Origin of the sequence: Mesorhizobium sp. ESP7-2, assembly GCF_020164715.1 — a bacterium.
Taxonomy (GTDB): Bacteria; Pseudomonadota; Alphaproteobacteria; order Rhizobiales; family Rhizobiaceae; genus Mesorhizobium.
The window spans coordinates 1-55637 of sequence record NZ_JAIUGQ010000022.1; the positions used below are offsets into that span (position 1 = coordinate 1).

At 63.5% G+C, this 55637-nt stretch carries 56 protein-coding genes, 1 pseudogene and 1 riboswitch (1 of these 58 running past the window's edge); of the genes and pseudogenes, 20 read left to right on the forward strand and 37 right to left on the reverse strand.

Annotated features, from left to right (window positions below; genetic code table 11):
- Positions 1–122: 122 nt before the first annotated feature.
- The 3 genes from LB543_RS20220 to LB543_RS20230 all read right to left on the reverse strand — a co-directional run bounded on the left by LB543_RS20220 (position 123) and on the right by LB543_RS20230 (position 2480).
- Entirely contained in the window at positions 123–893 is a 771-nt protein-coding gene (locus LB543_RS20220; protein WP_224591475.1) for an amino acid ABC transporter ATP-binding protein, read from the reverse strand.
- Entirely contained in the window at positions 890–1570 is a 681-nt protein-coding gene (locus LB543_RS20225; RefSeq protein WP_224615372.1) for an amino acid ABC transporter permease, read from the reverse strand. The genes LB543_RS20220 and LB543_RS20225 overlap by 4 nt, the downstream gene beginning before the upstream one ends.
- Before the next feature lie 136 nt (positions 1571–1706).
- Complete coding sequence (locus LB543_RS20230; RefSeq protein ID WP_140754697.1) at positions 1707–2480, reverse strand: amino acid ABC transporter substrate-binding protein; 774 nt, start codon at positions 2478–2480, stop codon at positions 1707–1709.
- Positions 2481–2798: 318 nt separating this feature from the next.
- Between LB543_RS20230 and LB543_RS20235 the strand changes: the two genes are divergently transcribed.
- The gene (locus tag LB543_RS20235; RefSeq protein WP_140754699.1) at positions 2799–3662 is read left to right on the forward strand and encodes an RNA polymerase factor sigma-32; all 864 of its coding nucleotides are present in this window, start codon (positions 2799–2801) and stop codon (positions 3660–3662) included.
- A gap of 16 nt (positions 3663–3678) precedes the next feature.
- On the opposite strand, the gene LB543_RS20240 is transcribed toward LB543_RS20235, so the two are convergent.
- From LB543_RS20240 to thiB, 4 genes are all read right to left on the reverse strand, one after another.
- Entirely contained in the window at positions 3679–5148 is a 1470-nt protein-coding gene (locus LB543_RS20240; protein ID WP_140754701.1) for a M48 family metalloprotease, read from the reverse strand.
- A 237-nt stretch (positions 5149–5385) separates the two neighbouring features.
- Positions 5386–6162 (reverse strand): thiamine ABC transporter ATP-binding protein, encoded by a 777-nt coding sequence (gene thiQ / locus LB543_RS20245; protein WP_224615325.1) that lies wholly within the window; start codon positions 6160–6162, stop codon positions 5386–5388.
- The gene (thiP, locus tag LB543_RS20250) at positions 6155–7774 is read right to left on the reverse strand and encodes a thiamine/thiamine pyrophosphate ABC transporter permease (RefSeq protein WP_224615326.1); all 1620 of its coding nucleotides are present in this window, start codon (positions 7772–7774) and stop codon (positions 6155–6157) included. Before thiP ends, thiQ begins: the two co-directional genes overlap by 8 nt.
- 123 nt (positions 7775–7897) lie before the next feature.
- The gene (thiB, locus tag LB543_RS20255) at positions 7898–8896 is read right to left on the reverse strand and encodes a thiamine ABC transporter substrate binding subunit (protein WP_140754707.1); all 999 of its coding nucleotides are present in this window, start codon (positions 8894–8896) and stop codon (positions 7898–7900) included.
- A 43-nt stretch (positions 8897–8939) separates the two neighbouring features.
- Positions 8940–9054, reverse strand: a riboswitch (TPP riboswitch).
- A gap of 87 nt (positions 9055–9141) precedes the next feature.
- Here thiB and LB543_RS20260 point away from each other — a divergent pair.
- The 4 genes from LB543_RS20260 (at position 9142) to LB543_RS20275 (ending at position 12232) form a co-directional block, all read left to right on the forward strand.
- The gene (locus tag LB543_RS20260) at positions 9142–9786 is read left to right on the forward strand and encodes a thiamine diphosphokinase (protein ID WP_224615327.1); all 645 of its coding nucleotides are present in this window, start codon (positions 9142–9144) and stop codon (positions 9784–9786) included.
- A 1-nt stretch (position 9787) separates the two neighbouring features.
- A complete protein-coding gene (locus tag LB543_RS20265; RefSeq protein WP_224615328.1) occupies positions 9788–11608 on the forward strand; it encodes an ABC-F family ATP-binding cassette domain-containing protein in 1821 nt (606 codons plus the stop codon).
- Between the two features lie 82 nt (positions 11609–11690).
- Complete coding sequence (locus LB543_RS20270; protein WP_140754713.1) at positions 11691–11933, forward strand: type II toxin-antitoxin system CcdA family antitoxin; 243 nt, start codon at positions 11691–11693, stop codon at positions 11931–11933.
- Entirely contained in the window at positions 11933–12232 is a 300-nt protein-coding gene (locus tag LB543_RS20275; protein WP_140754715.1) for a CcdB family protein, read from the forward strand. The genes LB543_RS20270 and LB543_RS20275 overlap by 1 nt, the downstream gene beginning before the upstream one ends.
- Before the next feature lie 23 nt (positions 12233–12255).
- Here LB543_RS20275 and LB543_RS20280 read toward each other — a convergent pair whose 3' ends face one another.
- Together LB543_RS20280 and LB543_RS20285 are read right to left on the reverse strand one after the other, a co-directional pair.
- Positions 12256–14061, reverse strand: a complete 1806-nt coding sequence (locus LB543_RS20280; RefSeq protein ID WP_224615329.1) for a hypothetical protein — start codon at positions 14059–14061, stop codon at positions 12256–12258.
- 75 nt (positions 14062–14136) lie between these two features.
- Entirely contained in the window at positions 14137–15435 is a 1299-nt protein-coding gene (locus tag LB543_RS20285; RefSeq protein WP_140754719.1) for an adenylosuccinate synthase, read from the reverse strand.
- Positions 15436–15647: 212 nt separating this feature from the next.
- Here LB543_RS20285 and LB543_RS20290 point away from each other — a divergent pair, with 212 nt between their 5' ends.
- On the forward strand, positions 15648–16565 hold the full coding sequence (locus LB543_RS20290) for a DMT family transporter (RefSeq protein ID WP_140754721.1): 918 nt from the start codon (positions 15648–15650) through the stop codon (positions 16563–16565).
- Between the two features lie 35 nt (positions 16566–16600).
- On the opposite strand, the gene LB543_RS20295 is transcribed toward LB543_RS20290, so the two are convergent.
- The 7 genes and pseudogenes from LB543_RS20295 to glmM form a co-directional block, all read right to left on the reverse strand.
- Positions 16601–16918, reverse strand: coding sequence for a hypothetical protein (locus LB543_RS20295; RefSeq protein ID WP_224615330.1), 318 nt, complete (start codon positions 16916–16918; stop codon positions 16601–16603).
- Positions 16919–16964: 46 nt separating this feature from the next.
- A pseudogene (locus LB543_RS34165) lies at positions 16965–17057 on the reverse strand (IS1 family transposase); the annotation flags it as partial.
- Positions 17058–17151: 94 nt separating this feature from the next.
- Entirely contained in the window at positions 17152–18753 is a 1602-nt protein-coding gene (serA, locus tag LB543_RS20300; RefSeq protein ID WP_224615331.1) for a phosphoglycerate dehydrogenase, read from the reverse strand.
- 63 nt (positions 18754–18816) lie between these two features.
- Positions 18817–19992, reverse strand: a complete 1176-nt coding sequence (locus LB543_RS20305; protein ID WP_224615332.1) for a phosphoserine transaminase — start codon at positions 19990–19992, stop codon at positions 18817–18819.
- A gap of 202 nt (positions 19993–20194) precedes the next feature.
- On the reverse strand, positions 20195–20977 hold the full coding sequence (locus tag LB543_RS20310; protein ID WP_224615333.1) for an outer membrane protein: 783 nt from the start codon (positions 20975–20977) through the stop codon (positions 20195–20197).
- Positions 20978–21184: 207 nt separating this feature from the next.
- On the reverse strand, positions 21185–22036 hold the full coding sequence (locus LB543_RS20315; protein WP_224615334.1) for an outer membrane protein: 852 nt from the start codon (positions 22034–22036) through the stop codon (positions 21185–21187).
- Positions 22037–22287: 251 nt separating this feature from the next.
- A complete protein-coding gene (glmM, locus tag LB543_RS20320; RefSeq protein WP_224615335.1) occupies positions 22288–23640 on the reverse strand; it encodes a phosphoglucosamine mutase in 1353 nt (450 codons plus the stop codon).
- 369 nt (positions 23641–24009) lie between these two features.
- On the opposite strand from glmM, the gene LB543_RS20325 reads away from it, so the two are divergent.
- Together LB543_RS20325 and LB543_RS20330 are read left to right on the forward strand one after the other, a co-directional pair.
- Positions 24010–24873 (forward strand): hypothetical protein, encoded by an 864-nt coding sequence (locus LB543_RS20325; protein WP_224591525.1) that lies wholly within the window; start codon positions 24010–24012, stop codon positions 24871–24873.
- A 308-nt stretch (positions 24874–25181) separates the two neighbouring features.
- The gene (locus LB543_RS20330) at positions 25182–25640 is read left to right on the forward strand and encodes a hypothetical protein (protein ID WP_224615336.1); all 459 of its coding nucleotides are present in this window, start codon (positions 25182–25184) and stop codon (positions 25638–25640) included.
- 310 nt (positions 25641–25950) lie between these two features.
- On the opposite strand, the gene ftsH is transcribed toward LB543_RS20330, so the two are convergent.
- The 9 genes from ftsH to ybgC all read right to left on the reverse strand — a co-directional run bounded on the left by ftsH (position 25951) and on the right by ybgC (position 35861).
- A complete protein-coding gene (gene ftsH / locus LB543_RS20335; protein WP_140754739.1) occupies positions 25951–27879 on the reverse strand; it encodes an ATP-dependent zinc metalloprotease FtsH in 1929 nt (642 codons plus the stop codon).
- 122 nt (positions 27880–28001) lie between these two features.
- Positions 28002–29369 carry a tRNA lysidine(34) synthetase TilS gene (gene tilS, locus LB543_RS20340; protein ID WP_224615337.1) on the reverse strand — a complete coding sequence of 456 codons (1368 nt, stop codon included), beginning with the start codon at positions 29367–29369 and terminating at the stop codon, positions 28002–28004.
- A gap of 58 nt (positions 29370–29427) precedes the next feature.
- On the reverse strand, positions 29428–30519 hold the full coding sequence (ybgF, locus tag LB543_RS20345) for a tol-pal system protein YbgF (RefSeq protein WP_224615338.1): 1092 nt from the start codon (positions 30517–30519) through the stop codon (positions 29428–29430).
- A gap of 180 nt (positions 30520–30699) precedes the next feature.
- Positions 30700–31206 (reverse strand): peptidoglycan-associated lipoprotein Pal, encoded by a 507-nt coding sequence (gene pal / locus LB543_RS20350; protein WP_127279987.1) that lies wholly within the window; start codon positions 31204–31206, stop codon positions 30700–30702.
- 235 nt (positions 31207–31441) lie between these two features.
- Entirely contained in the window at positions 31442–32752 is a 1311-nt protein-coding gene (gene tolB / locus LB543_RS20355) for a Tol-Pal system beta propeller repeat protein TolB (RefSeq protein ID WP_140754746.1), read from the reverse strand.
- 39 nt (positions 32753–32791) lie between these two features.
- Positions 32792–33949, reverse strand: a complete 1158-nt coding sequence (locus LB543_RS20360) for an energy transducer TonB (RefSeq protein WP_224615339.1) — start codon at positions 33947–33949, stop codon at positions 32792–32794.
- 7 nt (positions 33950–33956) lie between these two features.
- Complete coding sequence (tolR, locus tag LB543_RS20365) at positions 33957–34409, reverse strand: protein TolR (RefSeq protein ID WP_027141797.1); 453 nt, start codon at positions 34407–34409, stop codon at positions 33957–33959.
- A gap of 11 nt (positions 34410–34420) precedes the next feature.
- Positions 34421–35131 carry a protein TolQ gene (gene tolQ, locus LB543_RS20370; protein ID WP_015315267.1) on the reverse strand — a complete coding sequence of 237 codons (711 nt, stop codon included), beginning with the start codon at positions 35129–35131 and terminating at the stop codon, positions 34421–34423.
- Between the two features lie 259 nt (positions 35132–35390).
- The gene (ybgC, locus tag LB543_RS20375) at positions 35391–35861 is read right to left on the reverse strand and encodes a tol-pal system-associated acyl-CoA thioesterase (protein ID WP_140754750.1); all 471 of its coding nucleotides are present in this window, start codon (positions 35859–35861) and stop codon (positions 35391–35393) included.
- A gap of 54 nt (positions 35862–35915) precedes the next feature.
- Here ybgC and LB543_RS20380 point away from each other — a divergent pair, with 54 nt between their 5' ends.
- Positions 35916–37166: a glycoside hydrolase family 5 protein gene (locus tag LB543_RS20380; protein ID WP_224615340.1), complete on the forward strand. Its 1251-nt coding sequence runs from the start codon at positions 35916–35918 to the stop codon at positions 37164–37166.
- Between the two features lie 8 nt (positions 37167–37174).
- Here LB543_RS20380 and LB543_RS20385 read toward each other — a convergent pair whose 3' ends face one another.
- From LB543_RS20385 to LB543_RS20420, 8 genes are all read right to left on the reverse strand, one after another.
- On the reverse strand, positions 37175–38071 hold the full coding sequence (locus LB543_RS20385) for a metallophosphoesterase (RefSeq protein ID WP_140754754.1): 897 nt from the start codon (positions 38069–38071) through the stop codon (positions 37175–37177).
- Between the two features lie 199 nt (positions 38072–38270).
- The gene (gene ruvB / locus LB543_RS20390; RefSeq protein WP_224615341.1) at positions 38271–39308 is read right to left on the reverse strand and encodes a Holliday junction branch migration DNA helicase RuvB; all 1038 of its coding nucleotides are present in this window, start codon (positions 39306–39308) and stop codon (positions 38271–38273) included.
- Positions 39305–39709 (reverse strand): PIN domain-containing protein, encoded by a 405-nt coding sequence (locus tag LB543_RS20395; RefSeq protein ID WP_224615342.1) that lies wholly within the window; start codon positions 39707–39709, stop codon positions 39305–39307. The genes ruvB and LB543_RS20395 overlap by 4 nt, the downstream gene beginning before the upstream one ends.
- Positions 39706–39990: an AbrB/MazE/SpoVT family DNA-binding domain-containing protein gene (locus LB543_RS20400; RefSeq protein ID WP_224615343.1), complete on the reverse strand. Its 285-nt coding sequence runs from the start codon at positions 39988–39990 to the stop codon at positions 39706–39708. Before LB543_RS20400 ends, LB543_RS20395 begins: the two co-directional genes overlap by 4 nt.
- Before the next feature lie 63 nt (positions 39991–40053).
- Positions 40054–40674 (reverse strand): Holliday junction branch migration protein RuvA, encoded by a 621-nt coding sequence (gene ruvA / locus LB543_RS20405; RefSeq protein WP_224615344.1) that lies wholly within the window; start codon positions 40672–40674, stop codon positions 40054–40056.
- Between the two features lie 13 nt (positions 40675–40687).
- Complete coding sequence (gene ruvC / locus LB543_RS20410) at positions 40688–41200, reverse strand: crossover junction endodeoxyribonuclease RuvC (RefSeq protein WP_140754762.1); 513 nt, start codon at positions 41198–41200, stop codon at positions 40688–40690.
- A 96-nt stretch (positions 41201–41296) separates the two neighbouring features.
- On the reverse strand, positions 41297–41830 hold the full coding sequence (locus tag LB543_RS20415; protein WP_140754764.1) for a DUF1465 family protein: 534 nt from the start codon (positions 41828–41830) through the stop codon (positions 41297–41299).
- Between the two features lie 385 nt (positions 41831–42215).
- The gene (locus LB543_RS20420) at positions 42216–42596 is read right to left on the reverse strand and encodes a hypothetical protein (RefSeq protein WP_140754766.1); all 381 of its coding nucleotides are present in this window, start codon (positions 42594–42596) and stop codon (positions 42216–42218) included.
- A 309-nt stretch (positions 42597–42905) separates the two neighbouring features.
- On the opposite strand from LB543_RS20420, the gene LB543_RS20425 reads away from it, so the two are divergent.
- Entirely contained in the window at positions 42906–43457 is a 552-nt protein-coding gene (locus LB543_RS20425) for a DUF2269 family protein (RefSeq protein WP_140810722.1), read from the forward strand.
- A gap of 16 nt (positions 43458–43473) precedes the next feature.
- Here the strand turns inward: LB543_RS20425 and LB543_RS20430 are convergent, their stop codons facing one another.
- The 3 genes from LB543_RS20430 to LB543_RS20440 all read right to left on the reverse strand — a co-directional run bounded on the left by LB543_RS20430 (position 43474) and on the right by LB543_RS20440 (position 45633).
- Entirely contained in the window at positions 43474–44244 is a 771-nt protein-coding gene (locus tag LB543_RS20430) for a sulfite exporter TauE/SafE family protein (protein ID WP_140810721.1), read from the reverse strand.
- A gap of 116 nt (positions 44245–44360) precedes the next feature.
- Positions 44361–45089 carry a class I SAM-dependent methyltransferase gene (locus LB543_RS20435; protein WP_224591558.1) on the reverse strand — a complete coding sequence of 243 codons (729 nt, stop codon included), beginning with the start codon at positions 45087–45089 and terminating at the stop codon, positions 44361–44363.
- 85 nt (positions 45090–45174) lie between these two features.
- Positions 45175–45633 (reverse strand): Lrp/AsnC family transcriptional regulator, encoded by a 459-nt coding sequence (locus LB543_RS20440; RefSeq protein ID WP_140810719.1) that lies wholly within the window; start codon positions 45631–45633, stop codon positions 45175–45177.
- A gap of 132 nt (positions 45634–45765) precedes the next feature.
- On the opposite strand from LB543_RS20440, the gene LB543_RS20445 reads away from it, so the two are divergent.
- From LB543_RS20445 to LB543_RS20485, 9 genes are all read left to right on the forward strand, one after another.
- Positions 45766–46671: a DMT family transporter gene (locus LB543_RS20445; protein ID WP_224615345.1), complete on the forward strand. Its 906-nt coding sequence runs from the start codon at positions 45766–45768 to the stop codon at positions 46669–46671.
- A gap of 131 nt (positions 46672–46802) precedes the next feature.
- Positions 46803–47450, forward strand: coding sequence for a thiamine phosphate synthase (locus tag LB543_RS20450; RefSeq protein ID WP_224615346.1), 648 nt, complete (start codon positions 46803–46805; stop codon positions 47448–47450).
- A 46-nt stretch (positions 47451–47496) separates the two neighbouring features.
- The gene (locus LB543_RS20455; protein ID WP_263498775.1) at positions 47497–48492 is read left to right on the forward strand and encodes a tetratricopeptide repeat protein; all 996 of its coding nucleotides are present in this window, start codon (positions 47497–47499) and stop codon (positions 48490–48492) included.
- A gap of 211 nt (positions 48493–48703) precedes the next feature.
- Positions 48704–49270: an elongation factor P gene (gene efp / locus LB543_RS20460; protein WP_027141779.1), complete on the forward strand. Its 567-nt coding sequence runs from the start codon at positions 48704–48706 to the stop codon at positions 49268–49270.
- Between the two features lie 86 nt (positions 49271–49356).
- A complete protein-coding gene (locus tag LB543_RS20465; RefSeq protein WP_224615348.1) occupies positions 49357–50157 on the forward strand; it encodes an inositol monophosphatase family protein in 801 nt (266 codons plus the stop codon).
- Positions 50158–50239: 82 nt separating this feature from the next.
- Positions 50240–50926, forward strand: coding sequence for a PAQR family membrane homeostasis protein TrhA (trhA, locus tag LB543_RS20470; RefSeq protein WP_224615349.1), 687 nt, complete (start codon positions 50240–50242; stop codon positions 50924–50926).
- A gap of 118 nt (positions 50927–51044) precedes the next feature.
- The gene (locus LB543_RS20475) at positions 51045–52070 is read left to right on the forward strand and encodes a MotA/TolQ/ExbB proton channel family protein (RefSeq protein ID WP_140754786.1); all 1026 of its coding nucleotides are present in this window, start codon (positions 51045–51047) and stop codon (positions 52068–52070) included.
- Between the two features lies 1 nt (position 52071).
- Complete coding sequence (locus tag LB543_RS20480) at positions 52072–53103, forward strand: peptidoglycan -binding protein (RefSeq protein ID WP_140810713.1); 1032 nt, start codon at positions 52072–52074, stop codon at positions 53101–53103.
- 248 nt (positions 53104–53351) lie between these two features.
- Positions 53352–53777 carry a hypothetical protein gene (locus LB543_RS20485; protein WP_140754790.1) on the forward strand — a complete coding sequence of 142 codons (426 nt, stop codon included), beginning with the start codon at positions 53352–53354 and terminating at the stop codon, positions 53775–53777.
- Positions 53778–53875: 98 nt separating this feature from the next.
- On the opposite strand, the gene LB543_RS20490 is transcribed toward LB543_RS20485, so the two are convergent.
- Complete coding sequence (locus tag LB543_RS20490; RefSeq protein WP_140810710.1) at positions 53876–54229, reverse strand: DUF1304 domain-containing protein; 354 nt, start codon at positions 54227–54229, stop codon at positions 53876–53878.
- Positions 54230–54371: 142 nt separating this feature from the next.
- Here LB543_RS20490 and LB543_RS20495 point away from each other — a divergent pair, with 142 nt between their 5' ends.
- Positions 54372–55637, forward strand: partial view of a carboxypeptidase M32 gene (locus LB543_RS20495; protein ID WP_140754794.1) — the 5' portion only. Its footprint extends 222 nt past the window's final position; only the first 1266 of its 1488 coding nucleotides appear in the window; its start codon is at positions 54372–54374; the stop codon falls past the right edge of the window.

A 55637-nucleotide genomic window follows, 5' to 3' on the forward strand; every position in this document is an offset into this window, starting at 1 on the left:
CGAGCGCTTCTCAAGCTCGCTGAATCTGGACATGCAAAACCCCCGAAGGTTGCGTCCAACTTTCGGGGGTCAGTTCACTCGCGCCGGGTTTTTTGTCTTTGGGATTGCTGCGGATACCGCGCTTATGCGCCACCGCCCTTCTCCGCCGCCTCCTGCTTCAGCGTGGCGATGAACCGCTTGGTCCGTTCGCGCTCCGGATTGCCGAACAGCGTGGCGGACGGTCCCTGCTCGACCACGACGCCGGCGTCGAGGAACACCGCTTCCTGGGCGATCTTGGAGGCGAGGCGCAAATCATGCGTCGCAATCACCATGGTCGTGCCTTCGCTGGCGAGTTGGCCAAGCACGTCGACAACTTCCTGCGCCAGTTCGGGGTCGAGCGCCGAGGTCGGCTCGTCGCACAGCAGCACTTTCGGCGACGGGGCGAGAGCCCGCGCGATCGCCACGCGCTGCTGCTGGCCACCTGACAGCGTCGCCGGCCAGGCGTCGGCCTTGTGCGCCATGCCGACCTTCTCCAGCAGCGCGGCCGCCCGCTCATGTGCCTGCTGGGGCGACCATTTGAGCACCGTAACCAAGCCTTCCATGACATTCTCGATGGCGGAGCGATGCGGAAACAGCTGAAAATTCTGGAACACCATGCCGGTCTGCAGGCGCAGGCGCCTTATGTCCGCCGCCGGCACCTTGCCACCCGGGCGGAACTCGAGCGTCTCGTCGCCGATCCGCACCGTGCCCGAGGTCGGGATCTCCAAGAGGTTGATGCAGCGCAGCAGCGTGCTTTTTCCCCCGCCCGAAGGACCGACCAGCGCGGTGACGCTGCCCTCGGCGATGGCGACCGTCACCCCCTTCAGCACAAGATTGTCGCCAAAGCGTTTTTCGATGTTGGCGAGGCCGATCATGAGCGTGCCTCCAGGAAGCCGCCATAGCGGTTGAGCCGCTCCTCCAGCCGCGTCTGCAAGGCCGACAGCACCGAACTCATCGCCAGATAGAGGATCGCCGCCTCGACATAGAGGATGAGTGGCTCATAGGTGGTGGCGACAATACGCTGCGCCGCCTGGAACATCTCCGGCACGGTGATGGCGGCGGCCAGCGACGTGTCCTTGACCAGCGAGATGAAGGTGTTGGAGAGCGGCGGCACCGCCACCCGGCCGGCTTGCGGCAGGATGGTGCGCCGCATCGCCTGGCTCCAGGTCATGCCGATCGAATAGGCGGCCTCCCACTGGCCTTTCGGCACCGAGCCGATCGCCGCGCGGATGATTTCCGACGTGTAGGCGCCGATGTTGAGCGTGAAGCCGATCAGCGCCGCGGTAAAGGCATCGAGCAGGATGCCGACCGACGGCAGGCCATAGAAGATCAGGAACAGCTGCACTAGGAGAGGCGTGCCGCGGAAGATCCAGACATAGAAGCGCACGAGCGCCACAAGCGGCTTCGGCCCGAACAGCCGGCCGAGCGCCGCGCCCAGCCCCACCGTCAGGCCGAGCACGAAGGAAAGCAGCGTCAGCGGCACGGTGAAGATCAACGCTGCCCACAGCAGCGAGGGCAGCGACTCCAGCATCAGTTGCAGCCAGTACGGCACGAAATATCCTCCGGAATGGACGGGCAGCGTCATCGAAGCGCGAATGCGTCAGCCATATCACGACAAAAGCGGCGAGCCGTCAAAGACGGCTCGCCGCTGGATGGGCTGCAGGGCGGCTACCCGCCCCGCTTTATGATTACTTCGAGACGTCCTGGCCGAAATAGGTGTCGGCGATCTTCTGGTAGGTGCCGTCGGCCTTGATGTCGGCAAGGGCCTTGTTGATGGCCGCGACCAGCTCCGGATCGCCCTTGCGCACGATGACGCCGGAGTAATCGGCATTCTCTTCCTGGGCGGCGATCTTCACATTGGCGTCGGGCTTGTGCTTCTTGAAGTCGAGGAACGACAGGCTGTCATTGATGGTGGCGTCGGCGCGGCCGGTCAAAAGCAGCTGGATCGACTGGTCGAAGCCATCCGTGCCGACCAGTTCGGCGCCATTCGATTCGGCCAGCTTGCCGAAATTGGAGGTCAGCGACTGCGCCGCCTTCTTGCCCTTGAGATCTGCGAAGGTCTTGATGTCGGTGTTGTCGCCGCGCACGATCAGCACCGCCTTGGAGGCGATGTAGGGATCGGAGAAAGCGTACTTGGCCTTGCGGGCATCGGTGATGCCGACTTCGTTGATGACGGCATCATATCGCTTGACGTCGAGGCCGGCGATCAGGCCGTCCCACTTGCCCTCGAGGAACTCCGCCTTGACGCCGAGCTTTTCGGCGATCGCCTTGGCGATTTCGACGTCGAAGCCGACGAGCGCTCCGGATGCATCATGATAGGTGAAGGGAGCGTAAGTGCCTTCCGTGCCGACCTTGATGACGCCAGCCTGCTTGATCTGGTCGAGATTGGCGCCGGCATGGCCCGATGTGACCGCCAGGGCCTGCAGCGTTCCGGCGATAATGAGCGACTTGAGCCATTTCATTTTTCTGTGATCCCGTCCTTGGCCTGATGTCAGGCATGTTGTGAGGGCTGGAAAATGACAGATGCGGATCGAAAAAATAAGGAACGAAATTTCAAAAAGGCTCAGTTCTGAAAATCAAATACTCCAAAAGAAATTTCTTTGCAGCATCGGAAGTCCGGGCAGCCGTGCCGAAATTGCCCGGACGTCATCGCTCGCTTGCCTGCTCCAGCGGAACCTTTCCCGCGCATGGCAGTTTTGGCTGTTCTAGGGCACGACGCCGTCATTTCAAGCCGGTTCTTGCCAGTTTGTCATTCGCACGCCTGAGCCAAGGAGCGCCTTATGATGGAAGACACGGCAGGTCGGGTCATGGTCCGCGCGGCAATGAGGGCGCCTTACCTTGAGCGCGACGAGGAGCATCGGCTTGCACTGCTCTGGAAACAGGACAACGATCAGAATGCGTTGCACAGCATCACCGTTGCCCATATGCGGCTGGTCATTTCCATGGCCTCGAAATTCCGTCACTACGGCCTGCCTCTCGGCGACCTGATCCAGGAAGGCCATGTCGGTCTGCTCGAGGCCGCGGCTCGCTTCGAGCCCGAGCGCGAGGTGCGGTTTTCGACCTATGCGACGTGGTGGATTCGCGCTTCGATGCAGGACTACATCCTGCGCAACTGGTCGATCGTGCGCGGCGGCACTAGTTCGGCGCAAAAGGCCCTGTTTTTCAATCTGAGGCGGTTGCGCGCCCGTCTCGCGAACGGCGCCGAACCACTCTCCAACACAACCCTCTACCGCGAGGTGTCGGTTGCGCTCGGCGTTTCCGAAGCTGATGTGGCGTTGATGGATTCGCGCCTGTCGGCGCCCGATTCCTCGCTCAACGTGCCGCTTGCCGACGATGCGGGTGCGACCGAGCGGATGGACTTCCTGGTCTCGGACGATCCCTTGCCCGACGAGATTGTCGGCGACAAGATCGATATCGCGCGCCGCGCGCTCTGGCTGAAGGAGGCGCTTCAAGCGCTCAACGCCCGCGAACTCCGCATCATCGAGGAACGCCGGCTTACCGACGAGGGCGCCACGCTCGAGGCACTCGGCGAGACGCTCGGCATTTCCAAGGAACGCGTCCGCCAGATCGAAGCCCGCGCCCTGGAAAAGCTCAAGGTCGCGCTGGTGAAGCAGAACCCGGAATTCATGGCGACTGCCGCCTGATCTCGCGCAACGGCGCTTACTTGTCGGTGACGATCTTGACCTTGTCGCCGGCCGAAACCGCGGCCCCCGGCGACAGCGCGTTGAGCACGCGGAACAGGTCGAGCTTGCGGTCGACGCCCACCATCTGCGCGGCAAGCGAACCCATGGTCTGTCCTGGCTGCACCGTAAGCACACGGATATGCAGTGGCTTCAGGGCCGCTTTTTCGGCGGGACTGAGGATGTGGAAAGAGCCACTGACCGAGCGCGCCACCGTTTCCAGCGACGCGCTGGCCGAGGGGGCCGCGGTCAGCAGTCGGTAGACCTGGCCGCCGGCACGGATCACCGCGATGTCGAACTGCCAGCCTTCGGCGCCGGCATGCGCGGTCGCGGCCTCATTGCCGTTGATGGTTTCCTGCTTGACGGTGCTGTCGTCGAGGCCGGCCACCCAGCCGCTTCTGATATAGTCGGTCAAGGCGCGGTTCTTGTCGATCGAAACGCCGTCGAAGCGGATCGCTATGTCGCCCGGACCCGTTGCCGTCACCGCTGCCGCCGAATTGTCGATGATGAAACCGTCCGGCACCGTGAACGACACGCCGAGACCCGGATGCAGGAAGGTTTCGCCGCGCACATAGCCCTCTTCCGGCGTGTCGCCATAAAGCAGGCCGTCTATGCCGGCGAGGAAGGAATCGCGATCGCGCGTGCCGAAACCGGGCGCGCCGAATTGGCGGGCGTGGCGCTGTGCCAGATCGATGCGTTGCGGCGTGCTGGGATGCGTGGCCAGGAAGTCGAGGCTGGCGTCCGTGGCACCGCTGATCGAACGGAAATCGGTGTAGGCCGACATCGACTGCAGGAAGCGGCCGGCGGCATAGGGATCGTAGCCGGCTTCGCCGATCGACTTGATGCCAATGGCGTCAGCCTCCAGTTCCTGGTTGCGCGAGAACTGCGCCAGCCTGAGCTTGCCGCGGATCAGTGCTGCCTTGGCGGTCGGGCTGTCGCCGAGCACATCGGAAACGACCTTGGTCGCAAGGCCTTCCTCGGCCTCCAGCTGCTGGCGTTGCAGGCCGTGATTGGCGGTGACGTGTCCCATTTCATGCGCGATGACGGCGGCGAGCTCGGACGAATCATTGGCCAGCGCCAACAGGCCGCGCGTGATGTAGAGATAGCCGCCCGGCAGTGCGAAAGCGTTGACGTTGGGCGAATTGAGGATGGTGATGCGATAGGTCTGGGTCGGGTTAGCCGACACCACGGTCAGATTGCCGACCACCTTGGCGACCATGCGCTCGAGCTTGGGATCGGAATACTCGCCACCATAGGTCGCCAGGATACGCGGATGCTGCGCCTTGGCGAGTTCGGCAAGCTTGTTGTTGGCGGCGACATTGTCCACCGTGATCGGCTTGTCGGATGGCTGGAAGCCGGATTCCTGGACTTCCGGAGGCGTAAACATCTGGCAGCTTGCCAGCGCCACGGCAAAGCCGGCGAGCGCGAGAAAGCGCGCCAGCGGATTCATTCGTAGCCTGTCAGCGCCGATCGCCAGAATGGCTTCCTTTCAGGTCCTTGCGCATGGCCAACGGACCGTGTCATGCGCAAAACAAACTGCTACAGCGTCGGTCGCGCGCTCGGGGCGGGCAGCAGATGCTGTAGGCAAATCACGGCCTGTGCCGGACCGGTATCGAGCGGACCTAGCCACACTACTCCAGTCATGGCAAGCAAGCGCCACATCGCCTCGGGCCGGTTTGAGCGTAAATTATGTCCGCTTCCGGGCAATATCTCGTGATAAGGCATCCCCGGCAGCCGCACCGATGTAGCGCCGGAACGCCTCCGGACCAGCCCCTGCAAAGAAATCGTCGGAGGTGCCTGTGGCGGCGACGGCGCCATTGTCCAGAAACACCACCTTCTGGCCGATCCGGCGGGCATCCTGCGGCTGGTGCGTGACGAACAGCACCGTCATGCCACGCTCGGCATGGAGGCTGGCAACCAGGTCGAGCATGTCGTCGCGCAACGCGGGTCCGAGCGAGGCGAAGGGTTCGTCGAGCAACAGCACCGGGCGGTCACGCACCAGCACGCGAGCCAGGGCGACGCGCTGGCGCTCACCGCCCGAAAGTTCACGCGGCAGCCGCTTCTCCTTGCCGGCAAGGCCGGTGCGCCCAAGCGCCTCCGCGATATCGGCGTGGTCGGCATCGGTCAGTCGCAACGATGGCGAACGGCCGAGCCCGACATTCTGCTCGACGGAAAGATGCGCGAAAAGATTGTTCTCCTGGAACACCATCGACACCGGCCGCACGGCCGGCGGCTCGCCGCCGACATCGGCCCCGCCGATCAGCAGGCGCCCGGATCTCGGCGTCTCGAACCCGGCCACCAGATTGAGCAGCGTCGACTTTCCCGAACCGCTCGGCCCCATGATGGCGGTGATTTGCGCAGCCGTGAACTCGACATCGAAGGCGAACAATGCCTCGCCATAACTGAACGAGACCTTGTCCAGCCGCACCGTAACCCCCTTGCCGTCAGCAGCCCTGTCAAACATCGCGGGCCATCCCCTTTCCCAGCCGGTCCGCTGCCAGCACCAGTGCCAGGCAGACAAGGCCGAGTAGCAGTGCCAGGCCGGCGGCGTCCTGCGTGCGGTAGCTGCCCATGCGAGCCAGGAGAAGGTAGGGCAAGGTCTGAACGGAATCACTGCCGAACAGGGCGATGACGCCGAGATCGCCAAGCGACAGCGCCATGGCGAACGCAAAGGCGGTGGCGAGCGGCCGCCGCAGCGACGGCCAGTCGACCAGCCGCAGTCTTGCCCAGCCGGAAATGCCGAGCTGCGCGCAGAGCCGTTCGTGACGCTCGCTTGCCGCGTCATAGGCGGGACGGATGGCGCGCAACGCGAAAGGCATCGCCATGACGGCGTTGACGGTGACGACCATGAGCGGGGCGATGGCAAAGACATCGCCGACATGGCGCAACAGAAGGAACCAGCCGGCGCCGATGACGATCGGCGGCACGACCAGCACAAAGCCGGCGCCGGTATCGGTGGCATGTTCGAGCAGTGTCCTTGGGCCGGAGCGGCGGTTCAGCGCCAGCGCCCGGCGCGCCATGGTCAGGGCCAGCGAAAGCATCACCGAAAGCAGCGCCGACAGGAAAGCGAGCACGGCACTGGTCAGTGTCGCCTGCCGGACAGTGGCCTCGCCGGCCAGCCGGCCGAGATCGGCGCCCAATCCGGCCGCCACGGTCGCCGCCATCGGCCCGGCAACGAAGAGCGAAGCCAACACGATGAGGATAGCGTTCAGCGAGGCCTCGGTCCTGTTGACCGAGAGATAGCGGCGCGGCGCGACCGGCAGGTTGGTGTCGCCGACGACATTGGCGCCGAGCCGGGTCAGCGCCAGCACCACGATGAAGGTCAAGCCGATCTGCAGCAATGTCAGCGCGACAGCCCGCGCGGGATCGAAATCGAAGCGCAATGCCTGATAGATGCCGACCTCCAGCGTCGTCGCGGCCGGCCCGCCGCCAAGCGTCAGCACGATGGTGAAGGATGTGATGCAGAGCATGAAGACAAGTCCGGCGACGCCGGGCAAGGCGGCGCGCAGCGTCGGCCATTCGATCAGCCGGAATGCCGGCCGCGCTCCCATGCCGAGTTGGCTCGCCAGCCGCCACTGGTCCGAGGGAATGGTTTGCAGCGCCTCGAGGAGCAGGCGAGTGGCCAGCGGCAGGTTGAAGAAGACATGGGCAACGAGAATGCCGGACAGGCCATAGATGCCCGGCCAGTCCCGGCCGCCAACCCAGTTGAACAGGCCGGCGAAATAGCCGGCGCGGCCATACAGCGCCAGGACGCCGAGCGCCGCGACGATCGCCGGCAGCGCCAGCGGCACGGCGAAGAGCCGCAGGATGAAGGCGCGGCCTGGGAAACGTGGATGCCGCGACAGCGCCCGCGCCACGAACAGGGCAGGCCCGACCGAGAGCAGTGTCGACAGGGCCGCCTGCCAGAGCGTGAAGCGCACGACACGGAAGAGGTAAGGATCGAAGGCGGCCCAGGCGCCGGAAAAATCGTGGGCGCCTTCGATGATAAGGCCGGCAAAAGCGCCGCCGATCAGCAGTGTGGTTGCCGCGAGCGCGGTGATGCCGGCGGTGATGCGGGGATCAGATGCGCGTTGCACTGAGAACCAACGATCGACTTGGGAAACATTGTGTTCCTTGGCGCCCCCCTCGTGGGGGAGATGTCCGGCAGGACAGAGGGGGGCGCCGTAGAGCGGTCATCTCACGAGATTAGCCCACAAAACCTACTTGCTCATCACCGCCAGCCATTCGTCCACCCAGGCCTTGCGGTTGGCGGCGACCTCCTCGGGGCTGAACAGCAAGGTCTTGGTCGGCTTGACCAGTTTGTCGAAGGCGGGGTTGAGCGGCTTGTCGGTCTTGCCGGCCGGGAACATCCAATTGGTCTCCGGGATGGCGTCCTGGAATTTCGGCCCGGTCATGAAAGCCATGAACTTGGCCGCCAGCGGGTTCTTGGCCCCCGTGGTGGTGATGCCGGCAACCTCGATCTGCAGGTACTCGCCCTCTTCGAAGGATGCCGCCTGGTAGCGCTCGGTGTTTTCGGCGACCATGTGGTAGGCCGGCGAGGTGGTGTAGGACAGCACCATCGGCGCCTCGCCCTTGGTAAACAGGCCGTAGGCCTCGCTCCAGCCCGGCGTCACGGTCAGCACCTTGGCCTTGAGCTTGGCCCAGGCTTCCGGTGCCTTGTCGCCATAGACCGACTTCACCCACAACAGCAGGCCGAGGCCCGGCGTCGAAGTGCGCGGGTCCTCGATGACGATCTTGTCATTGGCACTGCCCTCGACCAGGTCCTTCAGGCTTTTCGGCGGCGTCTTGAGCTTCTCGGTATCATAGACGACGGCGAAATAGCCGTAGTCGAAGGGGACGAAAGTATCGTCGCTCCAGCCGCCCGGCACATTGACATCGCTCACCGTGCCATGAGGCGCGAACAGGCCCGACGCCTTGGCATCGGCGGTGAGATTGGTGTCGAGGCCAAGCACGATGTCGGCCTTGGTCGCTGCGCCTTCGAGCTTGACACGGTTGAGCAGCGCCACGCCGTCGGCGACCGAGACGAATTCGACATCGCAGCCACATTCGGCCTCGAATTCCTTCTTTACCACCGGGCCTGGACCCCAGTCGGCGGTGAAGCTCTCATAGGTATAAACGGTAAGCTTGTCCTTGGCCAAAGCCGGCCCTGACAGGGTCACTACCACGGCTGCGACGAGAGAATTTAAAAGCGTGCGCATCGGCGCCTCCTTCGTTTGCGTTGAAAGGAATTGAGGCGTCGGATTGTCCGAAACGTCTAATCCCTCCGCCGGTACAAACCGGATCAGGTTCAGCGGGTTGGCGAGACTACCTCTCAGCCGGCCCGCGAAAGTCGCGTCCGGCACCCCGTTAGAGCGTTTCGACACATAGGCCCGGCCGATGGGACGCGCAAGTGGGAGTTTGCCGCCTTCCGTTTCCCGTGCCGGGCTGGTAAGGGCGACAGGATATGAGCACATTCACCATCCTGCTTGGCGGCGATCTCATCCGCACGCCCCGGCTCGACCGCCAGGTCGAAGGCTCGCGCGTCATCGCCGCGGACGCCGGCATCGGCCATGCACCGATGCTGGGCCTTGTCCCGGAACTGTGGGTGGGTGATTTCGATTCCGTGCCGGCCGATCTGCCGGAAGTTCTCGCCGCCGTGCCCCGGCAAACCTTCCCGGCGGAAAAGGACAAGACCGACGGCGAACTGGCGATCGCGGCAGCGCTCGAGCGCGGGGCGACTCGTCTTGTGCTGGCGGGCGCCTTCGGCGGCAAGCGCGCCGACCACGCCTTCCTGCACTTGGCGCTTGGTCTGCGGCTGGCCGAAGCCGGAACGGATGTGCTTCTGACCAGCGGCGCCCAGGAAGCTGTCCCCTTGCTGCTCGGCAGGGCCGGCTTCGATTATGCCGACGGCACGCTGTTTTCGATACTCGGCTTTTCCGAACTCTCCGGCCTGACCGTAACCGGCGCCAAATGGCCGCTCGACAAGGTCGAGGTGGCTTTCGGTTCGTCGCTGACCATTTCCAACGAGGTCAAGGGCCGCCTCGACATCGCGCTGGGCCATGGCCGCGCACTGCTGCTCGCCCATCCCTATCCATTGCCCGAAAGCTGACATGGCCCCGCCTCTTCTCAATCTCGACGGGATAAGACTGACTTTTGGCGGCACGCCACTGCTCGACGGCGCCGCCTTGACCGCGTCGGCCGGCGACAAGATCGCGCTGGTCGGCCGCAACGGGTCCGGCAAGTCGACGCTGCTCAAGATCGCCGCCGGCCTGATCGAACCGCAGGATGGCGAGGTGTTCCGCCAGCCCTCGGCGACTGTGCGCTATCTGCCGCAGATGCCCGACATGGACGGCTTCGCCAATGTGCGGGCCTATGTCGAGGCCGGACTCGGGCCGGCCGACGATCCCTATCGCGCCAGCTATCTGATGGAGCATCTCGGCCTGTCGGGCGAGGAGCGGCCGGGCGACCTGTCCGGCGGCGAGGCCAGGCGCGCCGCGCTTGCCCGTGTCATGGCGCCCGAGCCCGACATCCTGCTTCTTGATGAGCCGACTAACCATCTCGATCTGTCGGTAATCGAATGGCTGGAAGAAGAGCTCGTCCGGACTTCCTCGGCGCTCATCGTGATCTCGCACGACCGCCGCTTCCTCGAACGCGTGTCGCGCGCCACTGTCTGGCTCGACCGTGGCCAGACCCGCAGGCTGGACAAGGGCTTTGGCCATTTCGAGGAATGGCGCGACCTGGTTCTGGAAGAGGAAGAGCGCGAACAGCACAAGCTCGGCCGCCAGATCGTGCGCGAGGAGCATTGGTTGCGCTATGGCGTGACGGCGCGGCGCAAGCGGAACATGCGACGCCTCGGCGAGCTGCAGACCATGCGCCAGCGCTTTCGCGGCCATCGCGGTGCCGAGGGCTCCGCGACCTTGGTGGCAAGCGACGCCGCCGAATCCGGCAAGCTGGTGATCGAAGCCAAGAACATCGAGAAGGGCTTTGGCGACCTCACCGTCGTCAAGGGATTCTCGACCCGTATCCAGCGCGGCGACCGCGTCGGCCTTGTCGGGCCGAACGGCGCCGGCAAGACGACGCTTCTGAAGATGCTGACCGGCGAGTTGGCGCCGGACGCCGGATCGGTACGGCTCGGCACCAATCTGGAAATCGCCACGCTCGACCAGAAGCGCGAGGCAGTCGATCCGCAGGAGACATTGGCACAGTATCTGACTGACGGGCGCGGCGAAAACCTCGTCATCAATGGCGAGCAGCGCCATGTCGTCTCCTACATGAAGGATTTTCTGTTCAAGCCGGAACAGGCACGCACGCCGGTGCGCGAATTGTCCGGCGGCGAGCGGGCGCGGCTGATCCTGGCGCGCGTGCTGGCGCGGCCGGCGAACCTGCTGGTGCTCGATGAGCCGACCAACGATCTCGATATGGAGACGCTGGAATTGCTGCAGGAACTGGTTGCCGGTTTTGCCGGCACCGTCATCCTGGTCAGCCACGACCGCGATTTCCTTGATCGTACGGTGACCAGCATCATTGCGCCGCATGGCGGCGGCCACTGGGTCGAATATGCCGGCGGCTATTCAGATATGCTGGCGCAGCGCGGCGGCACCAGGCTCGACGACCGCAAGGCGCGCGCCAAGGCAGAAGCCGGCGATGCGCCGGCACCAGGCAAGAGCGAGCCGGCAACGCCAAAAGGGCCGGCTAAGAAACTGTCGTTCAAGCAGAAGTTCGCGTTGGACTCTTTGCCCAAGAAGATCGAGGCGGTGACCGCGTCGATCTCGCGGCTGGAGAACAACATCGCCGATCCCGCCTATTACGAGCGCGATCCGGCATCGTTCCAGAAGACCATTGCCGCCCTCGACAAGGAGCGCGCGACGCTGGCGGCACTCGAGGAAGAATGGCTGGAGCTTGAGATGCTGCGGGAAGAGATGGAAGGGTAGGTCCGCCACAGTCGAGGCAGCTTGATTTGATTGCCTCCATATCGGAATGCGCATATATTATGCGCATGTTGCGGAGGCCACCATGCGTAAGATTGCCTTGAATGCGGTCCGTCAGCCAGCAAATCTGTCGATCGACTCGAACCTCATGAGGGAAGCCAAGGGGCTTGATGTGAACGTCTCGCGCGCTGCGGAGGCCGGCATCGCGGAAGCGGTGGCGGCCGAGAAAACGAGGCTGTGGAAGCTTGAGAACCGCCCCACGATAGATGCGTGGAACGACTACATCGACAAAAACGGCATCCCGTTGGAAGAGTACCGGCAGTTCTGATGCCGCGCTATGATGTCTTCGCCGGTCGCGTCGAAGGCAACTATTTGCTCGACGTCCAATCCGACCTGCTCGACAATTTCAAGACGCGGGTAGTCATCCCGCTACTGCCGGTCGCAACGGTGCCGCCGCCGATGCGAAAGCTTCATCCGATCTTCGACATCAACGGCCGGAAGCTGGTTATGGCGACACACCTGATTGCTACCGTCCCGGCAAGCGAATTGGGTGAAAGTCGGCTGAACCTGACAAAGCATCACGACGATATCGTCGCCGCACTCGACATGCTGTTCCAGGGTTTCTGAACGAAGGCGACCGTTGCGCCTTCTCAGCCGGCCGTCTTGGCCTGCCAGGCCTTGATCGCCTCGTCGAACACCTTCTCGCCAGGAAGGCCCTTTTCCATGGTCAGCAATGCCCGCCGCCCGGTCTTGTAGACCACCGGCACGTCGATCCAGTCCTGGCCGCGCAAGAGAGTCATGTTGGCGTCTTCGTCGGCCTTGGTGTCGTTGAGCGCGACGAGGAAGAAGCCGTCGGCGATCTTGGCCGGGATGCCGATCAGTGGGCTGCCCGCATCCTGTTCCGAACTCTTCATGGCGACGCGCAATATGTTGTCGACGCCGCCGCCCTCGAAGCCGTCGGGCGTCAGGAAGATCATCTCGATGATGTGGCTGGCCGGCAGGGTCTTGTCGGTGTTGCGGCGGATGGTCATGCGCAACTGGATGTCCTTGCCGGGAATGGTCGCCTCGGCACGGATCGCCGGCTCTGGCGGCAGGTCGCCGCCGGGCGATTCCTGCACCAGCGACCAGACGATGCTGCCGGGCTCGGCCGAACCCTGGGCAGTGCTGGTGCGCTCCTCATAGAAGATCGCCTTCTGGCCGACCGGAACCGAGGTTTGCGCCGCGGCCGGTGCCGCCGGCGCGGCGCTTGCCGGTGCCGCCGGCGCGGCGCTTGCCGGTGCCGCCGGCGCGGCGCTTGCCGGTGCCGTCGCGGGCGGCGTTGCGCCTGCCGGCGCGGGCGGCGGTGTGGCGGCGGCCGCACTGGCCGGGGCCGGGGCCGCGGTCCCGTTGGCGGGTGGTGTCGCGGACGGTGTGCCCGCCGCGGGCGTGGTCGCGGCTGGCGCAGGCGTACCGGCAGCCGGCGTATTGGCAGCCGGAGCGGGAACCGCCGGCGCTGCCGTGGCCGGCGCATTCGTTGCCGTTGGCGGCGTCGTCAGCGCGGCGACGGACTCGCCCTCGCCTATGCCGCTCTGCCCGCCTGCCGGGCCGGGGTCGGTTTCGCCGCCTTCAGGCGTCAGCCGCTGCGTGAATTTCGGGCCTTCGGCGCCGGTCGCGGGCGCCGGTGGCGTGGCCGCGGCATCGGTCGCCGGCTTGGCCGGCGTCGTTTTCACCGGTTCGGTCTTGGCAACAACCTTGCTGCCGCCCAGGCCCAGCATCTTGCCGAAGGCATCCTTGTTCAGCCAGATGCCGTAACCGCCGCCGGCAATAACCAGCAATGCGACGACGGCGGCGATCAACCCGCCATAGCTGCGCTTGCGTTCGGCCGGGCGCAAACGCTCGAAAGTGTCGGCGCCTGCCGGCGCTTCGTCATCGGCAAAGACATCGTCCCGGTCATCGTCCCGATCCGCGTCCATCCCCGGCAAGGTCTTTTCCGAAAACTCCGGAGCGGGCTGCACCGGCGTCGGCCTTTGCCACCCTGGCTCGGCCTTGGCGGTTGGAGCAGGCCGGTAGGGCTCGGGATTCGCCACGGGCTGCGCCGGTTTGTACGGCTCCGGGCTGGCTGCGGCAGGGGCGGGCCGATACGGAGAAGGAGCGGGAACCGATTCCGCCTTGGCCGGCTGCTTGACGTGGCTCGGCTGGTTCTTGTTTCGGTCGATGGAGGAAAAGATGTGTTCCAGTTCCGCGAGCGGATCCGTTTCCGGCACACTCTTGGCATAGTCCCGCTCGACGCCGGCAATGGCGTCGTCCAGCGAGCGTTTCTGCTTGTCTATGGCCTCGGGAGCCAGCGGCGGCGAATAGTCCGCAAGCTTCTTCGCCAGCATGGCGCGAACGCTGTTATAGATGCGCGTACGCTTCTCGGGCGTCTCGTCGCCATGCTTCTCGAATGCGTTTTTCAGAACAGCAACGAAATCTGCCATGCTTCAGTCGACCTGTATTTTGCCTCCGCGCCGGCCCCCGCAAATCAGCCGCGATGCCCGGAAAGGCTTCAGAAACTAGTCTTGAAACGGATCGGTCACAAGTATCGTGTCGTCCCGTTCCGGGCTGGTGGAGAGGAGTGCGACCGGCGCGCCGATCAGCTCCTCGATGTATCGGACATATTTGACGGCCTGGGCCGGGAGATCGTTCCAGCTGCGTGCGCCGGCGGTGGTGCCTTTCCAGCCATCCAGCGTCTCATAGATGGGTTCGACGCGGGCCTGCGCGCCCTGGCTTGCCGGCAAATAGTCGATCGTCTCGCCGTCGAGCCTGTAACCGGTACAGACCTTGATCTCGTCCAGCCCGTCGAGCACGTCGAGCTTGGTCAGCGCGATGCCCTTGATGCCGTTGACGGCGACCGCCTGGCGCACCAGCACCGCGTCGAACCAGCCGCAGCGGCGCTTGCGCCCGGTGACGACACCAAATTCATGGCCGCGTGTGCCGAGGAACTCGCCGATCTCGTTCTTCTGCTCGGTCGGGAACGGACCTTCGCCGACACGCGTGGTGTAGGCCTTTGTGATGCCGAGAACATAGCCGATGGCGCCCGGGCCAACGCCGGAGCCGGCTGCGGCCTGGCCGGCGACCGTGTTGGACGAGGTGACGAACGGATAGGTGCCGTGGTCGATGTCGAGTAGCGTGCCTTGCGCGCCCTCGAACAGGATGCGCTCGCCGGCACGGCGCTTGTCGTCGAGCACCTTCCAGACGCGGTCCATATAGGGCAGGATGTTGTTCGCGACCGAGGTCAATTCCTGCATGATCGCGTCATGCGTGACTTCGGCATGGCCGAGCCCGCGACGCAGCGCATTGTGGTGCGTCAGCAGCCTGTCGACCTTCAGGGGCAAAGTTTCCAAATCCGCCAGATCCATCACCCGAACGGCGCGCCGGCCCACCTTGTCCTCGTAGGCGGGGCCGATACCGCGTCGGGTCGTCCCAATCTTCGTTCCGGAATTCGAAGCGGCATCCTCGCGGAATCCGTCCAGCTCCCGGTGTACCGACAGGATAAGCGCCGTGTTTTCGGCTATTTTCAGGCGATCCGGCGTTACTTCCACGCCTTGGCCTTTCAGTTTCTCCACTTCGGCGACGAAAGCATGCGGATCGAAGACCACGCCATTGCCGATGATGGACAGCTTGCCTTCCCGCACGACACCCGAAGGCAACAGCGACAGCTTGTAGACCTTACCGTCGACGACCAGCGTGTGGCCGGCATTGTGGCCGCCCTGGAAACGCACCACCACATCGGCGCGCTCCGACAGCCAGTCGACGATCTTGCCCTTGCCTTCGTCGCCCCACTGCGAGCCGACGACCACCACATTGGCCATGTTTCTTTTCCCTTGAGACGCCGCCGCGCGGCTTGGATATGGTTCGAAACGACAGGCCTCTATAGCGTCAAGACCTCGCGAGTGCGACCTTTCTTTGCCGCCAAAAATGCCCTGAGGCACAACAATTTCCGGCTTTGACATCATTTACTTGGGCTGACGGGGGCAATAGGCCGGCAAACACCGCGGCCCATTCCCGCGGCCGGAAGCCCGCGATGCATCGAAGCGCCTACATATTCCTGCTGCTCACCACCTTGCTGTGGGGCGGCAATTCGGTGGCCGGCAAGCTGGCGGTCGACCACGTCTCGCCGATGACGCTGGTCTTCCTGCGCTGGATGCTGGCCGTGGCGATCCTGCTGCCGATCGGCTGGCGCACGATCCAGGAGGATTGGCCTGTCGTGCGCAGGCACTGGTTCGTGCTGGCGGCGCTGGGCGCCAGCGGCTTCACTCTGTTCAACACCATCTTCTACACCGCGCTCAACTACACCACGGCGATCAACGTCTCGATCGAACAGGCGGCGATGCCGATCCTGATCATGACAGCCAATTTCGTTTTCTTCCGCCTGCGCGTGAACTGGGCGCAGATCGCCGGCGTGGCGCTGACCATCTTCGGCGTCATCCTGACGGCCAGCCATGGCGATCCGCGCCGGCTGCTGACGCTGGAGCTCAATTTCGGCGACGCCATCATGCTGGTCGCGGTCGTTCTCTACAGCGGCTATTCGGTCGGGCTGCGGCTGAAGCCGGCGATACGCTGGCAGAGCCTGATGCTGGCCATGTCGTTCGCAGCACTTATCACCTCGCTGCCCTTCTTCCTGTGGGAGGCCGCCGCCGGCAAGGTGATCGTGCCCGATGCGCGCGGCTGGGCCGTCATCGTCTATACGGCGATCGGCGCTTCGGTCATCTCGCAGATAACCTATATCAGGGGCAACGAGCTGATCGGCGCCAACCGCGCCGGCCTGTTCATCAATCTGGTGCCGATCTTCGGTACGCTGCTTTCGGTGCTGATTGTCGGTGAGACGTTCCAGCTCTATCAGGCGCTGGCGCTGGTTCTCGTCCTGGGCGGCATCGGGCTCGCCGAACACAGCGGGCGCAAGATGGCTTCCGGCCAGAGCAATTCCAGGAAGCGCGCGTAGCGCTTTCCGGCAGTGGGTCAGTTTGAAATTGGCGATCAGGACGGGTGGCCGAAGACCGTCACAATGAGAAAGGCCGCGCCGAACGCGCAGAGATAGCAGATAACACCATACGTCATGACCCGGCGCGCCGTCCGGAAGCGGGGTGAGAAGAACTCAGCGTACAGTCTTGCATTACGCCGCCCGAGACGTTCGCTCCAAGGGAGGTTTTTCTCATCTATTGGGCCGAACAAATTGGTCCGCACAATTATGCTCAGAAGTGAGATAAACACGGCTGCGAAACTTGGCACCAGCACCACGAAACAGGCTGTAATTGGAAGAATCAAGTGGGGATTGTCAGCCCATTCGTATTTCAATTCTCTCTCCGTTTTTTTACGGACCGCGAACCAGAGGTTTCTCCGCCTCTTTAGCCTCAATCAGCGCGACAATATCGCCGATTTCCCAAAGCTTGTCTGCAACGCCAGCAGCCATAGCCGGCGTGACGCGCAGCGTCTTCGGGCGGCTCCAGCGGTCATGGAAACGCCCCGCATGCATGCCGGCAAACGGGGCGTCGGGATGGCATTGCTTGTCACCCGTGGAGGTACGGGGACTAAATCCCGCCCACGTCGAACTGGAGGCGCTTTGCCGAGTCGATCGACTTGTGGCCCCGCACCTGCTCCAGCACTTTTTCCGGGAACGGCGCGTCGAGATAGAGCAGCGCGATGGCGTCGCCGCCCGGCCGGTTGCGGCCGAGCTGGAAGTTGGCGATGTTGACGCCGTTCTCGCCGCACACCGTGCCGAGCAGGCCGATGATGCCGGGCGCGTCCGCATTGGTGGTGTAGAGCATGTGCTGGCCGACCTCGGCGTCGAGGTTGATGCCCTTGATCTGGATGAAGCGGGGCTTGCCGTCGGAAAAGCAGGTGCCGGCGATCGAGCGCGTCCTGTGCTCGGTCGTCACGGTGAGCTTGATATAGCCGTCGAACACGCCCGACTTGTCCCGCTTGACCTCGGCGACGATGATGCCGCGCTCCTTCACCATGATCGGGGCCGACACCATGTTGACGTCCGACACCTGTGGCCGGATCAGGCCGGCAAGGGCGGCGCTCACTAAGGCGCGCGTGTTCATCGTCGCGGTCGAGCCGTCGAACAGGATCTCGACCTCCTTGATCGGATCCTCGGTGACCTGGCCGACAAAGGCGCCGAGCACCTCGGCGAGCTTGACGAAGGGTTTTAGCCGCGGCGCCTCCTCGGCGGTGATCGAAGGCATATTGATGGCGTTGGAGACCGCGCCCTTGATCAGATAGTCGCTCATCTGCTCGGCGACATGCAGCGCGACATTCTCCTGCGCCTCGGTGGTCGAGGCACCGAGATGCGGGGTGGCCACGACATTCTCCATGCCGAACAGCGGATTGTTCTCCGCCGGCTCGGCCTCAAACACATCAACGCCGGCGCCCGCCACCTTGCCGCTTTTCAGCGCCGCGACTAGGTCGGCCTCGACGACCAGCCCGCCGCGCGCGCAATTGATGATGCGCACTCCGTCCTTCATCTTGGCGATCGCCGCCGCATCGATGATGTTGCGCGTCTTGTCGGTCAGCGGCGTATGCAACGTGATGAAGTCGGCACGGGCGAAGAGCTCGTCCAGCGCGACCTTCTGGACGCCGAGCTCCTCGGCGCGGCTGTCCGACAGGAACGGGTCGAAGGCAATCACATGCATCTTCAGCCCGACGCCGCGCGTGGCGACGATCGAGCCGATATTGCCGCAGCCGATCACACCCAGCGTCTTGCTGGTGATCTCGACACCCATGAAGCGGTTCTTTTCCCACTTGCCGGCATGGGTCGAGGCATTGGCTTCCGGTATCTGTCGCGCCAGCGCGAAGATCATCGCCACCGCATGCTCGGCCGTGGTGATCGAATTGCCGAAGGGCGTGTTCATCACGATGATACCCTTGCGGCTTGCCGCCGGGATATCGACATTGTCGACGCCGATGCCGGCGCGGCCGATGACCTTGAGATTGGTGGCGGCGTTGATCAGCTTCTCGGTGACCTTGGTCGCCGAGCGGATGGCGAGGCCGTCATACTGGCCGATCACTTCGAGCAGCTTTTCCTTGTCCTTGCCGAGGTCGGGCAGATAGTCGACCTCGACGCCGCGATCCTTGAAGATCTGCACGGCGGTGGGAGAGAGTTTGTCAGAGACGAGAACGCGGGGCGCCATGGCGGCCTCCTTGAAATGGGATTGATCCGGGAACGGGCGGCCCTCGGGCCGCCGCGGAATAGCTCAGGCAGCCGCTTTCAGCGACGCCTTCTGGCTGGCGAAGGCCCAGTCAAGCCAGGGCAGCAGTGCTTCGAGATCGGACGTTTCGACGGTCGCGCCGCACCAGATGCGTAATCCCGGCGGGGCATCGCGATAGGAACCGATGTCGTAGGCGACGCCTTCCTTGTCGAGCACCGAGACAAGCCCCTTGGCGAACGCCGCCTGCCCGTCAGCGTCGAGCGCCGCGATATCCGGGTCGCTGAAGGACAGGCAGACCGACGTGTTCGACCGTGTCGCCGGCGCGACGGCGAGATGGCCGAGCCAGGGGGATCTTTCCGCGAACCGGTCGAGCACGGCGGCATTGGCATCCGCCCTGGCAATCAGCGCATCGAGGCCGCCGATCGACTTCGCCCAGTTCAGCGCGTCGAGATAGTCCTCGACGCAAAGCATCGACGGCGTGTTGATGGTTTCGCCCTTGAAGATGCCTTCGATCAGCTTGCCGCCCGAGGTCAGGCGGAAGATTTTCGGCAGCGGCCATGAAGGCTTGTAGCTCTCCAGCCGCGCGACGGCACGCGGCGACAGGATCAGCATGCCATGCGCGCCCTCGCCGCCCAGCACCTTTTGCCAAGAGAAGGTCACGACATCGAGCTTCTCGAAATCGAGCCTCTGCGCGAAGGCCGCGGAAGTAGCGTCGCAGATGGTCAGGCCCTTGCGATCGGCCGGAATGAAGTCGCCGTTCGGCACGCGCACGCCCGAGGTCGTGCCATTCCAGGTGAAGACCACATCGCGGTCGAAATCGATCCTGGTGAGATCCGGCAGCGCGCCATAGCCGGCCTCGATCTTTCTGATATCAGCGAGTTTCAGCTGCTTGACCACGTCGGTGACCCAACCGGAGCCGAAGCTTTCCCAGGCGACCATGTCGACGCCGCGCTCGCCGAGCAGCGACCACAGCGCCATCTCGACGGCACCCGTGTCGGAGGCCGGCACGATGCCGATGCGGTAGTCGGCCGGGACGTTGAGAATCTCGCGCGTCAACGCGATCGCCTGCTCGAGCTTGGTCTTGCCGATCTTGGCGCGGTGGGAACGGCCGAGCGCGGCGGATTTCAGCGCCTCGACCGACCAGCCGGGACGTTTTGCGCACGGACCTGAGGAAAAATTGGGATTTGCCGGACGGAGTCCGGGCTTCGTATGCGTCGTCATCGTGGTCTATCCTTCCAGATAGTGGCCCCTCGTTGGGGAGGGGTGGCCCACGGACGGCGATATGCGTTCAGGCCCCGGGCGTCAAGAGAAAAGTTTTTGTCGCTGCCGGGATACAGGCGGTCCGCGATCAGGATCGCGTGAACTTCAAACGCAAACGGCGGACCACGAGGATCCGCCGTCAAAATCCTGATTTGTCCCAAGCCTACCAGAGGTCGTAGCGCAACCCGAGCTTGACCTGGTGATTGCTGATCCCTTTTTTGACCGGGAAGGAGGTCAGGCTTTCGGCCGTCACATATTCGGCGTCGGGTGCCGAGAAATACTGATAGCCCAGATCGACGGAAACGTTCTTCGACACCCGGTAAGCCAGACCGGCATTCAGTGTGTAAGCCAGGGAGTACTGGTTCTTGTTGTCCTGCTGGGTGAGATTGTTGGCCGAGTCATTGTAATCGATGTAGGTCGCCGAAAGTTTGCGCGTGCTGCGGACGACACCGATGCCGGCGCCGATGTAGGGCGTGATCCCGACATAGGTGCCAAGATCGACATAGCCGTTGAGCATACCCGAGAAGGCATAGTTCTTCAGCGATGCCGATCCCACGTGCGGCAATGTAGGCGACGTTACGACCGCTGAATCATCATAGCTGACGCTGGCGCTGTTGCCGGGCAGATAGCCGAAATTGAGATCGGCGCGGAGGTAATCGTTGAAATGATATCCGAAGCCGACGCTCGCAAAATATGCGTCTTCGCTCTCACCGAAGCTCTCGTTGTTGATCGTTGACGGGAAGGTAAAATCCCCGTTCTTGAAGCTCTTCTCCACCAGGTAGGAGACGTCGCCGCGCAGATACCATCCTGAGCCGACTTCGACCGGCACATAATCCGGCGCCTGGTCGACATAGACCGGCGGATCGTAGTCGGCGGCGAGTGCCGATGTCAGCGGCAGGAGGCCGAATCCGGCAAGCGCCAGCGCAGTACGCGATATGAGTGTCATGGTCCCCGACTCCCGATTTGGCGACACCTGCGATCACGGCGGCAGCCATCGTTTCAAGGAGCATTGTTAACCATAGTGGTTAAGTGCCGGTTAAGGCTAACAGAGCGTTAGCGAATTGATTTCGAAAGGACTCGCCCCGGATCATCTCAAACGAAAACCGCCCGGCTGAAACCGGGCGGTCGACGAATTCTTGGAACTTCGCGGCGATTACTTGGTGTAGATCGGCTCGGGTTCCGGCTGGTAGGCCACCACCGGTACGGCGCAACCGTTGTTGCCGCCGAACTGGTAACGCAGACCACCCCGCACCTCATGTGTGTTGATGCCACGGTCGAAGCCTGGGCCGGCGCTGCTCGCATCCCATTCGAACATACGGCCGCCCTGGATATGGGAGAAGCGGTAGCCGGCATCGAGGATGATCTTGTCGGTCAGGCAGTAGGAAGCACCGGCCATCAGAGCGTAAGCGAAGCGCCAATTGGATGCTCCGGGGTTGGTCTCGGTGGTGTTCGGATCGTAGACAGTATCCCACTTGACGCGCGCACCGCCGATGCCGGCGCCGACATAGGGCGTGATGCCGTGCCAGGTGCCGATATCGACATAGGCATTGGCGAGCAGCAGCAAGGCGCTCATTTTTGACACTTCGACCGATGTCGTGGGATTGCCAAGCGAGTCCACGCCCGAGGTTCCGCCGTTGAAGTTCGACTTGAACCAGTAGTCGGCGGTCAGGTCGGTGCGGAAGTGGTCGTTGATCTTGTAGCCGACGCCGCCGCCGAGCGAGAAGCCGCCCTTGAGCTTGCCGTAATCGAAGCTTGTGCCGCCAACCAGGATGTTACCGCAGTTGCAGGGATCGAGGCTGTAGGTTGAATAGTCGATGCCGCGCACATCGGACTTGTGATAGTCGATGTCGCCGCGAATATACCAGCCGCCGACATCCACCGGCTGCTCGTAGACCGGCGGTGGCGCTTCTTCGACCTGCGGCTCCGGCAGGTCGGCCGCGAACACCGGCCAGGCCAGGCCCGCGAACAACAGCGCGAACAGGGCCTTTCTTGCTGTATTGAACATGCTTGTCACCCCTAGAAACCCTCGGAACGGCGATCGTGTCCGAATGAGATTGGCTTTCAGGCGTGGATAATGAATTGCAAAAGTTAAAAGGCGTTTAACCCTGTCGATTAACCACGAATCTCTAAAATTCCGGGGATTCGGCGAGGATTTCGACAGAAGGCGACGGTTTCCAGCCAGCAAAAAAGCCCGCCGGAGGGGCGGGCTTCGATGCAAACCAAGGCGGCGGCGCGACGCGTTCCGGCGGGCGGAGATCAGGCGGCGCTGCGGGTTTCCGAGATGACCCCGACGATGTCGTTGACGACGGCCTCGACCAGCTGCGGATCGTCGCCCTCGGCCATCACACGGATCAGCGGCTCGGTGCCGGATGGACGAATGACGAGCCGCCCGGCCTTGCCGAGACGGTGGCGGGCGTCTTCGATCGCGGCCTTGACCGGGGCTTCCTCCAGCGGCTTGCCGCCGGCGATGCGAACGTTCTTCAACAGTTGCGGCACCGGCTCGAACTTCTTCGACAGTTCGCTGACCGGGCGGCCCTGCCGCTTGATGCAGGCCAGCACCTGCAGCGCCGAGACCAGACCGTCGCCGGTGGTCGAAAAGTCGGACAGCACGATGTGGCCCGATTGCTCGCCGCCGACATTGAGCCCATGCGCGCGCATATGCTCCACGACATAGCGGTCGCCGACCTTGGTGCGGTGCAATTGCAGCTTCATGTTGCCGAGAAAGCGTTCGAGGCCGAGATTGGACATGACCGTCGAAACGACGCCGCCGCCGGCCAGCCGCCCGCTCTGGTGCCAGGACTCGGCAATCAGCGCCATGATCTGGTCGCCGTCGACGATGGCCCCGTTCTCGTCGACGATGACGACGCGGTCGGCATCGCCATCGAGCGCGATGCCGATGTCGGCGCGCACTTCATGCACCTTCTTCTGCAGCCCGGCCGGATGGGTCGAACCGCATTCCTTGTTGATGTTGAAGCCGTTGGGTTCGACATTGATGGCCACGACTTCTGCGCCGAGTTCCCACAGCGCCTCGGGCGCCACCTTGTAGGCCGCGCCATTGGCGCAGTCGACGACGATCCTGAGGCCCGAAAGCGACATCGAGCGCGGCAAGGTGCGCTTGGCGAATTCGATATAGCGGTCATGCACGCCGTCGACGCGCTTGGCGCGGCCAAGCCCATCGGAATCGGCGAGCGCCAGTTCGATATCCTTGTCGAGCATGCTCTCGATGCGTTCTTCGATCTCGTCGGAGAGCTTGTAGCCGTCGGGCCCGAACAGCTTGATGCCGTTGTCGTAATAGGGATTGTGCGAGGCCGAGATCATTACGCCGATGTCGGCGCGCAGCGAACGCACCAGCATGGCCACCGCCGGCGTCGGGATCGGGCCGAGCAGGAACACGTCCATGCCGGCGGCGCAAAGGCCGGCCACCATCGCATTCTCGATCATGTAGCCGGAAAGCCTGGTGTCCTTGCCGAGCACGACACGATGGCGGTGGCTGCCGCGCTGGAACGAAAGGCCGGCGGCCATGCCGACCCGCATGGCGATCTCCGCGGTCATCGGAAACTTGTTGGCGCGCCCGCGAATGCCGTCCGTGCCGAAGTAATTCCCTGCCATGCTAGCCAGTATCCCCGATTGTCCTTAGCCGGCACGTCATGCCACAATTGGCCGCCGTGCCATGATCACATTGTGTAATTATATGTTACCAATCCTTAGAAAATCATTGTTGTGCGTCGCACACAACATGGCCGCAGCGATGCATGGCGACACTGTTGCGCCACAATATACCAGTTTTGCGAGCCATTCGGCGCAGATGCACCCCGAGAATTCTTGCCTCGGCGGCCGTAAGGCCAAATGATTTCATCACCTTGTCGTCAGAACGCGATTTCCGACGATATATACGCCGCTTGGCATCTGGCGCAACCGACCGTTGAGCGTTATTGATTCGCTGGGACGTATAATGGGCTGCAGCCACGGAGAAACGCTATGCTCATCCACCGAATTGCTACTCTGACCGGCCTCGCGGTCGCAACGTTGTTCCTGGCCGCGCCAGCCAACGCGTTGACGATGGCCGAGTGCAGCACGAAGTATAACGCCGCCAAGGACGCGGGGACACTTGCCGGAGCGACCTGGAACCAGTTCCGCAAGGCGCAATGCGGTACCGACGCCGCGGCCACCACGGACACCAAGGCGGCCACGACCAAGGCCGCTGAAACCAAGCCGGCCGAAGCCAAGCCGGCCAAGACCACCAAGGCTGCCGCCGCCGCTGCCGACAGCACGGCCAAGGGCCTGACTGCCAAGGAATGCAGCACCAAGTACCAGGCGGCCAAGGCTGCCGGCACGCTGAACGGCATGAAGTGGAACGACTTCCGCAAAACCGAATGCGCCGCTGGCGCATCCGCCGCCACCGACACCACCAAGCCGGCCACCACCAAGGCTGCGACCACGACCGCCCCGGCCGCCGCTTCTGGCAAGGGCCTGAGCATGGCCGAATGCAGCACCAAGTACCAGGCTGCCAAGACGGCGAACACGCTGAAGGGCATGAAGTGGAACGACTTCCGCAAGGCTGAATGCGGCGCCAGCGCGTCCGACGACGACACCGTGCCCGCCCCGAGCGAGGCGAGCTACACCAAGGAGCCGGCAAAGCCGACGACGGTTGCGCCCAAGGGCGTCACCTTCCCGTCCGCGATCTCGGCGAAGTATGCCAGCGAAACTCCCGGAAAGGGCCGCATGCATACCTGCCTCGACCAGTACTATGTCCTCAAGGACGCCAACGCGCTCGGCGGCCTGAAGTGGATCCAGAAGGGCGGCGGCTTCTACAGCCTCTGCAATGCCAAGCTGAAGGGCTGAGCCACGCGTGGCATTCCCCCAGATCGATGGGGCATGAGCCGGTTGAGATCGAATTGAATTAGACGGAAATCTGGCAAGGACAGGCAAAGGCCCGCGATGCATCTGCTTCGCGGGCCTTTTGTTGCGCGCGACGACGCCCGTGGCCTTGCTCGCATCTGCATATCGCGGGAGCTGTCGGCATCATCAATTCGCCCACACTGCCCGCCGCCAGGCTTGTCGGAAGCTCCCAAAGATTCTGATTGAACATACAAGGAACAAACAGTATACAAAAAGGACACATAACTTGTTTATCAACCAGGAGGGATCTCATGCTCAGTTTGAAATCGGCGGTATTGGCTGTGGCGGCATTGGTTGCTTGGAGCGTCGCCCCTGCAAGCGCACTGACGATGAAGGAATGCGGCGAGAATTATCGGACAGCCAAGGAAGGCGGCACTCTGAACGGCATGGACTGGGCCGCTTTCCGCAAAGAGAAATGCGCGACGTCCACCGCGGAGAGTGTCAGCGCGGATACGGTCAAAACCGCGCTGCAGCCGAAAAAGGAAACCAGCGCGGCGGTCGCCCCCACTGTAGCGCCGGCGGGCGTGACATTCCCGACCACCCTCGCCGCCGAGTTCAAGACCGAAAAGCCCGCGAAGGCGCGGATGAAGACCTGCCTGCAGGGTTACCATGACAACAAGGAGGCGGGTACGTTGAACGGCCTTCGCTGGATCCAGAAGGGCGGCGGTTATTACAGCCTGTGCAATGCGCGGCTGAAAGCTGAATCATAAAAATCGAATACGGCGGACAAAGCGGTTCACAGTTTTTCACGCAGACGTTGAGCCGTGATCCTCGGGCTTGTCCCGAGGATCTGCTGTCGGGCGACATCAGGGCGCCGGGTATGAGTTGGAAACCGCCAACTCGGTTGCGTTTGCAGGTCCTCGGGACACGCCCGAGGATGACGCTCCAACGTACGTCCGGCGCGCCCCTGAGGCGATGTCGCCCAAAACTGGTTCAGTTTTGGGGCAACGACAGGGGGAATGGTGTCAAACAAAAGAATAGAGCGCATCTGCGTTCCGTGAAACGGTGAACCGCTCTGGTCTAGCCTTGCGGCTGCGGCTCCATGCCGCCTTCGGGCTCGGGACCTTTCTTGCGGCGGCCGCCGGACTTCGGCACGGCCGAGCCACGGCTCGGGGGAGTGTCGTCACCAAGGTCGCGCGCAGGCTTCTCACCCGCGATCAGTTGCTTGATCTCGTCACCCGACAGCGTCTCGTATTCGAGCAGGCCTTGCGCCAGCGCGATCCATTCCTTCTTCTTCTTGGTCAGCACCGACTTCGCCGTCGAATAGGCCTCGTCGATCAGGCGGCGCACTTCGCCGTCGATGATCTGCGCGGTCTCTTCAGAGATGTTCTGCGTGCGCGCCACCGAATGGCCGAGGAACACTTCCTCCTGGTTGTCGCCATAGGCAACATGGCCGAGCTTGTCGGAGAAGCCCCAGCGCGTGACCATGGCGCGCGCCAGCTTGGTCGCCTGCTCGATGTCGGAGGAAGCGCCCGATGTGATGTTCTCCTTGCCGAACTTGAACTCCTCGGCGACGCGGCCGCCCATCATGATGGCGAGGCGCGAGATCATGTATTTGTAGCTCATGGAGTAGCGGTCGCCCTCCGGCAACTGCATGACCATGCCGAGCGCGCGGCCGCGCGGGATGATGGTTGCCTTGTGCAGCGGATCGGCCGACGGCACGTTCAGCGCCAGGATGGCATGGCCGGCCTCGTGATAGGCGGTCAGCTCCTTCTCGGCCTGGGTCATGGCCGACGAACGGCGCTCGGCGCCCATCATGATCTTGTCCTTGGCGTCCTCGAACTCGGCCATGGTGACGAGGCGCTTGTTGCGCCGCGCCGCCATCAGCGCGGATTCGTTGACCAGGTTCATCAGGTCGGCGCCGGAGAAGCCGGGGGTACCACGAGCGACGACCTTGAGGTCGACATTGGGCGCCAGCGGCACGTTGCGCACATGCACCTTGAGGATCTTCTCGCGGCCGACGATGTCGGGGTTCGGCACCACCACCTGGCGGTCGAAACGGCCTGGACGCAGCAATGCCGGATCGAGCACGTCGGGTCGGTTGGTGGCGGCGATCAGGATGATGCTTTCGTTTGACTCGAAGCCGTCCATCTCGACCAGCAGCTGGTTCAGCGTCTGCTCGCGCTCGTCATTGCCACCGCCGAGGCCCGCACCGCGGTGGCGGCCAACGGCGTCGATTTCGTCGATGAAGATGATACAGGGCGCATTCTTCTTGGCCTGGTCGAACATGTCGCGGACGCGGCTGGCGCCGACGCCGACGAACATCTCGACGAAATCCGAGCCCGAAATGGTGAAGAACGGCACGTTGGCTTCGCCGGCGACCGAGCGGGCAAGCAGCGTCTTACCGGTGCCGGGAGGGCCGACCAGCAGCACGCCGCGCGGAATCTTGCCGCCGAGGCGCTGGAACTTCTGCGGATCGCGCAGGAACTCGACGATCTCTTCGAGATCTTCCTTGGCCTCGTCGACGCCGGCGACGTCCTGGAAGGTGACGCGGCCATGCGCCTCGGTCAGGAGCTTGGCCTTCGACTTGCCGAAGCCCATGGCGCGCCCGGAGCCGGACTGCATCTGGCGCATGAAGAATATCCAGACACCAAGGATGAGGATCATCGGCAGCCACGAGATCAGGTAGCCGAACAGCGAATTGGAGCCGTCGGTCTCGGGCCGTGCATTGATGGTGACGTTCTTGTCCTCCAGACGCGAGACCAGCTGGGGATCGCCGGGTGAATAGGTCTGGAAGCCGCTGGAATTGTCGGTGTAGGTGCCGGTGATGCGGGCGCCCGCGATGGTCACCGTCTTGACCCGGCCGGCCGCGACATCCTGCAGGAACTGCGAATAAGGCACATCGCTCGAAGCCCCGCGCGTCTGCGGCGTCTGGAACAGATTGAATAGGGCGATGAGCAGGACCGCTATGATCGCCCAGAGCGCGAGGTTGCGATAGTTCGGATTCATCAATTGTCCCGTTGGCGTCCGCGAGCGGACGGCATCATGAGAGGAAACTTGGGCCTAACATAGGGAGAGCGTCCCCCCTTGCCAAGCAGAACAGCATGTATGGGTTAAGCTTTCACGCAGCATCAACCGGCACTGTGGCCACGCAATGGCAAGGCGGGAAGTGGCGCCGCTCCGATCAACCCGGCGACGGCGCGCGCCGGGGCCAGATCGAAGGACGGCAGGAAGCGGGCAAAGGGAGCAACGACCGGCGAGGCCGCGAACCCTTGCGATGCGGGCCGATCAGGCGCCGGACCAGCCTTCTCGACGGCTTGCAGCAGGGCTGGTTCAGCCGACAATGCCGCGCGCATCAGGCTTGGCGGCGTCTCGCCCCGGTCGACAGCCAGCCGCTTCGCCGCCACTGTCCCGAATGGGGCGATCAACAATGCGCCGTTGGCGTCGTTCAATGTGATTTGGCGGCGCCCGTCCCAGATGGCGGCGTCGACCACTGCCGCTGCCGCCGGCAAGCCCCGCATCTCCCGGCGCAGGAAGATGCCCGCGCGCCTGAAGTCGACCACCGTCCGCGACAATGTGGCGCAAAGAAATCCGGCCTTCAGCCGGGCGAACAGCGCCTCGCTGCGAGCCTGGTCCGGCAGGAAGGCAATCCCGCCCGACGTCGCGAGCAGAATGCGCAGCGCGTAGACGGCCGCCCGGTCGTCGCCGGCGCTGAGCAGGGCCGGGTCGAGCCTGATGAGGCCCGATGCCGGCTGGCTGGCAAAGCGCTCGATCAGACAGGCGGCTTCGGCGCCAAGCCGGGTGCGGGCGTCGGCCTCCTGCGCTGCCAAAGCCAGCGCGTCGGTCATGCGCTGTGCGCCGGCCTCCCCCGCAAGCGTTGCGCGTATGCGCGGCCGCTCGAAGGCTTCATCGGCATTGGTCGGGTCCTCGGCCCAGCCGACCTGTTGGCGCCGCAGGAAATCGCGGAGCGCAGAACGCCGGATGCCAAGAAGCGGTCGCACGATCCAGTCGCGCCACTCATGCAAGGTGGCGGGAGCCATGCCGGCAAGACCCCGTCCCGCGTCGCGGGCTGCATCACCGCGATCGCGCCGCATCAGCACCGTCTCGGCCTGGTCGTCGGATGTATGTCCGGTCACGATCAGGCCGATGCCCTCCGCCCGGGCGGCGCTGGCCAGCAGCCGGTAGCGCGCCTCTCGCGCTGCCGCCGGCAGGCCCGTCGACGGTTTTTCTCCGGACCAGGCCAGGACGCGGTGGGCGATGCCGCGTTCCGCGCAAAGCTTCGCCACGGCCCGCGCCTCATCAGCCGAACCCTGCCGCAAGCCGTGGTCGACCGTCACGGCCAACAGTCTGGCGGACGGTGCGGTTTTATCGAGATGCTGTTTGAGAAGGAGAAGGAGCGCGGTCGAGTCGCTGCCGCCCGATACGGCCGCAACAGCGCCGTTGGAAAAATCGATATGCGAAAAAAGTCTCGTCGAAAGATCAGGCTCGGTGTCGAGCATCAATGCATGTCGCCAAAATGTGGTCCCGGGTTTGGGACTGCGACATCCCAAGGAAAAATCAGCACGCAGCCAAGGCCTTCTCCTGCTTGACGCGTTCCTTGAGTGTGTTGGAAATATCGGGATAGCGCTTGCCGACCTCGCTGAAGGTGGCGCAGGCGACGTCATGCTGCTTGAGGCCGACCAGCGACACGCCGAGCTTCAACAGCATGTCGGGTGCCTTCTTGGCCTTGGGATAGTCCTTGCTGGCGGCGAGGAAGACTTCCGCCGCGTCGCGGTATTTCTGCTGGCCAAGCAGCGATTCCCCCAGCCAGTAATGCGCGTCCGCCGTCTTGGCGTCCTTGGGGAAGCGGGAGATATGGTCGCGGAAACCCTGTTCGGCGGTGCCATAGTCGCCCGACAGGATGAACTGGTAGGAGTTGCGATAGAGCTCTTCGGGATTGTTGGTGGCTGGCAGCGCCGCGACCACCGTGCCGCCGGACTTGCCGGCCTTGGCAGGTGCGCCGGTGGCTGGTGCCGTGTCCTGTGCCGGCGCGGTTGCCTGCGTGTTGCCGCCGGCATCGATCACATTGCCATTCTTGTCGACGGTAATGGAACCAAAGGTCTTTTCGGGCGCTCCCTTGCCGGGGATCACCTTGCCAGGGTCGCCATCGGGTGATTCGACGATGACGTCCTCGACCGTCTTGCCGCCCGTGGATTGATCGCTGCCGGGCGCGGCGCCGGCATCAGCCGGCGCCTGGGTTGCCGGGGCCGAGGCCACGTTGGTGTTGGTTCCGGTGGTGGCATCTGATTTCTTCTGCGCCGGTTGTCCACCTTGCGAGCCGCCTTCCAGCTGCTGGAAGCGGAACTCGTTGTCTTCCTGCTGTTTGCGGATCTGCTCCTGCATCTGCAGGATCTGGAAATTGAGTTCCTCGACCTTGCCGGTCAGCTGCCGCAATTGGTCCTCGAGCCCGGTTACGCCGGCGCCGCTCGACTGCGCGAGCTGGACCTGATCCTGCTTTTTCTTCTCACCGAAAAGGCTGGGCAACTCAAGTGTCGGCAGATGGAAGGAAAAGCCGCTCTCGGTTGATTGCCCGGAACCGCTCGCCAAAGCGGTTACGCCTGATAGGAGCAGCAGCGCAAGCGTGCCGCTCAGAACCGATCTCAAATGCATGTGCCTCTCGCCGTCCAATCATTAGCTTGTTCGCGCCTTCCCAATCGATGTGAGACCAGCCAAGCGCCCTCGGCTCATAGCAGGGCGCGAGACTTCGGCCAAATTTTGTTTCGGGCGTCAGGATGTGAAAAAGGCGGCCCGGAGGCCGCCTTTCGCAGAAGTGTGTTGTATTTTTGCCGATCAGGAACCAGCGCCGCTGAGCGTAGTGACGGCGCGGCGGTTCTGCGACCAGCAGGAGATGTCGTCGCATACGGCGACCGGACGTTCCTTGCCGTAGGAAATCGTCTTGAGGCGGCTGGCCGAAACGCCCTTGGAGACCAGGAAGTCGCGGGTGGCGGCCGCGCGGCGGGCACCGAGCGCCAGATTGTATTCGCGCGTGCCGCGTTCGTCGGCATGGCCTTCGACGACGATGGCATACTGCTTGTACTGGTTCAGCCACTGCGCCTGACGCGAAAGCGTCGTCTGCGCGTCGGCCCGGATCGAGGTCGAGTCCGTATCGAAGAAGATGCGGTCGCCGATGTTGACGGTGAAGTCCTGCGCCGAGCCGGGTGTCGCAGCACCGGCGCCGTTGAGACCAAGATCGGCCGCGTTGTTCGGCGTCTTCTTCGAAGCGCAACCGGCGACGGCGAGCATCGCCACCAGCGCGATCATGACCGGGTTTCTGGTAAGTGCTGCGATACGGCCCATGCCGCCTCTCCTTCGTATTCGAGTGATTTCGTTGATCACCCAGTAACCACGTTTGGGTTAACCGGCATTCAAGAAACATGGTTAAAATTTGGTTTAGGCCGCCCGTCCGCAGCCGTTTCGTCATAAGCCACAGTTGGCGCGGACCCTAGGCGGAAATGCGGCCAAAACGCGACGAAGGCATGGAAAAGGGGCCGAAAACGGCCCCTTTTCAGCTTGTGTGGCAATTCGGTCGAACCTATTCCAGCAACGGCGACCAGGCCGGATCCGAAGCAAAATTCGCGGTCGGGATAGGCTGTTCATTGCGGCCGGTGAGATCGACGGAAACCAGCTTCGGGCCGCCATTGGAGTCGCGGAAGAACATCAGCACGCGGCCGTTCGGCGCCCAGGTCGGGCCTTCCTGCTGGAAGCCGGAGGACAGGATGCGTTCGCCCGAGCCGTCGGTCTTCATGACGCCGATCTGGAATTCGCCGCCGGTCTGCTTGGTGAAGGCGATGAGGTCGCCGCGCGGCGACCACACCGGCGTCGAATAGACGCCGTCGCCGAAGGAAATGCGGGTCTGGCCCGAGCCGTCGGCGCCCATGACGTAGATCTGCGCGCGGCCGCCACGGTCGGAGGTGAACACCACCTTGCTGCCGTCGGGCGAATAGGAGGGCGAGGTGTCGATGGCCGTCGAGTTGGTCAGCCGCGTCGTCGAACGGCTGCGCAGGTCCATGGCGAAGATGTTGGAATTGCCGTCGTCGCGCAGCAGACTCATGATCACCTTCTGGCCGTCTGGCGAGAAGCGCGGCGCAAAGGTCATGCCGGGAAAATTGCCGACCAGTTCGCGCTGCCCGGTCTCGATCTGCAGGAGATAGACCCGCGGCTGGCCGCTTTCATAGGACATGTAGGTGATTTCCTGCCGGTTCGGCGAGAAGCGCGGCGTCAGCACGATCGACCGCCCATCCGAGAGATAGCGGATGTTGGCGCCGTCCTGGTCCATGATGGCGAGGCGCTTCTTGCGCGCGTTCTTGGCGCCCGATTCGTCGATGAAGACGACGCGCGTGTCGAAATAGCCCTTCTCGCCGGTCAGCCGCTCATAGATGGCATCGGCGATGATGTGGGCGACGCGGCGCTGATTGGCGTCGTTGGCGAAGAACTGCTCGCCGGCCATCTGCTGGCCGGCAAAAGTGTCCCACAGCCGGTACTGGGCGCGGATGCGCCCATCTGCTTCCTTGCTGACGCTGCCGGTGACCAGCGCCTGCGCGTTGATCACCTTCCAGTCGTCGAAGCGGGGGGTTGCGTCCGGATTGGCGATCTTCTCGATGAAGGCGCTCTTGTCAATCGGCGCGAACAGGCCGGAGCGCTTGAGATCCGCGGTGACGATCTGGGAAATCTGCGCGCCTAGCGCATCGCCGCCCTGGAAATCCGTGATGGCAATCGGCAGCGGCTCGACATTGCCCTTGTTGACGTTGAGCTCGACGAGCGCCAGCGCCGGCAGCGTTCCGGCAGCGGTCATGCCCATCGCCATCGCGGCAATCATCAGGAGCGGCTTGAGGATTGATTTCATGTCTTCTCGCTTCTCATACTGATTTTCGGATGTCAGGGCCTACAGGCCGAGCATCTCCCTTGGATCGAATGTGACCCGGATGTCGTTCCAGATGTCCTGCTTGCCGGCGGGAACCTGCAAGCCGGCCATGTCGCATTTCTGAACCGCGCGCACCGCACTCTCATCGAACTGCCTGTTGCCGCTCGATGTTTCAACGGACGGACGGCCGTCGAGCTTGCCGGAGTTGTTCAGATTGAAACGAACGACGACGACGAAATTCTCCGAGCCTTCAAGCCCGGCCGGCAAGGTCCAGCAACCGCCGAGCTGGCTTTCCAAGGCGCCCTGCTCCGACTTCGACAGCTTCTGGCCCTGATCCTTGTCGCCGCCGAGCGACGCCTGCTGGGTCGAGCGCTTGGCGCCGCCGCCTGACGGCTTCTGCTTGTCGAGCAGGGCCGAAATTTCGTTGGCGTTGAATTGCTTGTCGTCGGACTTCGGCTTGGACGAGGCTTCCTTGACCGGCTTGTCGGCATTCTTGCGGTCAGGCGCCTTGGCGCTTTCGGCCTGTGCCTGTTGCGGCTTTGGCCGGGCTTCCGGGGCCGGCGCGGAACTCGGCAATTGGGTCTCTTCGGGCGGCGGTTCCTTGGCTATGGCCTCGGCGACGGCATCCGGCTTGACCTCGGGGGTCGGATCGATAGCGGCGGTCTTGTCCTGCGGCGGCGGGGTCGGCGCCGGCTTGGCCGGCGTCGGCTTGGGCTCCGTCTGCTTGACCGGCTCGGGCTTGACCTCTTGCTTGGGCGTCGGCGCTGGCGCCACTTCCGTCGCCGGAATGGGCTTGGGCTTTTCCTGCGGCTTCGGCACGTCCTCGGTCTTCGGGATTTCCTTCGGGGTCGGCGCTGGCGCCGGGGCCGAGGTCGTGTCAACGGGTTTCGGCTTGGCTTCCGGCGTTATCGGCTTGTCGGTGTCGACGCTGTTTTCGCCCACCTTCTGCGTATTTGGCACGATGTCGGGACGCTGCGTCGGCAACGGCGCCGGCTTTTCATGCATCACGGCCTTCTTGTCGCCCTGCAAGGTCTGCGCGATGGCCTCCATCGGCACGATGTCGACCGCGACCGACTCGACGTCGGCGGACGGAAGCGCGGCCGGCGCCGACAGTGTGAACAGGCCGAAGGCCAGCACCGCCGCATGCAAGATCACCGATGTGGTGAGGCCGGTCCTCATCGTGCGTCTATTGATCCTGTTCCTGCAGTGAAACCAGGCCGATGTTCTTGTAGCCAGCGGCCGAGATGCGAGCCATGACCTTCATGGCCGTGCCGTAGTCGGTCGACTTGTCGCCACGAATGAAGATGCGCTCTTCATAACCGGTCTTCGAGATCGCCTGCAGCTTGGCCACCAGCTCCTCGATCGGAATCTCGGTTTCCTGCAGGAATATCTTGCCGGTCGCGTCGATCGAAACGGTGATCGGCTGGGTGTCGGCATTCATCGCCTTGGCCTGCGTGTCCGGCAGGTCGATCGGCACGCCGACCGTCAGCATCGGTGCGGCGACCATGAAGATGATCAAAAGCACGAGCATCACGTCGACCATCGGCGTGACGTTGATCTCCGACATCAACGCATGGTGACGGCCGCGCCGCCGATGGCCGCGCCCGCCGCGCCCTCCCATGCCTACGGACATGCCCATCTCGTTACTCCTCAGGCCTTCGGCGCGACTTTTTCATCGATTTGGCGCGAGAGTATGGCGGAGAACTCGTCGGAGAACCCCTCCATGCGCACCGCGATCTTGCTCGCATCCGATGACAGCTTGTTATAGGCGATGACCGCCGGAATGGCGGCAAGCAGGCCGATGGCCGTCGCCAGCAGCGCTTCGGCGATGCCGGGCGCGACCACCGCGAGGCTGGTGTTCTTGGAGCCGGCGATGGCCTGGAACGACGTCATGATGCCGATGACGGTGCCGAACAGGCCGATGAACGGCGCCGCCGAACCGGTCGTGGCGAGAAAGCCGAGACGCCCCTCCAGCTTTTCCATCTCGCGGGTCAGCGCCAGGTCCATGGCCTTGTCGATGCGGGTCTGCAGGCCGAGTGGCGACTTGGCGCCTTTCTCGAAACTCTTCTTCCATTCGCGCATGGCGGCGACGAAAATGGCGCCCATGCCTGTCGTCTTGCGGTCGGCGAGCGTGCGGTAGAGCTCCTCCAGCGACTGCCCGGACCAGAAAACCTGCTCGAAGCGGTTCAGAGCCAGCCGCATGCGGCCATAGGCGACCAGCTTGTCGACGATGATCGCCCAGGTCCACACCGAGGCGCAGAGCAGCCCGATCATGACCAGCTTGACCACCCAGCTGGCCTGCATGAACAGGGCCCAAATCGACAATTGCGCGCCCGGTTCGGCGAGTGCGATATTTTCCATCGTTACGTCCTTAAGATTTTCCGGGCGAAGCTGGCGGCTGGCCCATGGCATCCCTTGTGGTCGGTTCGCACGAAGCTACCGGACACCCCAAACCGTGCCGTTAGCGGCCTTTTCGGGGCAAATATTGGTGAAAGGAAGGCGCTGGATAACGCCAATCTTCACCAATCTCTTCATGAACCGTTATGGTTAAGGATGGGTTAGTCCATTAGGCGCGGCGCATTGCCGCGCCCGGGCATCGCAGGCCGGCATCACTTGAATCTCAACGTGCCCTAGGCATGAAGGCCGCGACCCATTCCCTGGGGAAGCGTCTCGGCCGGCCGTTCTCGCCGATGATCGCCGCCTCGACCCTGGCCTCGACCAGCACCTCGTCGCCGCGCTTGAGCTGCTGCGCCATGAAGATGCGCGCGCCTGAGATGGTCTCCGTGCGGGTGTCGACGGTCAGTATGTCGTCGATGCGGGCGGGAATGCGGAAGTCGATCTCCATGCGGCGCACCACCCATACGATCTTCTCGCCATGCTTGCCGTCGGCGAGCTCGGTGTGATGCACGCCGGTGAGCCTGAGATAGTCGGAGCGGCCGCGCTCCAGGAATTCGAGATAGCGCGCGTGATAGACGACGCCTGAGAAATCGGTATCGGCATAATAGACCCGCGCCATCAGCCGGTGGCCGAACTCGGTCAGCGCACCGGAAAGCCCGGCCAGCAATGCCGCCGATTCACCATGATCGCCCATTGCGCTTCCCTTTTGGATGCCGACGCGGCAGGTATTTTTTGGCGCATGAACCCGATGGCACTGTTGACGGCGATGATCAAGACCTTGATGGCACTCGTGCTGGCGCTGGCGGCTTCGACACTTTCGTGTGAGGCGGCGACCTTCTCGATGAAGCGCGGTCTCAATCTCGACCAGTGGGTCACCTGGCCCGGCGAGGATCAGTGGGGTGATGCCAATGCCATCCTGCCCTTCCCGGAATGGCGCAAGTTCCTCGAGGAGGCCGACCTCGAGGCGTTGAAGGATGCCGGCTTCGATTTCCTGCGCATGCCCGTCGATCCGTCGCCTTTTCTCTCGAACAAGACAACAGGCCTTCGTGACCAGCTCTATGCCAGCGTGCTGGACTCGGCACGCATGATCAACCACGCCGGGCTGAAGGTGATCGTCGACATGCACCTGATGCCGGCCGGCGGCAGCCGCACGATCGGCATGGGCGAGGTGATGGACGATCCCGCGACCTTCGGGCGCTATGTCGAGATGGTTCGCGGCATGGCCCGCACGCTGGCTGGCGAAGATCCCGAAAAGGTCGCTCTCGAACCGATGAACGAGCCGATCGTCGATTGCGACAGCGACGGCACCAACCTGTGGCCCGACCGCCAGCGCAAGCTGTTCGCGGCGGCGCGTGCCTCGGCGACGAAACTGACGCTGGTCCTGACCGGAGCCTGCTATTCCGCCGCCTCGTCTCTTGAGAAGATCGATCCGAGGGCGATCCCTGACGACAACGTCATCTGGACCTTCCACTCCTACGACCCGTTCCTGCTGACCCACCAGGGCGCGACCTGGGCCGGCGACTTTATCCCTTATGTGACCGGCCTGCCCTATCCGCTGACCGCGGTGCCGAAGGCGCAGCTCGATGTGACGCTTGACACCATCCGCGCCCGTATCAAGGCAGAGGCGCCCTGGGCGCGGCAGAGCGGCCTGCTCGCCTATCTCGACGAGCAGGTCGCCAGCATGGACAGTGCCGACAAGCTGCTTGGCCTGATGGATGCGCCGTTCAAGGCCGTCGAAGCCTGGGCGAAGGTCAACGGCATCAAGCCGGAAGACATCACGCTGGGCGAGTTCGGCATGATCCGCCAGGAATATGGCAATGCCCATGTGATGCCGGCGCGGTACCGTGCCGCCTATGTCAGGGACATGATCGCGCGGTCCGAAGCGCACGGCTTCTCATGGTCGCTGTGGAGCTATGGCGGCGCTTTCGGCGTGGTCGATGCGTTCAATGGCGACAAGGCCGAGCCTGATGTGATGGACGCAATCCGACGTCTGCCCTGAAGTGCCGGTCAGCCGAGGTCGATCTGCAGGATCTCCGGACGCATGCCGAAACGGATGGGCAAATTGCTGAAGCCGAGCCCGCCCGAGACGATCAGGTTACGATCGTCCTCGATGACATGGCCATAGGCGTAGCGATTGCCGAACTGCGACGGCACGATGGGCGAATAGCCGAACAGCCGCACCTGCCCGCCATGGGTGTGTCCCGATAGCGTCAGCGACACACGCCACGGCACATTTGGAAAAATATCCGGTTCGTGCGCCAGCAGGATGACTGGCGCGGCGTCGCTGATCTTGGCCAGCGTGCCGTCGAGATCGTCCAATCCCCTGGCGGGCTCGTGCTTCTTTTTCGGCAACAGCGCCAACTGGTCGGCGAGGCCGGCGATCCATACCCCATGTCCGTCCTTTTCCAGACGCACGGCGTCGTTCTCCAGAACCGGGATACCGACTTTCTCCAGAGCCTTGCGCGCGATCGTCGGGCCGACTTCGGCACGCTGCGCGAAGCCGTCGGCCCACCAGTCGTGATTGCCGAGGATCGACAGCACGCCGAGCGGTGCCTTGAGGCCCGACAGGGCGCCAGCCCATTCCGGCGGCGTCACCCTTTGCGACACCAGGCGCATGCCGGCTATGTAGTCGCCGAGCAGCACGATCAGGTCCGGCTGCAGTGCATTCGCCTCTTCGGCGAGCGAAGCGATCCGCTGCGGCGTCATCCACGGCCGGCAGGCGTGGATATCGGCAAGGGCGACGACGCGAAGCTTCAACCCGGCGGGCCAATGCGGTGGCGTGAGCGCATAGCGCTTCACATGCGTCAGCAGCATCGGCTCGATGCCGATGGCGTACGCACTGAACGAGGCGACCGACAGGAACGATCCGCCGATGAAGCGCAGGAACCCGCGTCTGGTTATCATCAAAGTGGCTCCGACACCTCATTTCGGCATGCGCTGATGCCTGTCGCCCAAAAACGATCTGGATTTGGGAGGATGACATTCATGAGGCAGCGAGCCGATACAATCCAGCAATACGCCGGCAAGCCGGCGAAGATGAGGAGAATTTGCGCAGGCCCGTTCACTGATGCTTGATCGGCGGCGTGAAAAGCCGCTTCGGCGGCTACTCTTCCTGGAACAGATTGATCTGCTGCTGCGCCAGATCCTTCGGCGCGTCGAGGCCGAGATGGCGCCAGGCGTTGGCGGTCAGCATGCGGCCGCGCGGCGTGCGCTGGATGAAGCCCTGCTGGATCAGATAGGGTTCGATAATGTCCTCGATGGCGTCGCGCGGCTCGGACAGGCCCGCCGCGATGGTCTCGATGCCGACCGGCCCGCCGCCGAAATTGCGCGCGATCATGCCGAGATAGCGGCGGTCGAGCGCGTCGAGCCCGAGTGCGTCGACTTCGAGCCGGGTCAAGGCCTCGTCGGCGATCAGGCGGTCGACATGGGCGTCACCGGCGACCGAGGCGAAATCGCGCACGCGCCGCAACAGCCGTCCGGCAATGCGCGGCGTGCCGCGCGCGCGCCGCGCGATCTCGAGCGCGCCGTCGTTGCCGAGCGGCATCTGCAGGATGCGCGCGCCGCGCCGCACGATCTGCTCCAACTCCTCGACCGTGTAGAAGTTGAGCCGCACTGGAATGCCGAAGCGGTCACGCAACGGATTGGTGAGCAGGCCGAGCCGCGTGGTGGCTGCCACCAGGGTGAACCGGGCAAGGTCGATCTTGACCGAGCGCGCCGCCGGTCCCTCGCCGATGATCAGGTCGAGCTGGAAATCCTCCATCGCCGGGTAGAGGATTTCCTCCACTGCCGGGTTGAGCCTGTGGATCTCGTCGATGAACAGCACATCGCCTTCTTCGAGATTGGTCAGCAGCGCCGCGAGATCGCCTGCCTTGGCGATGACCGGCCCGGAGGTGGAGCGGAAATTGACGCCGAGCTCACGCGCCATGATCTGCGCCAGCGTCGTCTTGCCCAGCCCCGGCGGCCCGACGAACAGCACATGGTCGAGCGCCTCCTTGCGGCCCTTGGCGGCCTCGATGAACACTTTGAGATTGGCCCGCACCGCCGCCTGGCCGACAAAATCGTCGAGCGTCTGCGGCCGCAAGGTCTGCTCGGCATCCTCGCCGCGCTTTTCCGGTGCAATGAGACGGGGGGAAAGGCTCATGCCAGCAATTCCATGCTTGCAATGGACCTTGCAGCCCGCAGATCGAAAGTGACTGTGTGGGAACAGCCCGCATTTCGGTTGTGTTCGGCGATGAGCGCATCGGCAAAGTCAACCTGCGGCATGTTGGACCTTTCGAGCGCGATCACGATGGCATCGAAATCCTCGAAAACCAGCGTTCTGATTTTCAACAGTCTTTGGATTGCCGCCAGGACTTGTTCCCTGGGCATCCTGTAGCGAGAAATCAGCGACCAACTGAACTCGACCAGGACGATCAGGCTGACAAAGCCTGGGGCATCCTCACTAAGGCCTTTGCCGAAAGCCAAGGCTCTTGCCCTTTGCTCGGCATCATCGTTCAGCACCATTCGAAGCAGAACGTTCGTATCGATGCCTATCGACGTCACGCGTCGCCCTCATGCCCGCCCTTCGGCGCGTCCCCGACAACATGCCGTCCAACCGCATCCCGAACCGCTGCATCGATTTCCTCGAGCGAAGCCGGGCCGCCGGGCGGATCTCCCAGGAATCCGGCTAGGTCGGCAAAGTCGAGATTGCGTGGCGTTCCGATCAAGTAGCCATCCACTACCGTCCAGGCGATCATGTCACCCGCCTTGAGCGACAGCGCATCCCTGACGTCCTTCGGGATGGTAAGCTGGCCTTTCGATGTCAGGCTTGCGTAAGCACCCATTGTCTTACTTTCTGAGAAATTACTTACAAAGCATATTGTAGTTGGAATTTTGTTTTCAAGCAATCACCGTGCCAGTTCCTTCAACCCGAAGCGGATCAGTTTCGAGGCATCTGCGTCCTCACCCGCCGTCTTCAGCGCTGCCGATACCGCATTGGCGGCGGTGTCGCGCGAATAGCCGAGATTGACCAGGGCCGAGACAGCGTCGGTGATCGGCGCCGGCGCCACGCCTTCACCGAGTTCCTGCTTCAGGCCGATCGTGCCCGAAGCGGCACCGGCATAGGCCGGCGCCTTGTTCTTCAATTCGGTGACGATGCGCTCGGCCACCTTCTTGCCGACGCCAGGGGCGCGGGAAATCATGGCGATGTCGCGCAGTGCAATGGCATTGGCGAGGTCGGCCGGCGCCAGCGTCGACAGGATGGCCAGCGCCACCTTGGCGCCGACACCCGGCACGTTGTTCATCAGCAACCGAAACCATTCGCGCTCGAGCTGCGACTGGAAGCCGTAGAGCCGGATCATGTCCTCGCGCACATAGGTCTCGATGAACAGCACCACCGCCTCGCCGGGCGAAGGCAGCGCGGCGAGCGTGCGCACCGAGCAATAGGCGACGTAGCCTACGCCGTGCACGTCGACGAGGCAGAAATCCTCGTCGACCTCGTCGAGCGTACCCATGAGCTTGCCGATCATCCCCAACAGCCTCTCATGATGCCAATGCCGCCAGCCGATAGGCAGCACTCTGCCGGTGATGCGCGTGGCAGATCGCGATGGCCAGCGCGTCGGCGGCGTGTTCGGTGTCGAAGATCGCCTTCGGCAGCAGCACCTTCACCATCATGTGGATCTGCTTCTTGTCGCCGTGGCCGACGCCGATCACCGCCTTCTTCACCGCATTGGGCGCATATTCGGCGACGACGAGGCCCGCCCGCGCCGGGACCAGCATGGCGATGCCGCGTGCCTGGCCGAGCTTCAGCGTCGCAACGGCGTCCTTGTTGACGAAGGTCTGTTCGACGGCGGCCTCATGCGGCATGGCCTGATGCAGGACTTCGGCGAGCCCGTCATGCAGTTGGCAGAGCCGCGTCGCCAGCGCCGCCTTGTCCTCGGAGCGCACGGTACCCGAAGCGACAAAACGCAACGAATTGCCGAGGCTCTCGACGATGCCCCAGCCGGTGCGCCTGAGCCCCGGATCGATACCGATGATGCGAATCGCGTCCCCCATCCGGTGACTTTACCCCCGGCGGACAGCGATGCCAGCGAAATGTGAACAAACCGGAAACAACCCTTGCAATTTCAAGGGGAGCGATTGCGAAATCGCTTAATTGCGGGCGAACGCCGTGTTGAGCAGGCTGATCTGGTCCGAGACCGGATTGGGTCGGCGAGCGACGGGCTGCACGTCGACCACCGCGCCGGCGCCGTAGATCTCTTCATCCATGCGGCGCACCAATGCCTGCAGGCGCAGCGACCGGTTGACGAGGTCGAGGAAATCATTCGGCAGTTCGGCCCAGCCGGCCGCCTCGTCATGGGCGGAAGCGGTGTCGAGGCGCACCTTGGACTTTTCCGATGCGACCTGGTCGCGGGTCATCTCGCCGGAATTCGCCGCGCGCTGCAAAAGCAGCCACGAGGCGACCTGCATCAGCCTGGTGGTCAGCCGCATCGATTCGGCCGCGTAGAGCGTGGCCGCCAGCCGCGACAGTTTCTTGGCCTCGGCCCGGCCCTTGCCGTCGAGATACTCCGCCGCCTGTTCGACCAGTCCCATGCCTTCCTGGTAAAGCGGTTTGAAGGAGTGCGAAAAAACCCGGCGCTCCGCCAGCTTCACGGTTTTCGCAATGCCCTTCGAAGGCTCGTTCATTGATAACGCCCCTGCACTTGCAATCGGCCGATTCGGCTCTCTGCCGATACACCCGAGACCCTATAAGACTGAAGCTTGAAAATGCGCTTCGTCCGGGGTGAAGGCAAGCACATGTTTAACAGAAGGTTAACAGCGCTCGGCTGTGCGGGATACCGCCGGAATTCGGACAAAAAAAGAGCCGCGGATAAGGCGGCTCTCAGGAGTTTAACAGGGAGGCGTCAAACAAAGTGGCTCCAACCACTCGGTAAGAATCCAGATCACTGGATGGACATAGTAAACGCCTGTAAAGCTTAATGAACCCTTAACACCCCTGATATTTTTTGACCCAATGCCGTGTTTCTGTGCCGTAACAGCACAGCCGCACAGGCCAGGTTTCAGCCTTCACTCAGGCCTTTTTCCACACCACCGGCAAGGCAATGAAGGCGAACAGCAGCATGCCTGCGTAGAAGCCGATCGACGATATCCCGAGCAACGGCTCGATCCCCGGATTTCCGGCAAGCAGTATATAAAGGCCGATCATGAGCCCGATGCCGCTGATTGCCGTCAGCCAGAAATGGACGAGGGCCAGTGTCTTTTGCCCGGCTGCCGGAAACAGGTGGTAAAAGAACGCGAAGACCGCCGACATCAGCCAGCCAGCCACCATCGTGTGGGCGTGGGTCGGCATCTGGCCGTGGTCGTCGCTGATGGCCATGTGGATGCCGAGTGCCATGCCGCACAGCGCATAGATGATCGCCAGCGTGAAGAAATTCCGTGCTGTCCCTTGCATATTAGTCCCCCGAATTGCCTTTTCCCAAGCTGGGAATGAGTTGATCGTCAGGCCAGCGCCGTCGCCGCCGGACTTCCAGCGTCGGCACTAGCATCGGCATTGTTTCCGGACGATGTCGCGTCCCCCGACACTGCCGACATAGCAGAAAACCGGGCGGTGCGTTCATCATATTAGTTGCTCCTTTCGTTATCCGGCAGTCTGAAACACAGCCGGTTTTCCGCGACATCGTACCGAAACAGCCGCGGCGCTAAACGCTGCGACATCTGATCGGCGGGCGGGCAATGGCACGCGCCGCCAGGGGAGAAAGCCATGGATTGGTATTCCATCGTCAAATTGCTGCACATCCTTTCGGCGACGCTTTGGGTCGGCGGCGGCTTCACGCTGATGGTGCTGGCGACGCTGGCGGATCGTGCCGGCAACATCCAGGGAACGCTGCAGGCGATGCGCGCCACCGGCGAGTTGGGCAACCGCTTCTTCGCGCCGATGTCGATGCTGACATTGGCCTTCGGATTGATCATGTGCTCGTTCTGGGTCGGCTTCTCCGATCTCTGGGTCCTGATCGGCCTTGCCGGCTACGCCACGACCTTCTGCATCGGCATGTTCGTTTTCAAGCCGACCGCCGACCGCATGGCCGCGATGATCGCCAGGGACGGCGTGACGCCCGCAGCCCTTGCCTATGGCCACCGCATCCTGCGGGCGGCTCGCTTCGATTATGCGGTCATGCTTGTCATCATCACCGACATGGTTCTGAAGCCGACCCTGCACGACTTCGCTGTCCTGGCGGGCATGGTGCTGGTCCTTGCCGCCGGTGCCGCGATGGCGCTCGGCCGGCCAAGACGCATGGTGCCAAGCGCCGCCTGATGCGGGCTGGAATGCGCTACATGAGGCCGGCGATCCCGTCCCACAGGAGCTTCACGGCCACGACCGCCACGGTCGCATAGGTGAAGGGATAAAAGATCTCCGGCCGCATCCGCCGCACCAGCCATGCACCGGCAATGGTCGACAACGGCGCCAGCGGCATCAGCACCGCCGATGCCGTCAGATTGGCGGTGTCGAACTGGCCGAGCGCGAAATAGGGGATGAGCTTCAGCGCGTTGGTGGCGGCAAAGAAGATCGCTGCCGTGCCCGACAGCACCTTGGGGTCGAGCCGGATGGGCAAGGCATAGACCTGGAAGGGCGGGCCACCGACATGGGCGACGAAGCTGGTGAACCCGGCGACAGTGCCCCATAGGGCCGCGGCCACGCGATTGGGTTCGGCCGCATGGTCGGAACCATGACGAAATTGCAGGTAAAGCCAGCGCAGCACGAAGATGATGGCAACGGCGCCGACGATGAGCCGCACCGCTTCCTCGGTGACCAGTGCCGCCGTCAGCCAGCCAAGCCCGATGCCAACGACGGCGCCCGGCATCATGTCGACCAGCATCTTGCGGTCGTATACGCCCCACCACGTCCACACCGAGACGATGTCCATAAGGCACAGGATAGGCAGCAGGATGGCGGCCGCTTGGACCGGCGGCATGATCAGCGCCATCAGCGGCACGCCGACGAAACCGACGGCGCCGCCGAAGCCGCCCTTGGACAGGCCGACCAGAATGACCGCCGGGACGGCGGCCGCGTAGAACCACGGATCGAGAAGCAGGCCTGACATGGGAGGGACTGGTCTGGAGGGAAAGCGCGTCGACGCCTGAATAACCCAGAACCGTCTGCTCGGCGACCGCAAATATGGGCTGGCCGCGACCGGCCCGGCTAACGGGCTTCGAGCACCTATCGGCGCGCCGAAACCAGCAGGAACATCGGCCGCTCGAGCTCTTCCGCAAGGTCCGGCATGGCCGCGATCTGCGCGTCCGTTGGACGGAATTCCTCGACATGCACGATTGTGAAACCCGTGCGGATCAGCGTGTTGAGCGTGGTGCCGATGGTGCGGTGATGTTTCACCACCCCCTTGGCCAGCCAGTCGGTCTTGCGTGGCCCTTCCACCAGATACCGGTCGACAGGCCAGGTCTTTTTCCCCTCCCCATCGATCGACCAGCCCGGATTGGTCGGCGCCATGTAGATCGGATGCTCCGTCGAGAAGACGAAATGGCCGCCGGGCGACAGGGCCTGGTGCACGGTCCTGAACAGGCGCGCAACATGCTCGACATAGTGCAAGGCGAGCGAGCTGTAAGCGAGATCGAAGCCGCTTTGCGGCAGGCTTAGCCGGTCGAGGTCGGCCCTCTCATAGGTGATGCCGGTGTCCGGGCCGGCGGCCCTCGCCCGGGCCAGCATCTTCTCCGACAGGTCCAGCCCAAGGACGTCGGCCGCGCCCTGCCCGTGCGCCCAGCGGCAGAACCAGCCGAAGCCGCAGCCGAGGTCGACGATCCTCAGGCCTGCGACATCAGGCAGCATCGCGCGAAGCGCCGGCCACTCGGCGGCGCCTTCGAGGCCTTCGACCGAGCGGCCAAGCTGGCTGTAGCCCGCGAAGAAATCCGGTTGATCGTAAATGTTCTGCGCCATGTTTTTCTCGCTCTTCAGACAGGCACTTGGCGGAAGACTGACATTTGGTGGACTGGCCGCGCCTTTCCACCACGGCCACGCGGTGTCAAGCCCGTGAGCCCGACGGCAACCCCAGGGGCGGCGGTCGCCGCCGGATCGGCTGTGCCTTGATGATGGCGGTGCTGGTCTCGGCCTTGTCGGCGATACGGTCGAGAATGCCGTCGAGGTCGCCGATCGAGCGCACGTACAGCCGGGCGACGAAACAGTCATCTCCCGTCACCTTGTCGCATTCGCCGAACTCTTCAATCTCCTCGATCAGCTTCTGGACGATGTGCAGCTTGCCCGGCAAAGGTTTGATCCGCACGATCGCCTGAAGCGTATAGCCGAGCGCCAGCGGATCGATCTCGACGGTGAACGCCCGGATGACGCCCCGTTCCTCGAGCCGCCGCAGACGCTCCGAAACGCTCGGCGACGACAGCCCGACCTGGGCCGCCAGATCCTTCAGCGAGGTTCGCGCATCCCTGACCAGGATTTCCAGCAGATTTCGGTCGAGATCGTCCAGCATTTATCTTTCTCATGGTTCTTGAGGTAGTAACCTAATATAATTAGGCAACTCCCCCATATCGCCTTTTCCAAAAGATGGAAAGCTCTCACATCGCATGAGATTATGCCGCATCAACGGGTTCAGAGGCTTATCATGAACGATACTGTACGCGGCACGGTCGAAATGTCGGCGGCAATGGCGATCCTGGGAACGATCGGATGGTTCGTCATCATGTCCGGCCAGCCGATCATGGATGTGGTGTTCTGGCGCTGCGCGTTCGGCGCGCTGACGCTGCTCATCATCTGCGCTTCGCTTGGATTGTTGCGCAACAGGCTGTCGTTGCGCATCATCGGCCTCGCGGCACTGGGCGGCGCGGCGATCGTCATCAACTGGCTGCTCCTGTTCAGCGCGTTCTCGCGCGCCTCCATCTCGATCGCCACCGCGGTCTACAACACGCAGCCCTTCATGCTGGTCGGCTTCGGCGCGCTGTTGTTCGCCGAGCGGCTGACATTGACCAAGCTGACCTGGCTGGCAATCGCCTTCGCCGGCATGGTGCTGATCGTCGGGGCCGCCCCCGATGCCGGCGATGTCGGTACGAACTATCTCGCCGGCATTCTGATGGCCCTGGCCGCCGCCTTCTTCTGGGCTGTCGCCGCCATCGTCACCAAGAAGCTCAAGGGCACGCCGCCGCATCTGATCGCACTCATCCAGGTCTGCGTCGGCGTCGTCATGCTGGCGCCCTTCGCAAATCTCTCGCATCTTCCCGCCGATCCATGGAGCTGGGCCATGCTGGCGACGCTCGGCATCGTCCACACCGGCCTGATGTACATCCTGATGTACGGCGCCATCCAGAAGCTGCCGACGCATCTGCAGGGATCGCTGTCCTTCATCTATCCGGTCGTTGCCATCCTGGTCGATGTCACCGCTTTCGGCCATCGGCTGCATCTCAGCCAGGTCGTCGGCGCCGCCGCCATCCTGATCGCCGCCGCCGGCATGAATCTCGGCTGGACATTGTGGAAACCGAGACCGTTCGCCGCGAGCCCACAGCCGATCAAGTAAGGCGACACACTGGCTACCCCAAGTCAAAGATCCCGATCCTGACTGCCCGCCTGTTCAAAGCGGGCAGTTTGCTCTATGCCGCAATCCAACCATCTTCGCCCGGCATAGGCGAAACCCGGGATCGAAGAACCATGAATGACGCAACGCCCCCCAACCGCTGCCGCATTGTACTGATCGCGCCGCCCGGCGTGCCGGCCACCCGCATCGCTGCCGCGTTCGACGGCGGCGACGTCGCCTCGCTGATCCTGCCTGAAAACGGCATGGACGAGGCCTCCTTCCAGGCGTTCGCCGAACAGGTCGTGCCGGCCGCGCAGGCCGCAGGCGTGGCCGTCATCATCGCTGGCGACACCCGCATCGCGGGCCGGGTCCAGGCCGATGGCATCCATGTCGAGGTTTCCAAGTCCGAGCTTGCCGAGACGATCGAGCATTTCCAGGTGAAAATGATGGTCGGCGCCGGCGGCGCCAAGACCCGCGACGACGCGCTGGAGCTCGGTGAGGCCAGGCCCGATTACATTTTCTTCGGCCGCTTCGGCTACGACAACAAGCCCGAGCCGCATCCGCGCAATCTGTCATTGGGGCAATGGTGGGCGCAGATGATCCAGATCCCCTGCATCGTCGAGGCCGGTTCCGATCTTGCCTCCGTCGAAACGGTGGCAGCCACACGCGCCGAATTCGTCGCGCTGTCGAGCGCCGTGTTTGCCGATGGCGTCGATCCGAAGGCGGCAATCACCCGGGCCAATGCGCTGCTCGACGAAACAGCGCCGCGCTTCGAGGATTGACGTGTCCCTGGCAAGGCTTTCCCTTCAGGCCCTGCTTGCGGTGGTGATGATCCAGGCCGCCGCCGCCGAAACTATACCCTTGCCGCAGCCCAAGCCTGACACCGGCGTGCACACCGACAAGCCGATCGAAAACCAGCTGCCGCAGCCCGCCACCACGGCGGAGCCCGCACCGCTGCCCTCGGTCGACAGCGTCAATCCCGATCGTTTCGGCGCCAAGCCGGCCGACGCCGCCTATGGCGCCTTCCAGCGCGGGCTCTACAAGACCGCCTACAATCTGGCGCTGGTCCGTGCGCAGAATGGCGACCCGGCAGCGCAGACGCTGGTGGCCGAGATCCTGTCGCGTGGCTTGGGTGTGCCGTTGAACTCGGCCGAGGCCGCGAAATGGTACGCGCTTGCCGCCGAGCAGGGCGTGCCCGAATCGCAGTTCCAATATGCGCTGATGCTGCTCGACGGCCGCTACGTCAAGAAGGACACGAAGGGGGCCTATGCCTTGATGCAGGCCGCCGCCGAAGCCGGCAACCAGCTGGCGCAATTCAATTTCGCGCAGATGCTGGTCCAGCAGGATCCCGGCGACGCCGGCCTGGCCAAGGCGGTTTCCTATTATGAGCGCGCAGCGGCGACCGGTCTCGCCGATGCGCAATACGCCATGTCGCAGATCTATGCCAACGGCGTCGGCGGCAAGCCGCGCGACGATGCACAGGCACGGCGGCTGCTGGCGCTGGCCGCCCGTCAGAACTACGACACCGCGCAGATCGATCTCGCCGCCTGGATGATCGAGGGCCGCGGCGGCGCGCGCGACCTGAAATCGGCTTTCGGCTGGACGAAGCAGGCCGCCGAAGGCGGCAATGTCGCGGCCCAGAACCGCCTGGCAAAACTCTATATGCAAGGCATCGGCACCGATCCGGACCTCGTGCTCGCCGGCGCCTGGTACATCGTCGCCCGCCGCGCCGGCCTCATCGATCAGGAGATGGACGATTTCCTGCAAGGGCTGAGCGACGACCAGACCAAGCAAGCCCTGCAGAAGGCGAACCGGTTGCCCTGAGGGCAGCGCGCACGCTCATTGCATATGATGCAGGACGACTTTGCCAAAGGACGGGCCGTGTTCGAGCCTCGACGTGACAGCATTCCGCGCTTCGGCTGATACTTGGCCCGGCACGCTTGCTCAGCGTCAGCTTGCCTCTTCGGGTGTTTTGTGGTCTTGGGAGCCGAAATCGCTTTTTCCAGCGAAAGTCTCATTCCCGGATCCCATCATCATGGCCAAGATCAATGGCAACGAAATCCGTCCCGGCTATGTCATCGAACACGATGGCGGCCTCTGGGTGGCGGTCAGGACCAACACCGTCAAGCCCGGCAAGGGCGGCGCCTACAACCAGGTCGAACTGAAGAACCTCATCAACGGCACCAAGCTCAACGAGCGCTTCCGTTCGGCCGAGACGGTCGAGCAGATCCGGCTCGACCTGAAGGATTTTTCCTTCCTCTACGAGCAGGAAGACGCGCTGGTGTTCATGGACACCCAAAGCTACGAGCAGCTCGAACTGAACAAGGATTTCGTCGGCGACCGCGCCGCGTTCCTGCAGGACGGCATGATGGTGACGGTTCAGCTCTACGAGGAGCGGCCGATCGGCATTTCGCTGCCCGACTATGTCACGCTGACCATCACTGAGGCGGATCCCGTGGTGAAGGGCCAGACGGCGGCGTCCTCCTATAAGCCGGCGGTGCTGGAAAACGGCATTCGCGTGCTGGTGCCGCCCTTCATCGGCGCCGGCGAACGCATCATCGTCGACACCAACGAAATCACTTACGTGCGCCGCGCCGACTGATGCATGTCGCCCTGAAGTGGCCCCGGTTGTGAGTCACCGACATGCATCGAGACAGAGTTTAAAGCGCCGCACCAGGAAGAAGCACTATGGCACGCTCCGCCCTCCTCAACGTCATGGTCCAGGCCGCAATGAAGGCCGGCCGCTCGCTGTCGCGCGACTTCGGCGAGGTCCAGAACCTGCAGGTCTCGATGAAGGGTCCCGGCGACTATGTCAGCCAGGCCGACCGCAAGGCCGAGGACATCGTTTTCGCCGAGCTGTCGAAGGCGCGCCCGGGCTACGGCTTCCTGATGGAAGAGCGCGGCGCCGTCGCCGGTGATGACAGCCAGCACCGCTGGATCGTCGACCCGCTCGACGGCACCACCAATTTCCTGCACGGCATTCCGCTTTTCGCCGTCTCGATCGCGCTCGAGCGCCAGGGCCAGATCGTTGCCGGCGTCATCTACAATCCGGCCATGGACGAGCTCTATACGACCGAGCGCGGCGGCGGCGCCTTCATGAATGACCGCCGCCTGCGCGTCGCCGGCCGCACCAAGCTTGTCGACACGGTGATCGGCTGCGGCGTGCCGCATCTCGGCCGCGGCCACCACGGCAATTTCCTGGTCGAACTGCGCAACGTCATGGCCGAGGTCTCCGGCGTGCGCCGCATGGGCTCCGCCTCGCTCGATCTTGCCTATGTCGCCGCCGGACGCATGGACGGGTTCTGGGAAGTCGGCCTGTCGGCCTGGGACATCGCCGCCGGCCTGCTCTTGATCCGCGAAGCGGGCGGCTTCGCCTCCGACATGGATGGCGGACAGGACATGCTCGACACCGGCACGGTCGTCGCCGGCAACGAGATCATCCAGCGCGCATTGCTGAAGACGGTGAAAAAGCCGCTCTCGCCGCGCTGAACCGCCGCAGTCGTAAAACCGCAACCAAAGCTTGAAATATTGTCCGTCGGTCGCCCAGATTAAGAGTGATGCAGGACGATATATGACAAACACCCCGCCACAGATCGACATCCCGTTCATCGGACGCTGGCAATATTCGCGCGCCGAGATGATCGCCGACGGGGTCGTCCATGCTGTCGGGATCGTGCTGGCGATCGCGGCCGGTTCGGCGCTGCTGGCGCTCGCCGCCTCCCGGGTCGGGCCCGGCGAATACATCGCAGCCGCCTTCTATGTCGTCTCGCTGCTTACGGTGCTCTCGGTATCGCTGACCTACAATCTGTGGCCGGTGACCTCGCCCGCGAAATGGATCCTGCGACGTTTCGATCATGCCGCGATCTATCTCTTGATCGCCGCCACCTACACACCCTTTCTCGCCCAGTTGGGAAACTCGCCGCTGGCGCGCTGGATGATCGTTCTGGTCTGGGCCGCGGCGGCAACGGGCATTGCCATCAAGGTGTTCTTCCCCGGCCGCTTCGACAGGCTGGCGATCGTCTTCTACCTTGCCATCGGCTGGAGCGGCATCGTCCTCGTCAAACCGCTCGTCGAGACGCTGCCGACCACGTCGATCGTGCTCATCGTCGCCGGTGGCGTCGTCTATTCCTGCGGCGTGATTTTCTTCGCCTGGAAGGCGCTGCGCTTCCACAACGCGCTCTGGCACGGCTTCGTCGTCACCGGCGCCAGCCTGCATCTGGCGGCAATGGTCGATTGCCTGGTCATCAATCGCCTTTGAAGCGTCGGCTCCAAGCCGCCTGTGGCAATATTGCCAAGCACCATTCAATTTGGTCACAATTCCGTTTAGAGTCGCCAGCAACGTGATCGGCGGCAGCGGCATCGGAAACGGGGCACGGATGGCTTTACTTAGATCCTTCGGCATGGGCAGGCGCTCCGACGTGCTCATCTACGATCCGCATAAATTGTCGAGCCCGCAGGTTTTTCTGCTGACCATGGTCATCTTCCTGGCCATTGTCGCCTTCATCGTCGCCATCCTGACCCGCCAGGTCACGACGGCATTCGTCACCAATCCCGGCCTCAACGGCCTGATCGTCGGCGTGCTCGTGGTCGGTATCCTGCTGGCCTTCACTCAGGTCGGGCGGCTGTTTCGCGAGGTGCGCTGGGTCAACTCCTTCCGCGCCGGCTCGGAGACCACGGAACCGGTGCTGCTGGCGCCTATGAAGGCGATGATAGGACGCTCCTCGTCCATGGCGTTTTCGACCTCATCGATGCGCACAATGCTCGATTCCATCGCCACGCGCCTCGACGAAAGCCGCGACACCTCGCGCTACCTGGTAGGCCTGCTGGTGTTCCTCGGCCTGCTTGGCACCTTCTGGGGCCTGTTGAACACGATCGGCTCGATCCGCGAGACCATCCAATCGCTCGATCCCGGCACGGGTGATGCCGCGGCGGTGCTCGATTCGCTGAAGCAGGGCCTGTCGGCGCCGCTGGCCGGCATGGGCACCGCCTTCTCGTCCTCGCTGTTCGGCCTGTCCGGCTCGCTCGTGCTCGGCTTCCTCGACCTCCAGGCCGGCCGCGCCCAGACGCGCTTCTACACCGAACTCGAAAACTGGCTGTCCTCGGTCACCGACCTGTCGTCCGACATCGTCGTTTCCGACCCGGCCAGGACCGAACCCTCCGACGAAATCCGGCTGCTGTCGGAACGGCTGCGCAGCATGCAGGAGAATGGCGGCGGCTCCAACCCGCGCGTCGCCACCGCCATGGCCAATCTCGCCGATGGCATTTCCGGCCTAGTCAAGAACATGCGTTCCGAGCAGCAGATCATGCGCGATTGGGTCGAAGCCCAGTCCGACGAGCAGAAGGCGATGCGCAACACGCTGGAGAAGATCGCCGACGCGCTGAAGAAGCCCGGGGTGCACTAGCATGGCGCTTGCCAGGGGCCGGCGTACTGATCGCCGCATCGATTATTGGCCCGGCTTCGTCGACGCGCTGTCGACGCTTTTGCTCGCCATCATGTTCCTGCTCACCGTTTTCGTGCTGGCGCAGTTCCTGCTCGGCCGCGAAATCTCCGGCAAGGACACGGCACTGTCGCGCCTCAACTCCCAGATCAACGAACTGACCCAGCTTCTGGCGCTGGAGCGCTCGACGACGCAGGACAAGGAGGATTCGCTCGCCAATCTGCAGGCATCGCTGTCGGCGGCGCAGGCGGAGAAGAGCCGGCTCGAACAGTTGCTGGCACAAGGTGCCGGCGCCGGCGACGCCGCCAACCAGCGTGCCGCGCAGTTGGGCGGTGAACTCGACAACCAACGCCAGATAAGCCAGCAGGCTCTGAGCCAGGTCGAGATCCTCAACCAGCAGATCGCGGCCTTGCGCAAGCAGATCGGCGCGCTCGAGGATGCCCTCAACGTCTCCGAAACGCGCGATCGCGATTCCAACACCAAGATCGCGGATCTCGGCCGTCGCCTGAACGTGGCGCTGGCGCAGCGTGTGCAGGAATTGAACCGTTACCGTTCCGATTTCTTCGGGCGCCTGCGCGAAATCCTCGCCGACCGCGAGAACATCCGCATCGTCGGCGACCGCTTCGTTTTCCAGTCGGAAGTGCTGTTCCCGACCGGCTCGGAAGTGATCAACGATGCCGGCAAGGTCGAAATGAAGAAGCTCGCCGACGCCATCATCGAATTGCAGAAAGAGATCCCGCCTGAGATCAACTGGGTGCTGCGCGTCGACGGTCACACCGACAACAAGCCGCTGTCCGGCAATGGCCGTTACCGCGACAATTGGGAACTGTCGACGGCGCGCTCGACCTCGGTGGTCAAGTTCCTGATCGAGAACGGCGTGCCGGCCAACCGGCTGGTCGCCGCCGGCTTCGGCGAGTTCCAGCCGCTCGATCCCGCCGATACCGACGAAGCGCGCAACAAGAACCGCCGCATTGAACTGAAGCTCACCGAACGGTGATCCATCATCACGCGATCTCACGCGAAATTGTTCGCCGGCTCAACTCTAGGGCGCAGAAAGCGACCGGCAAGGCCTGAAAAGATTATCTTTTTTTAATTACACTTCGCCCGGAAGCGCTCCTAGCTTGCTGCTCAGGGCCGAGAACCGCCGGCGATGCCTCCCTATCGCGACGCGACGGAACCGGACGGCCCACGTCCGGAACGCGGAGCGGCAAGGCCGCTCCCTTCCCAGCAAAAGGAGGCGCCGTCATGCGCTCTTCAGCCTCTCTCAAGACTGCAACCCTTGCCGCAATTCTGATCGCCGCCCCGCTTGCCGGAGCCTATGCCGCGGGCCACCACAAGGGGGCACTCGATGCGACCGATCCGACTGCCATGACAGGCCCGCGCGTCGCGGCGCTCGTTGAGCAGGTTCAGGGTGTCCATCAGGGCATCGTCGACGCCAGGCGAGCCAACAACATCGTCCCGGCCGTCGCGGAGCGCCTGGAAATGCGAACGGCCCGTATCGGTCAGGCCGCCGAGAAGATAGCCGCGTCGGATCATGGCAGGATACCGGCCGCGCAATACCATGACCTGCTGCGCCGGCTCGACAATGTCGATCAGCGTCTGATGCTCGACACCGGCAGCGGTTTCCTGATTGGCGATGGCTCCGACGGCGGAAAATATCCGAACGGTTGAGGCCATCCTGCCTTGAAAGGTCCAAGAGGAAGGGACCAACTGGCGCCTTCGGGACCCCAATCCCGCGGGCGTCCTTTTTCCTCACCAGTCCACCTTGCCTACCAACCGAGCCAGATCGCGATCAGGGCGACCACCGCCGGCACGGTCTGGATGTAAAGGATCTTGCGGCCGACCGTCGCCGCGCCATAGAGACCTGCAATGGCTACGCACGACAGAAAGAAGACCTTGACCTGGAAACCGGCGGCGCCGAGGGTGAGCCCCCAGATCAGACCGGCGGCGAGAAATCCGTTGTAGAGCCCCTGATTGGCGGCGAGCACTTTGGAGGCGCTGGCGAATTCCGGCGTCAGGCGGAATGTCTTGTGCCCGCGCGGCGTATCCCAAAGCACCATCTCGAGATAGACAATGTAGACATGGATCGAGGCCACCAGCCCGACCAGAATGTTGCCGATCATTCTGCTCCCCCTGCACGAGTCGCCGGCAGCATTTCATGCTCGACCTCGCCTGCGCAAGCTGCATCTGCCGGATGGTATCGGAGGGTTGCCAACGCTTTTGCCTTGGTGTCTTTTCGCGCCGTCCTCAATCACGGAAGCCGCCATGTCCTTTCACAAACTCGACGACCTCGGTCACAAGCTGGAAGCGCTTGAACATGCGCTGGCCATCCTCGGCGCCGATGAAGCAACGCACATGGCGGTCGGCGGTGGCGAGAAGCGCGCCGAAGCGATGGCCGCCCTGGCCGGCATGTATCACACCAGGGCGACCGCGCCGGAAATATCGGACTGGATCGCGGCCGCCGAAGGCGAGGCACTGGACAATGAGCAACGAGCGGCTCTCGCCGAACTGCGGCGGCAATACACCAACCTGACCTGTCTGCCGGTCGAATTCGTCGAACGCCAGACGACGGCGCGCATGCGTTGCGAGCAGCTATGGCGCGACCTGCGCGCCAAGAACGACTGGGCTGGCTTCCAGCCGGCGCTCGAGGGCGTGGTGGCGCTGGTGCGCGAAGAGGCAGCCCTGCGCTCCGACGTGCTCGGCCTTGCCCCCTATGATGCGCTGATGGAACAATATGACCCCGGCAACCGCACGGAGGACATCACCCCCGTCTTCGCCGACCTGAAGGCCTTCCTTAGAGGCTTCGTGCCGGAGGCGCTGGCGATCCAGGACGCGCGGCTGCGCAAGCATCCGTTGAAGCCGCTTGCGGGCACCTATGCCATCGACCGGCAACGCGAACTCGGCCTTGCCATGATGGCGGCGGTCGGTTTCGACCTGACGCATGGCTCGCTGTCGGTGTCGCACCATCCGTTCTGCGGCGGCGTGCCGAGCGACGTGCGCATCACCACCCGCTACAAGACATCGGATTTCCTGTCGGCGCTGATGGGCGTGCTGCATGAGACCGGCCATGCGCTCTATGAACAGAACCTGCCCAAGGCATGGTCGCACTGGCCGCTCGGCAAGGCCCGCGGCATGGCCGTGCATGAAAGCCAGAGCTTGTTCGTCGAAAAGCAGATCGGCCGCAATCCCGCCTTCTGGCACTGGGCGCTGCCGGTGGTGGAAAAGCATCTCGGCGAAGCCTGGTCGCTCGATGATCTTCTGCCGCATGTGCATCGCGTCGAGCGCGGCCTGATCCGCGTGGATGCCGACGAGGTGACCTATCCCCTGCATGTTATCCTGCGCTACGAACTGGAGCAGGAACTCGTCTCGGGCAGGCTGGAGGTGGCTGATCTGCCCGAAGCCTGGGATGCCAAGATGCGCGACTATCTCGGTCTCTCCACCATTGACAATCCGGCCGATGGGCCGATGCAGGACGTGCACTGGCCGGGTGCCGCCTTCGGCTATTTTCCCTCCTACACGCTGGGCGCGATG

Coding starts and splice junctions, on each gene's coding strand:
- glmM (WP_224615335.1), bottom strand. CDS start 23,640: ATGGCAGGGAATTACTTCGGCACGGACGGCATTCGCGGGCGCGCCAAC.
- LB543_RS20445 (WP_224615345.1), top strand. CDS start 45,766: ATGAACGATACTGTACGCGGCACGGTCGAAATGTCGGCGGCAATGGCG.
- LB543_RS20330 (WP_224615336.1), top strand. CDS start 25,182: ATGCTCAGTTTGAAATCGGCGGTATTGGCTGTGGCGGCATTGGTTGCT.
- LB543_RS20270 (WP_140754713.1), top strand. CDS start 11,691: ATGCGTAAGATTGCCTTGAATGCGGTCCGTCAGCCAGCAAATCTGTCG.
- serA (WP_224615331.1), bottom strand. CDS start 18,753: ATGGCGCCCCGCGTTCTCGTCTCTGACAAACTCTCTCCCACCGCCGTG.
- LB543_RS20260 (WP_224615327.1), top strand. CDS start 9,142: ATGAGCACATTCACCATCCTGCTTGGCGGCGATCTCATCCGCACGCCC.
- LB543_RS20235 (WP_140754699.1), top strand. CDS start 2,799: ATGATGGAAGACACGGCAGGTCGGGTCATGGTCCGCGCGGCAATGAGG.
- LB543_RS20485 (WP_140754790.1), top strand. CDS start 53,352: ATGCGCTCTTCAGCCTCTCTCAAGACTGCAACCCTTGCCGCAATTCTG.
- LB543_RS20285 (WP_140754719.1), bottom strand. CDS start 15,435: ATGGCCAATGTGGTGGTCGTCGGCTCGCAGTGGGGCGACGAAGGCAAG.
- LB543_RS20265 (WP_224615328.1), top strand. CDS start 9,788: ATGGCCCCGCCTCTTCTCAATCTCGACGGGATAAGACTGACTTTTGGC.
- LB543_RS20415 (WP_140754764.1), bottom strand. CDS start 41,830: ATGAACGAGCCTTCGAAGGGCATTGCGAAAACCGTGAAGCTGGCGGAG.
- thiQ (WP_224615325.1), bottom strand. CDS start 6,162: ATGTTTGACAGGGCTGCTGACGGCAAGGGGGTTACGGTGCGGCTGGAC.
- LB543_RS20290 (WP_140754721.1), top strand. CDS start 15,648: ATGCATCGAAGCGCCTACATATTCCTGCTGCTCACCACCTTGCTGTGG.
- LB543_RS20430 (WP_140810721.1), bottom strand. CDS start 44,244: ATGTCAGGCCTGCTTCTCGATCCGTGGTTCTACGCGGCCGCCGTCCCG.
- thiB (WP_140754707.1), bottom strand. CDS start 8,896: ATGCGCACGCTTTTAAATTCTCTCGTCGCAGCCGTGGTAGTGACCCTG.
- tolQ (WP_015315267.1), bottom strand. CDS start 35,131: ATGGAAAATATCGCACTCGCCGAACCGGGCGCGCAATTGTCGATTTGG.
- LB543_RS20465 (WP_224615348.1), top strand. CDS start 49,357: ATGGCACGCTCCGCCCTCCTCAACGTCATGGTCCAGGCCGCAATGAAG.
- LB543_RS20490 (WP_140810710.1), bottom strand. CDS start 54,229: ATGATCGGCAACATTCTGGTCGGGCTGGTGGCCTCGATCCATGTCTAC.
- LB543_RS20420 (WP_140754766.1), bottom strand. CDS start 42,596: ATGCAAGGGACAGCACGGAATTTCTTCACGCTGGCGATCATCTATGCG.
- LB543_RS20450 (WP_224615346.1), top strand. CDS start 46,803: ATGAATGACGCAACGCCCCCCAACCGCTGCCGCATTGTACTGATCGCG.
- LB543_RS20325 (WP_224591525.1), top strand. CDS start 24,010: ATGCTCATCCACCGAATTGCTACTCTGACCGGCCTCGCGGTCGCAACG.
- ftsH (WP_140754739.1), bottom strand. CDS start 27,879: ATGAATCCGAACTATCGCAACCTCGCGCTCTGGGCGATCATAGCGGTC.
- pal (WP_127279987.1), bottom strand. CDS start 31,206: ATGGGCCGTATCGCAGCACTTACCAGAAACCCGGTCATGATCGCGCTG.
- efp (WP_027141779.1), top strand. CDS start 48,704: ATGGCCAAGATCAATGGCAACGAAATCCGTCCCGGCTATGTCATCGAA.
- ruvA (WP_224615344.1), bottom strand. CDS start 40,674: ATGATCGGCAAGCTCATGGGTACGCTCGACGAGGTCGACGAGGATTTC.
- ybgC (WP_140754750.1), bottom strand. CDS start 35,861: ATGGGCGATCATGGTGAATCGGCGGCATTGCTGGCCGGGCTTTCCGGT.
- LB543_RS20475 (WP_140754786.1), top strand. CDS start 51,045: ATGGCTTTACTTAGATCCTTCGGCATGGGCAGGCGCTCCGACGTGCTC.
- LB543_RS20280 (WP_224615329.1), bottom strand. CDS start 14,061: ATGGCAGATTTCGTTGCTGTTCTGAAAAACGCATTCGAGAAGCATGGC.
- ruvC (WP_140754762.1), bottom strand. CDS start 41,200: ATGGGGGACGCGATTCGCATCATCGGTATCGATCCGGGGCTCAGGCGC.
- LB543_RS20275 (WP_140754715.1), top strand. CDS start 11,933: ATGCCGCGCTATGATGTCTTCGCCGGTCGCGTCGAAGGCAACTATTTG.
- LB543_RS20400 (WP_224615343.1), bottom strand. CDS start 39,990: ATGGGTGCTTACGCAAGCCTGACATCGAAAGGCCAGCTTACCATCCCG.
- tilS (WP_224615337.1), bottom strand. CDS start 29,369: ATGCTCGACACCGAGCCTGATCTTTCGACGAGACTTTTTTCGCATATC.
- ybgF (WP_224615338.1), bottom strand. CDS start 30,519: ATGCATTTGAGATCGGTTCTGAGCGGCACGCTTGCGCTGCTGCTCCTA.
- tolB (WP_140754746.1), bottom strand. CDS start 32,752: ATGAAATCAATCCTCAAGCCGCTCCTGATGATTGCCGCGATGGCGATG.
- tolR (WP_027141797.1), bottom strand. CDS start 34,409: ATGGGCATGTCCGTAGGCATGGGAGGGCGCGGCGGGCGCGGCCATCGG.
- LB543_RS20380 (WP_224615340.1), top strand. CDS start 35,916: ATGGCACTGTTGACGGCGATGATCAAGACCTTGATGGCACTCGTGCTG.
- LB543_RS20230 (WP_140754697.1), bottom strand. CDS start 2,480: ATGAAATGGCTCAAGTCGCTCATTATCGCCGGAACGCTGCAGGCCCTG.
- LB543_RS20360 (WP_224615339.1), bottom strand. CDS start 33,949: ATGAGGACCGGCCTCACCACATCGGTGATCTTGCATGCGGCGGTGCTG.
- LB543_RS20240 (WP_140754701.1), bottom strand. CDS start 5,148: ATGAATCCGCTGGCGCGCTTTCTCGCGCTCGCCGGCTTTGCCGTGGCG.
- LB543_RS20310 (WP_224615333.1), bottom strand. CDS start 20,977: ATGACACTCATATCGCGTACTGCGCTGGCGCTTGCCGGATTCGGCCTC.
- trhA (WP_224615349.1), top strand. CDS start 50,240: ATGACAAACACCCCGCCACAGATCGACATCCCGTTCATCGGACGCTGG.
- LB543_RS20220 (WP_224591475.1), bottom strand. CDS start 893: ATGATCGGCCTCGCCAACATCGAAAAACGCTTTGGCGACAATCTTGTG.
- LB543_RS20305 (WP_224615332.1), bottom strand. CDS start 19,992: ATGACGACGCATACGAAGCCCGGACTCCGTCCGGCAAATCCCAATTTT.
- LB543_RS20435 (WP_224591558.1), bottom strand. CDS start 45,089: ATGGCGCAGAACATTTACGATCAACCGGATTTCTTCGCGGGCTACAGC.
- LB543_RS20385 (WP_140754754.1), bottom strand. CDS start 38,071: ATGATAACCAGACGCGGGTTCCTGCGCTTCATCGGCGGATCGTTCCTG.
- LB543_RS20425 (WP_140810722.1), top strand. CDS start 42,906: ATGGATTGGTATTCCATCGTCAAATTGCTGCACATCCTTTCGGCGACG.
- ruvB (WP_224615341.1), bottom strand. CDS start 39,308: ATGAGCCTTTCCCCCCGTCTCATTGCACCGGAAAAGCGCGGCGAGGAT.
- LB543_RS20455 (WP_263498775.1), top strand. CDS start 47,497: ATGATCCAGGCCGCCGCCGCCGAAACTATACCCTTGCCGCAGCCCAAG.
- LB543_RS20315 (WP_224615334.1), bottom strand. CDS start 22,036: ATGTTCAATACAGCAAGAAAGGCCCTGTTCGCGCTGTTGTTCGCGGGC.
- LB543_RS20440 (WP_140810719.1), bottom strand. CDS start 45,633: ATGCTGGACGATCTCGACCGAAATCTGCTGGAAATCCTGGTCAGGGAT.
- LB543_RS20480 (WP_140810713.1), top strand. CDS start 52,072: ATGGCGCTTGCCAGGGGCCGGCGTACTGATCGCCGCATCGATTATTGG.